At 35.2% G+C, this 57,671-nt stretch carries 57 protein-coding genes and 1 pseudogene (1 of these 58 running past the window's edge); 37 read left to right on the plus strand and 21 right to left on the minus strand.

Translation table 11 applies throughout. The features are described 5' to 3' along the window. The 8 genes from BAU28_RS29220 to BAU28_RS12105 form a co-directional block, all read left to right on the plus strand. Positions 1 to 2,530, plus strand: a 2,530-nt coding sequence (locus tag BAU28_RS29220) for an SH3 domain-containing protein (RefSeq protein WP_165615162.1), incomplete at its 5' end; no start/stop codon positions are given. Between the two features lie 62 nt (positions 2,531 to 2,592). Further along, positions 2,593 to 3,471 (plus strand): ROK family protein, encoded by an 879-nt coding sequence (locus tag BAU28_RS12075; protein WP_071718680.1) that lies wholly within the window; start codon positions 2,593 to 2,595, stop codon positions 3,469 to 3,471. Positions 3,472 to 3,599: 128 nt separating this feature from the next. Further along, positions 3,600 to 4,196 (plus strand): TerD family protein, encoded by a 597-nt coding sequence (locus BAU28_RS12080; RefSeq protein ID WP_002174699.1) that lies wholly within the window; start codon positions 3,600 to 3,602, stop codon positions 4,194 to 4,196. A 23-nt stretch (positions 4,197 to 4,219) separates the two neighbouring features. Beyond that, positions 4,220 to 4,804 (plus strand): TerD family protein, encoded by a 585-nt coding sequence (locus BAU28_RS12085; protein ID WP_002174700.1) that lies wholly within the window; start codon positions 4,220 to 4,222, stop codon positions 4,802 to 4,804. 80 nt (positions 4,805 to 4,884) lie between these two features. Beyond that, positions 4,885 to 5,463, plus strand: coding sequence for a TerD family protein (locus BAU28_RS12090; RefSeq protein ID WP_002174701.1), 579 nt, complete (start codon positions 4,885 to 4,887; stop codon positions 5,461 to 5,463). A 72-nt stretch (positions 5,464 to 5,535) separates the two neighbouring features. Then, the gene (locus BAU28_RS12095) at positions 5,536 to 6,327 is read left to right on the plus strand and encodes a TerC family protein (RefSeq protein WP_071718681.1); all 792 of its coding nucleotides are present in this window, start codon (positions 5,536 to 5,538) and stop codon (positions 6,325 to 6,327) included. Between the two features lie 110 nt (positions 6,328 to 6,437). Further along, positions 6,438 to 8,069: a YceG family protein gene (locus BAU28_RS12100; protein ID WP_071718682.1), complete on the plus strand. Its 1,632-nt coding sequence runs from the start codon at positions 6,438 to 6,440 to the stop codon at positions 8,067 to 8,069. Between the two features lie 18 nt (positions 8,070 to 8,087). Further along, positions 8,088 to 9,170, plus strand: coding sequence for a toxic anion resistance protein (locus BAU28_RS12105; protein WP_071718683.1), 1,083 nt, complete (start codon positions 8,088 to 8,090; stop codon positions 9,168 to 9,170). A 168-nt stretch (positions 9,171 to 9,338) separates the two neighbouring features. On the opposite strand, the gene BAU28_RS12110 is transcribed toward BAU28_RS12105, so the two are convergent. Further along, positions 9,339 to 12,005, minus strand: coding sequence for a cation-translocating P-type ATPase (locus tag BAU28_RS12110; RefSeq protein WP_071718684.1), 2,667 nt, complete (start codon positions 12,003 to 12,005; stop codon positions 9,339 to 9,341). Between the two features lie 191 nt (positions 12,006 to 12,196). Continuing rightward, on the minus strand, positions 12,197 to 12,421 hold the full coding sequence (locus BAU28_RS12115) for a DUF1128 domain-containing protein (protein ID WP_000366197.1): 225 nt from the start codon (positions 12,419 to 12,421) through the stop codon (positions 12,197 to 12,199). A 174-nt stretch (positions 12,422 to 12,595) separates the two neighbouring features. Between BAU28_RS12115 and BAU28_RS12120 the strand changes: the two genes are divergently transcribed. Genes BAU28_RS12120 through BAU28_RS12130 form a run of 3 tightly spaced genes read left to right on the plus strand, consistent with a single transcriptional unit; the run spans position 12,596 to position 14,505 of the window. Next, complete coding sequence (locus BAU28_RS12120; protein WP_002174706.1) at positions 12,596 to 13,060, plus strand: low molecular weight protein-tyrosine-phosphatase; 465 nt, start codon at positions 12,596 to 12,598, stop codon at positions 13,058 to 13,060. 53 nt (positions 13,061 to 13,113) lie between these two features. After that, complete coding sequence (locus BAU28_RS12125) at positions 13,114 to 13,629, plus strand: DUF4075 domain-containing protein (protein WP_002174707.1); 516 nt, start codon at positions 13,114 to 13,116, stop codon at positions 13,627 to 13,629. 6 nt (positions 13,630 to 13,635) lie between these two features. Further along, positions 13,636 to 14,505 carry a YihY/virulence factor BrkB family protein gene (locus tag BAU28_RS12130; protein ID WP_048375628.1) on the plus strand — a complete coding sequence of 290 codons (870 nt, stop codon included), beginning with the start codon at positions 13,636 to 13,638 and terminating at the stop codon, positions 14,503 to 14,505. Positions 14,506 to 14,686: 181 nt separating this feature from the next. On the opposite strand, the gene BAU28_RS12135 is transcribed toward BAU28_RS12130, so the two are convergent. After that, entirely contained in the window at positions 14,687 to 16,612 is a 1,926-nt protein-coding gene (locus BAU28_RS12135; protein WP_071718685.1) for a heavy metal translocating P-type ATPase, read from the minus strand. Between the two features lie 272 nt (positions 16,613 to 16,884). Here BAU28_RS12135 and BAU28_RS12140 point away from each other — a divergent pair, with 272 nt between their 5' ends. Together BAU28_RS12140 and BAU28_RS12145 are read left to right on the plus strand one after the other, a co-directional pair. Continuing rightward, entirely contained in the window at positions 16,885 to 17,835 is a 951-nt protein-coding gene (locus tag BAU28_RS12140; protein WP_071718686.1) for a DMT family transporter, read from the plus strand. A gap of 124 nt (positions 17,836 to 17,959) precedes the next feature. Then, complete coding sequence (locus BAU28_RS12145; protein WP_002174711.1) at positions 17,960 to 18,640, plus strand: lysoplasmalogenase; 681 nt, start codon at positions 17,960 to 17,962, stop codon at positions 18,638 to 18,640. A gap of 56 nt (positions 18,641 to 18,696) precedes the next feature. Here BAU28_RS12145 and BAU28_RS12150 read toward each other — a convergent pair whose 3' ends face one another. Next, on the minus strand, positions 18,697 to 18,981 hold the full coding sequence (locus BAU28_RS12150; RefSeq protein ID WP_048375633.1) for a hypothetical protein: 285 nt from the start codon (positions 18,979 to 18,981) through the stop codon (positions 18,697 to 18,699). A 199-nt stretch (positions 18,982 to 19,180) separates the two neighbouring features. Between BAU28_RS12150 and lepB the strand changes: the two genes are divergently transcribed. Then, positions 19,181 to 19,717 (plus strand): signal peptidase I, encoded by a 537-nt coding sequence (gene lepB, locus BAU28_RS12155; RefSeq protein WP_033719749.1) that lies wholly within the window; start codon positions 19,181 to 19,183, stop codon positions 19,715 to 19,717. A gap of 60 nt (positions 19,718 to 19,777) precedes the next feature. Here lepB and BAU28_RS12160 read toward each other — a convergent pair whose 3' ends face one another. Continuing rightward, positions 19,778 to 22,546 (minus strand): tetratricopeptide repeat protein, encoded by a 2,769-nt coding sequence (locus BAU28_RS12160; RefSeq protein WP_071718687.1) that lies wholly within the window; start codon positions 22,544 to 22,546, stop codon positions 19,778 to 19,780. A gap of 487 nt (positions 22,547 to 23,033) precedes the next feature. Here BAU28_RS12160 and BAU28_RS12165 point away from each other — a divergent pair, with 487 nt between their 5' ends. Further along, positions 23,034 to 23,627: a DedA family protein gene (locus BAU28_RS12165; protein WP_071718688.1), complete on the plus strand. Its 594-nt coding sequence runs from the start codon at positions 23,034 to 23,036 to the stop codon at positions 23,625 to 23,627. A 13-nt stretch (positions 23,628 to 23,640) separates the two neighbouring features. On the opposite strand, the gene BAU28_RS12170 is transcribed toward BAU28_RS12165, so the two are convergent. The 3 genes from BAU28_RS12170 to BAU28_RS12180 form a co-directional block, all read right to left on the minus strand. Beyond that, a complete protein-coding gene (locus tag BAU28_RS12170; protein ID WP_002115869.1) occupies positions 23,641 to 24,069 on the minus strand; it encodes an EamA family transporter in 429 nt (142 codons plus the stop codon). A 108-nt stretch (positions 24,070 to 24,177) separates the two neighbouring features. Beyond that, on the minus strand, positions 24,178 to 24,324 hold the full coding sequence (locus BAU28_RS12175) for a BH0509 family protein (protein WP_000817786.1): 147 nt from the start codon (positions 24,322 to 24,324) through the stop codon (positions 24,178 to 24,180). 152 nt (positions 24,325 to 24,476) lie between these two features. Then, positions 24,477 to 24,893, minus strand: coding sequence for a pyridoxamine 5'-phosphate oxidase family protein (locus tag BAU28_RS12180; RefSeq protein WP_048375638.1), 417 nt, complete (start codon positions 24,891 to 24,893; stop codon positions 24,477 to 24,479). A gap of 178 nt (positions 24,894 to 25,071) precedes the next feature. Here BAU28_RS12180 and cax point away from each other — a divergent pair, with 178 nt between their 5' ends. Together cax and BAU28_RS12190 are read left to right on the plus strand one after the other, a co-directional pair. Continuing rightward, entirely contained in the window at positions 25,072 to 26,127 is a 1,056-nt protein-coding gene (gene cax, locus BAU28_RS12185) for a calcium/proton exchanger (RefSeq protein ID WP_071718689.1), read from the plus strand. Positions 26,128 to 26,208: 81 nt separating this feature from the next. Beyond that, entirely contained in the window at positions 26,209 to 27,006 is a 798-nt protein-coding gene (locus BAU28_RS12190) for a YfkD famly protein (protein ID WP_025148707.1), read from the plus strand. A gap of 37 nt (positions 27,007 to 27,043) precedes the next feature. On the opposite strand, the gene yfkAB is transcribed toward BAU28_RS12190, so the two are convergent. Then, positions 27,044 to 28,171, minus strand: coding sequence for a radical SAM/CxCxxxxC motif protein YfkAB (gene yfkAB / locus BAU28_RS12195; protein WP_002174719.1), 1,128 nt, complete (start codon positions 28,169 to 28,171; stop codon positions 27,044 to 27,046). A gap of 213 nt (positions 28,172 to 28,384) precedes the next feature. Here yfkAB and BAU28_RS12200 point away from each other — a divergent pair, with 213 nt between their 5' ends. The 6 genes from BAU28_RS12200 (at position 28,385) to truA (ending at position 34,375) form a co-directional block, all read left to right on the plus strand. Continuing rightward, complete coding sequence (locus BAU28_RS12200; protein WP_002174720.1) at positions 28,385 to 28,567, plus strand: SE1561 family protein; 183 nt, start codon at positions 28,385 to 28,387, stop codon at positions 28,565 to 28,567. 219 nt (positions 28,568 to 28,786) lie between these two features. Further along, on the plus strand, positions 28,787 to 30,310 hold the full coding sequence (gene fumA / locus BAU28_RS12205; protein WP_082148039.1) for a class I fumarate hydratase: 1,524 nt from the start codon (positions 28,787 to 28,789) through the stop codon (positions 30,308 to 30,310). 125 nt (positions 30,311 to 30,435) lie between these two features. Further along, on the plus strand, positions 30,436 to 31,218 hold the full coding sequence (gene pdaA / locus BAU28_RS12210; protein WP_071718690.1) for a delta-lactam-biosynthetic de-N-acetylase: 783 nt from the start codon (positions 30,436 to 30,438) through the stop codon (positions 31,216 to 31,218). Positions 31,219 to 31,277: 59 nt separating this feature from the next. Next, positions 31,278 to 32,141 (plus strand): DNA-3-methyladenine glycosylase family protein, encoded by an 864-nt coding sequence (locus tag BAU28_RS12215; RefSeq protein ID WP_048375646.1) that lies wholly within the window; start codon positions 31,278 to 31,280, stop codon positions 32,139 to 32,141. 10 nt (positions 32,142 to 32,151) lie between these two features. Then, positions 32,152 to 33,531 (plus strand): 23S rRNA (uracil(1939)-C(5))-methyltransferase RlmD, encoded by a 1,380-nt coding sequence (rlmD, locus tag BAU28_RS12220; RefSeq protein WP_071718691.1) that lies wholly within the window; start codon positions 32,152 to 32,154, stop codon positions 33,529 to 33,531. A 106-nt stretch (positions 33,532 to 33,637) separates the two neighbouring features. After that, the gene (gene truA / locus BAU28_RS12225; protein ID WP_071718692.1) at positions 33,638 to 34,375 is read left to right on the plus strand and encodes a tRNA pseudouridine(38-40) synthase TruA; all 738 of its coding nucleotides are present in this window, start codon (positions 33,638 to 33,640) and stop codon (positions 34,373 to 34,375) included. A gap of 63 nt (positions 34,376 to 34,438) precedes the next feature. On the opposite strand, the gene BAU28_RS12230 is transcribed toward truA, so the two are convergent. Continuing rightward, the gene (locus BAU28_RS12230; protein WP_002174726.1) at positions 34,439 to 34,642 is read right to left on the minus strand and encodes a hypothetical protein; all 204 of its coding nucleotides are present in this window, start codon (positions 34,640 to 34,642) and stop codon (positions 34,439 to 34,441) included. Between the two features lie 84 nt (positions 34,643 to 34,726). After that, positions 34,727 to 36,130 (minus strand): sigma-54 interaction domain-containing protein, encoded by a 1,404-nt coding sequence (locus BAU28_RS12235; RefSeq protein WP_071718693.1) that lies wholly within the window; start codon positions 36,128 to 36,130, stop codon positions 34,727 to 34,729. Positions 36,131 to 36,422: 292 nt separating this feature from the next. Here BAU28_RS12235 and BAU28_RS12240 point away from each other — a divergent pair, with 292 nt between their 5' ends. The 3 genes from BAU28_RS12240 (at position 36,423) to BAU28_RS12250 (ending at position 39,573) form a co-directional block, all read left to right on the plus strand. Then, positions 36,423 to 36,677: a biotin/lipoyl attachment domain-containing protein gene (locus tag BAU28_RS12240; RefSeq protein WP_000859494.1), complete on the plus strand. Its 255-nt coding sequence runs from the start codon at positions 36,423 to 36,425 to the stop codon at positions 36,675 to 36,677. A 104-nt stretch (positions 36,678 to 36,781) separates the two neighbouring features. Further along, entirely contained in the window at positions 36,782 to 38,203 is a 1,422-nt protein-coding gene (locus BAU28_RS12245) for an amino acid permease (RefSeq protein WP_025148700.1), read from the plus strand. A 95-nt stretch (positions 38,204 to 38,298) separates the two neighbouring features. Continuing rightward, entirely contained in the window at positions 38,299 to 39,573 is a 1,275-nt protein-coding gene (locus tag BAU28_RS12250) for an acetylornithine deacetylase (RefSeq protein ID WP_071718694.1), read from the plus strand. A 76-nt stretch (positions 39,574 to 39,649) separates the two neighbouring features. Here BAU28_RS12250 and BAU28_RS12255 read toward each other — a convergent pair whose 3' ends face one another. Next, positions 39,650 to 40,303: a helix-turn-helix domain-containing protein gene (locus BAU28_RS12255; protein ID WP_048375657.1), complete on the minus strand. Its 654-nt coding sequence runs from the start codon at positions 40,301 to 40,303 to the stop codon at positions 39,650 to 39,652. 137 nt (positions 40,304 to 40,440) lie between these two features. Here BAU28_RS12255 and ytaF point away from each other — a divergent pair, with 137 nt between their 5' ends. Further along, the gene (gene ytaF / locus BAU28_RS12260) at positions 40,441 to 41,052 is read left to right on the plus strand and encodes a sporulation membrane protein YtaF (protein ID WP_071718695.1); all 612 of its coding nucleotides are present in this window, start codon (positions 40,441 to 40,443) and stop codon (positions 41,050 to 41,052) included. A 115-nt stretch (positions 41,053 to 41,167) separates the two neighbouring features. After that, complete coding sequence (locus BAU28_RS30410) at positions 41,168 to 41,323, plus strand: hypothetical protein (protein WP_081806694.1); 156 nt, start codon at positions 41,168 to 41,170, stop codon at positions 41,321 to 41,323. A 32-nt stretch (positions 41,324 to 41,355) separates the two neighbouring features. On the opposite strand, the gene BAU28_RS12265 is transcribed toward BAU28_RS30410, so the two are convergent. Together BAU28_RS12265 and glsA are read right to left on the minus strand one after the other, a co-directional pair. Continuing rightward, on the minus strand, positions 41,356 to 41,697 hold the full coding sequence (locus BAU28_RS12265) for a DUF3969 family protein (RefSeq protein ID WP_002174732.1): 342 nt from the start codon (positions 41,695 to 41,697) through the stop codon (positions 41,356 to 41,358). Between the two features lie 176 nt (positions 41,698 to 41,873). Further along, on the minus strand, positions 41,874 to 42,803 hold the full coding sequence (glsA, locus tag BAU28_RS12270) for a glutaminase A (RefSeq protein ID WP_071718696.1): 930 nt from the start codon (positions 42,801 to 42,803) through the stop codon (positions 41,874 to 41,876). Between the two features lie 323 nt (positions 42,804 to 43,126). Here glsA and nagE point away from each other — a divergent pair, with 323 nt between their 5' ends. The 6 genes and pseudogenes from nagE (at position 43,127) to BAU28_RS12300 (ending at position 51,244) form a co-directional block, all read left to right on the plus strand. After that, positions 43,127 to 44,629: an N-acetylglucosamine-specific PTS transporter subunit IIBC gene (gene nagE, locus BAU28_RS12275; RefSeq protein ID WP_048375662.1), complete on the plus strand. Its 1,503-nt coding sequence runs from the start codon at positions 43,127 to 43,129 to the stop codon at positions 44,627 to 44,629. A 264-nt stretch (positions 44,630 to 44,893) separates the two neighbouring features. Continuing rightward, positions 44,894 to 46,144: a serine hydrolase domain-containing protein gene (locus BAU28_RS12280; protein ID WP_071718697.1), complete on the plus strand. Its 1,251-nt coding sequence runs from the start codon at positions 44,894 to 44,896 to the stop codon at positions 46,142 to 46,144. Positions 46,145 to 46,250: 106 nt separating this feature from the next. Further along, positions 46,251 to 46,464: pseudogene (locus tag BAU28_RS12285) on the plus strand (hypothetical protein). Positions 46,465 to 46,616: 152 nt separating this feature from the next. After that, positions 46,617 to 48,866 (plus strand): formate C-acetyltransferase, encoded by a 2,250-nt coding sequence (gene pflB / locus BAU28_RS12290; RefSeq protein WP_071718698.1) that lies wholly within the window; start codon positions 46,617 to 46,619, stop codon positions 48,864 to 48,866. 68 nt (positions 48,867 to 48,934) lie between these two features. Continuing rightward, entirely contained in the window at positions 48,935 to 49,666 is a 732-nt protein-coding gene (gene pflA / locus BAU28_RS12295; protein WP_002174737.1) for a pyruvate formate-lyase-activating protein, read from the plus strand. Positions 49,667 to 50,077: 411 nt separating this feature from the next. Beyond that, a complete protein-coding gene (locus tag BAU28_RS12300) occupies positions 50,078 to 51,244 on the plus strand; it encodes a diglucosyl diacylglycerol synthase (protein ID WP_048375668.1) in 1,167 nt (388 codons plus the stop codon). 379 nt (positions 51,245 to 51,623) lie between these two features. Here the strand turns inward: BAU28_RS12300 and BAU28_RS12305 are convergent, their stop codons facing one another. The 4 genes from BAU28_RS12305 to BAU28_RS12320 form a co-directional block, all read right to left on the minus strand. Continuing rightward, positions 51,624 to 51,743 (minus strand): YfhE family protein, encoded by a 120-nt coding sequence (locus BAU28_RS12305; protein WP_002174739.1) that lies wholly within the window; start codon positions 51,741 to 51,743, stop codon positions 51,624 to 51,626. Positions 51,744 to 51,853: 110 nt separating this feature from the next. Next, complete coding sequence (locus BAU28_RS12310) at positions 51,854 to 52,411, minus strand: GNAT family N-acetyltransferase (protein ID WP_048375670.1); 558 nt, start codon at positions 52,409 to 52,411, stop codon at positions 51,854 to 51,856. Positions 52,412 to 52,652: 241 nt separating this feature from the next. Then, positions 52,653 to 53,783: an amidohydrolase gene (locus BAU28_RS12315; RefSeq protein WP_002174740.1), complete on the minus strand. Its 1,131-nt coding sequence runs from the start codon at positions 53,781 to 53,783 to the stop codon at positions 52,653 to 52,655. A 285-nt stretch (positions 53,784 to 54,068) separates the two neighbouring features. Further along, positions 54,069 to 54,974, minus strand: coding sequence for a TIGR01777 family oxidoreductase (locus BAU28_RS12320; RefSeq protein ID WP_025148690.1), 906 nt, complete (start codon positions 54,972 to 54,974; stop codon positions 54,069 to 54,071). Positions 54,975 to 55,055: 81 nt separating this feature from the next. Here BAU28_RS12320 and recX point away from each other — a divergent pair, with 81 nt between their 5' ends. Then, positions 55,056 to 55,868, plus strand: coding sequence for a recombination regulator RecX (gene recX, locus BAU28_RS12325; RefSeq protein WP_025148689.1), 813 nt, complete (start codon positions 55,056 to 55,058; stop codon positions 55,866 to 55,868). Positions 55,869 to 55,877: 9 nt separating this feature from the next. Beyond that, positions 55,878 to 56,195, plus strand: a complete 318-nt coding sequence (locus BAU28_RS12330) for a YfhH family protein (RefSeq protein ID WP_002174743.1) — start codon at positions 55,878 to 55,880, stop codon at positions 56,193 to 56,195. Between the two features lie 64 nt (positions 56,196 to 56,259). Here BAU28_RS12330 and BAU28_RS12335 read toward each other — a convergent pair whose 3' ends face one another. Both BAU28_RS12335 and BAU28_RS12340 read right to left on the minus strand, forming a co-directional pair. After that, positions 56,260 to 56,412, minus strand: coding sequence for a YpzG family protein (locus BAU28_RS12335; protein ID WP_033795415.1), 153 nt, complete (start codon positions 56,410 to 56,412; stop codon positions 56,260 to 56,262). 42 nt (positions 56,413 to 56,454) lie between these two features. After that, complete coding sequence (locus BAU28_RS12340; protein ID WP_002113845.1) at positions 56,455 to 56,613, minus strand: small, acid-soluble spore protein K; 159 nt, start codon at positions 56,611 to 56,613, stop codon at positions 56,455 to 56,457. Positions 56,614 to 56,735: 122 nt separating this feature from the next. Between BAU28_RS12340 and BAU28_RS12345 the strand changes: the two genes are divergently transcribed. Continuing rightward, positions 56,736 to 57,002 (plus strand): YfhJ family protein, encoded by a 267-nt coding sequence (locus tag BAU28_RS12345; protein ID WP_071718699.1) that lies wholly within the window; start codon positions 56,736 to 56,738, stop codon positions 57,000 to 57,002. Positions 57,003 to 57,026: 24 nt separating this feature from the next. Here BAU28_RS12345 and BAU28_RS12350 read toward each other — a convergent pair whose 3' ends face one another. After that, positions 57,027 to 57,671, minus strand: partial view of a metal-dependent hydrolase gene (locus tag BAU28_RS12350; RefSeq protein ID WP_002174746.1) — the 3' portion only. 336 nt of this gene lie beyond the right edge of the window; the window shows 645 of its 981 coding nt (coding positions 337–981); the start codon falls outside the window, past its right edge — the gene reads right to left on this strand; its stop codon occupies positions 57,027 to 57,029.

The raw sequence follows: 57,671 nt of genomic DNA on the forward strand, positions 1-57,671 counted from the left end.
AATTAACGCGACAAGCCTCCGAGTAAGAAGTGCAGCGAATACAAGTAGCGCAGTTCTAGGAAACTTAAAAAATGGCGAAAAAGTAACAGTGTTAGGAAAAGCAAACGGCTGGGCAAAAATCAGCTACCAAGGAAAAGAAGGCTATGTATCGCTAGAATTTGTGAAATTAGAGGCAGGAAAGCAAGAAGAAAAGCCAGCGGGAAATATTACAAATGGAACACAAGAAGTAGGAACAATAAACGCAACAAGTTTACGAGTAAGAAGTGCGGCAAATACAAGTAGCGCAGTTCTAGGAAACTTAAAAAATGGCGAAAAAGTAACAGTGTTAGGAAAAGCAAATGGCTGGGCGAAAATTAGTTATCAAGGAAAAGAAGGCTATGTATCCTTAGAATTTGTGAAATTAGAAGCAGGAAAACAAGAAGAAAAGCCAGCGGAAAACATTACAAATGGAACGCAAGAAATTGGAACAATAAACGCGACAAGTTTACGAGTAAGAAGTGCAGCAAATACAAGTAGCGCAGTTCTAGGAAACTTGAAAAATGGCGAGAAAGTAACAGTGTTAGGAAAAGCGAACGGCTGGGCGAAAATCAATTATCAAGGAAAAGAAGGTTATGTGTCGTTAGAATTTGTAAGATTAGAAGCAGGAAAACAAGAAGAGAAACCAGCGGAAGAGATTACAAATGGAACACAAGAAGTAGGAACAATTAACGCGACAAGCCTCCGAGTAAGAAGTGCAGCGAATACAAGTAGTTCAATTTTAGGAAACTTAAAAAATGGTGAAAAAGTAACAGTATTAGGGAAAGCGAACGGCTGGGCGAAAATCAATTATCAAGGAAAAGAAGGCTATGTATCCTTAGAATTTGTGAAATTAGAAGCAGGAAAGCAAGAAGAAAAGCCAGCGGAAAACATTACAAATGGAACTCAAGAAGTAGGAATGATCAATGCGACAAGTTTACGAGTAAGAAGTGCGGCAAATACAAGTAGCGCAGTTCTAGGAAACTTGAAAAATGGCGAGAAAGTAACAGTGTTAGGAAAAGCAAACGGCTGGGCGAAAATCAATTACCAAGGAAAAGAAGGATATGTATCATTAGAATTTGTAACACTCGGTAAAGATTCAACTGATCCAACGAATCTAGAGCAAGTAACAGAAGAACGAGCTGTTGTAAATGCTTCCCTATTAAATGTTCGTAAAGGCCCATCAACAGGTGCGGCAGCTGTTGGTCATTTAAAGAATGGAGAGACTGTTACAATTATAGGGAAAGAAAATGGTTGGGCAAAAGTCCATTTTAATGGTGGTGAAGGTTACGTTTCATTACAATTTTTAAAGGTTAAACAAGGTTCAACCTCTTATGAAATTGTTACTTCATCACAAAAGGTTCAAAAGCCAAATGAAGTAGAAGCAACGCAAATTATGCAAAATTTGAAAGAAGATGCGTATATTAAAAGCGACGGTAAAGTTGTAAATATGAAGCAAGGTTTCGTTCGTGCAAATGGTGTTATTAATATTTATGATATTGCGACAGGGAAGAAGCTCACATATGTAAAAGGTGGGGCCGACTTGAAATTTGTGAAAGCTGCTGGTGATCGTATTCATGTCCAAATTGATGGTATGACAGGTTACGTGAATATAAATGATGTTACATTACATCCGGCAATGACTGGTGAGAAAACATCGTATTATGCAACTAAAAATGGCAAGTTATATCATTATGTATACAACCCTGCAAATGGTAAATATGCAACGTATCAAATTGGTAATGCTCCGAAACATTTAAAAGAAGGAGAGCGTTACGAAGCTTTCGATAAGAAGCAAATCGGCGGACAAGATAGTTATCAATACTTTGAATATATGCCACTCCGTGCAACATCTACTTATACAGGAGATGAAATTGATAACTTCTTAAGCAAATCTAATGCAAATAGTCCACTTATTGGATTAGGAAAATATTTTGTAAGTGCAGCAGAGAAGTATAAGATGAATGCAGGATACTTAGTGTCACATGCAATTTTAGAATCTGGCTGGGGAACGAGCCGTATTGCACAAGATAAGAAAAATTTATTTGGTTTTAGAGCAGTAGACTCAGATCCATATAATGGTGCAACTGGATTTAAAACATGGGAAGAAGGCATTGATTTTTGTGCTGCATATATAGATAAACATTACTTAACACCGGATGGAAATACATACAATGGTGGAAACTTAGGTGATAAGGCAGAAGGAATGAACGTCATGTATGCAAGTGATGAAAACTGGGGTCAGCAAATTGCCTCACTTATGCATAGAATTGATTCCATGAATGGAAGTAAAGACTTAAATAAATATCGACTTGGAACGTTGAGAACAGGTTCCCCAGTATTCAAAAACTTAGCTGAAGGCCAAACTGGAACGACATCCCGGAACATTATGGTAGCTATTAAGAAAACAATTAACACACCACAAGGATTATATTATGAAATCGTTTCAGATAATAAAGAATACAACAGTGTCTACGTAAAAGCTGGGTCTGTAAATCTTGTAAATTCTTATTAAAGGAAAGCATCATCATTTCAATGCAGAAGAATGAAATTCATAATGTTAGAGGAAGTGGCAGTGTGAAAAAATATATCGCATTTGATATTGGTGGTACACAGATTAAATATGGGATTGTTTCAGAACTTGGGATATTATCAAATCATAAAACTATATTAACAGAGGCTCATTTAGGCGGAGAACAAATCGTTCAAAAGCTTATTAGTTTGGCGGAGCAATTAATGAATGAACATGTTGTTTCTGGAATTGGTATTAGTACAGCTGGAATTGTAGATATTCATAAAGGAATCATAACTGGCGGCGTGGATCATATTCCACGCTATGCCGGTATTCCTATTATTGATAGATTACAAACAGTATTAAAAGTTCCTATATCCATTGAAAATGACGTCAATTGTGCTTCATTTGGAGAGCAGTGGCAAGGTGTTGGAAGGGATGAAAGTAATTTCATTATGCTTACCCTTGGAACGGGAATAGGGGGCGCAATTGTTATTAATAAGAAACTGTACAGAGGTCATTCATTTAGTGCTGGTGAATGGGGAAATATGTTGATTGAAGGGAAGCCATTTGAAGAAGTTGCCTCGATTTCAGGATTAGTTTATCTTGTGCGGAAGTATAAAGGTAGCGGTAATTGGAATGGTGAAACAATTTTTGAATTATATGATCAGAAGGATAAAGAAGTTATACACGCCGTTCAAATATTTTTTAAACATTTAGCAATTGGAATTAGTAATCTGGCTTATATCTTTAATCCACAAGCAATTATTATTGGTGGGGGGATTACTGATAGAGGCAATCGATTTTTAGAAGAAGTAAAGGCAGAGGTACGAAAATATTTGAATCCTGAAATTTATAGTAATTGCGAGATTAAACTCGCGCAAAATCGTAATCATGCAGGAATGATTGGTTCTATTTACCACTTCTTACATCATCATAAATAAATTATATGAATGTTTTCATATAACTGAGAATTTATCCTTTTTCTCACTAGATAAATAATGCTACAATATAAGAGAAGAATACAATATTTTCCGATTCGGAAAATGCTTTGTAGAAAGGAAGAAACTTCATGCCTATTATTTTAGAAAAAGGACAAAAGATCGATTTAACGAAAGGACAACCGAGAGTAGCAAAACTGCAGGTTGGCTTAGGCTGGGATCCAATTGGGCAATCAGGTGGGTTTCTGTCTTCTTTATTTGGAAGTAAACCAAATGTAGATTGTGATGCATCTGTTGTTATGTTAGAAGGGGATCGTTTTTTAAACAAAAATGATCTAGTTTACTTCGGCAACAAACTTTCTACTTGTGGTAGTATTATTCATTCAGGGGATAATTTAACAGGTGAAGGCGCTGGTGACGACGAAACAATTTTCGTAGAATTACATAAAGTTCCGAGCCGTATTAATCGTTTAGTATTCGTTGTAAATATCTATGACTGTGTAAATCGTCGTCAAGATTTTGGGATGATTCGCAATGCATATATTCGTATTCAAAACCCACAAACAGGTGAAGAATTAGCACGTTATAACTTGTCAGATAATTATGCTGGTAAAACGACTTTAATTGCAGGGGAAATGTATCGAAACGGAAACGAATGGAAGTTTTCAGCAGTTGGAGAAGGAACACAAGATAAAAACTTAAGTGAGATTGTATCACGTTACCAATAAGATAAATCGAGGAGGAATAGTATATGGCATCTATTTCATTGAAAAAAGGACAGAAGGTAGATTTAACAAAAACAAATCCAGGCCTTTCGAAAGTTCTTGTAGGACTTGGTTGGGATACAAATCGTTATGACGGACAAAACGATTTCGACTTAGATGTTAGTATCTTCTTAGTAGGTGCTAACGGTAAAGTTTCGGGAGCAGAGGATTTCGTCTTCTATAATAATCCAAAAGGTGCGAATGGTGCTGTAGAGCATTTAGGAGATAATCGAACTGGTGAAGGTGAAGGCGATGATGAATCTATTAAAGTAGATTTAAAAAATGTCCCATCACATATTGAACGTATTTGCTTCACTATTACAATTTATGATGGAGAAGGCCGTAGCCAAAACTTTGGACAAGTTTCTAACTCTTTCGTACGTATTCTAGATGAAGAAAAGAATGCAGAATTAATTCGTTACGACTTAGGAGAAGATTTCTCTATTGAAACTGCTGTAGTAGTAGGAGAGTTATACCGTCATGCAGGTGAATGGAAATTCAATGCAATCGGAAGTGGATTCCAAGGTGGATTAGCGTCTCTATGTAATAACTTTGGTTTAGATGTAGAGTAATAGATTTATATATCCATCGGTGAAACACATGTTTACCGATGGATATATTTTAAAAGATTAAAATATAGAGGTGAATATACATGGTTATTCAGTTACAAAAAGGACAGAAGATTGATTTAGGTAAGACAAGCCCAGGTTTAACAAAAGCAGTAATTGGTCTTGGATGGGATATTAAGTCTTATGATGGCGGAGCCGATTTCGATTTAGATGCATCTGCCTTTTTATTAGATGCGAACGGAAAATGTACGAAGGAAACTGACTTTATTTTCTATAATAATTTACAGTCTCCTTGTGGATCTGTTTTACATACAGGAGATAACCGTACAGGTGAAGGTGAAGGCGATGATGAACAACTTGTTGTGGATCTGAAAAAAGTTCCAGCAGATGTGCATAAAATTGCTATTACAGTTACTATTTATGATGCGGAAGGCCGTAATCAAAACTTTGGACAGGTTGCAAATGCATTCGTTCGTCTAGCAAATGAAGAAACGAATGAAGAAGTTCTTCGTTTTGATTTAGGAGAAGATTTCTCCATCGAAACAGCAGTTGTCTTTTGTGAATTATATCGTCATAATGGACAGTGGAAGTTTAATGCAGTAGGAAGCGGATTCCAAGGTGGATTAGGTGCGCTTGTAAGAGCCTATGGCTTGGATGCATAGAAAGGAAACGAACTTCGTTTCCTTTTTTTGACCTTTCTATAAATCTAGCAAAGAATAGGGGATAAAGGTAAGATGAGTATTTTGCAAGGAATCCTTGATACGTATGCTCAGTTTTTCGACTTGGACATGTGGATTAAAGTGTTGCAAGATCCAGTATCTTGGGGATTAATTGGTACACTTGTTGTACTTGAAGGGTTGTTATCTGCTGATAACGCACTTGTGTTAGCAGTAATGGTAAAACACCTTCCGGAAGAAAAACGTAAAAAAGCATTATTCTATGGACTTATTGGAGCTTATGTATTCCGTTTTATTGCAATTGGAATCGGAATGTTCTTAATTAAATTATGGTGGGTAAAACTTCTTGGTGCACTTTACCTTGCTTGGTTATCAGTGAAATACTTTATTGATAAGAGAAAAGGTGGCAGTGAAGAAGAAGAAGCTCATGGTATGAATCAAAATAGTATTCTCTTTAGAATGTTCGGTGTCTTCTGGGGAACGGTTGCGATGGTTGAATTAATGGATATCGCGTTCTCAGTAGATAGTGTACTTGCTGCATTTGGTGTATCGAATGAAGTTTGGATTCTGCTATTAGGCGGAATGCTTGGTATTTTAATGATGCGCGGTATTGCTGGCGTATTCTTAAAATTGTTAGAGCGTATTCCAGAGCTTGAAACAACAGCATATATTTTAATCTTAATTATCGCAGCGAAAATGTTACTGTCTCTAATTGGATTTGAGATTAGTCATACACTGTTCTTTATTATTTTAGTTGTAGCATTTGGAGTAACGTTTATAATTCACTACATGAAGAATGGTGGACAAGCAAGAGAAGAAGTTGCAGCTACTAAAAATGAACATAAATAATTGAAATGGGTTTGCTCGTTATGCGAGCGCCCATTTTTTATAACCAAAAATAGTTTATAATAGAAGAAAGACTTTAGAAAAAACGTAAATGTTTTTGGAGGTGAACTGTTGTGTTTTCACGTTTTACACTTCAACCATGTGCATTAAAAGATGAATCAGATTTAAAACAATTTGAAACGCTTTTAGAAAAACGCCCACAATATGAACTGACAGAGAATGAGATGAAATTTAGTTATTTAGCAAGTCGTATTCTTGGTGTTCCCAATGATGTAGATGAATATTTCAATGAGTTATTTGATTATAGTGAGGTGAAAGGGATTGAGGTTTTGCATGAACAAAATTTAAATAAGGTGATTGATCCCGAAAAACTGCGCCATATTCAAGAAGTTTTTGCATTACATCAAGAAGCGCCAAATGGACTTACAGTAAATAGGCTTGTAGCCCATTTGTCTGGAAAACAACTATTACCGCAAGTAGACAATCCTGATTTGCAGCATTATATACATACGACATTTATTTCTGTATTGAAATTGTATGAAAAACAGCATAATCAATCATTAAAAACAGAAGGGTTCCGTCGTTTCTTAATCGATATTATTAAATTAAGCGAAAATTACGTAGCGAAGTGGTTCTCTACGATTAATTATAAGAAACAAATGCCGCGTATTGTTTGGTATGGTGATGCAACGGAGAGTCGTATATATTTCTTATACTTTCTTATTATGCTCGGTTGCGATGTACTTTATTATCACCCAGAAGGAAAAGATGGATTTGAAAGTGTAGATGAGGAAGGAAGGACCTTTGTCGTATCTCATCCGAGCCGTATTTCACTGGAGCCATTTCCTGATCGACGTCGTGAACGCGTCGCGACAGTAGCTTATCAAGCTTCAAAGGAAATTGAACAAGTACTTCATCATGATAATTCATTATTATACAAACCGTGGCAATTTCGCTCGTATACACCAGTAGCGCGTACTCTCAAAACGACGTACGATGAACTCTTTTTAATTACGAAAGAAAAGGCATTTGTACGCCCAACATTCTTTGTTGAAAATAAGCATATTTATATTCCTTCTTTATTTGCAAAAATATCAGGCGTTTCAAAGAATGATAAAGAATATTTTCAACGATTAAAGGCTGTTACATCATTTGATAATAGTTTATTAATTAATACATTTCCGTTTACGAAAGAACAAAAAGCAAATTTCCAATATCATTATCGAGATGCATTAGATCGCGCAGGGAAGTTGCATCCTGATTTAATTATGAACAGCCATTGGTGGCCACATAAACGTTTACCTGAAGGTTTACAACATGGTATTGCAGAGGCAATCATCCATACGTGCGAAAGTGAAATATGTAAACCAATCGCGAAAGAGACGAAACAAGATGTAGCACTGTATGTTTTCGCGCAACTCTCTCAAATACCACCGAACATTTTAGAGCAGCTTGAGAAATTTGATTATTCGCAAGAAGTGCCGAAAATTGTTATATTTAATAATGAGAAGAGCGGAGAATTAAGTCGTTCGGATGCTGTTTTATTACTATTTTTAAATCAAATTGGAGTAGATGTATTCCACTTTAATCCAACGGGGAGAAACGATATTGAACCGTATATTGAAGCAGGAGCATTTGATTCACATTGGCTTGAAGAAGTTAATTTCGATCTTGAGTTTCATGGTTCATCAGCCTATAAAAATTTATCACAAACAATAAAAGGACTATTTCGTCCGTTTTTATAAGGAAAGGGAGAATGTCATATGAATAACCCAGTCGTATTAGATCCGAAAACAGAATTGAATGAGCAAACGGCACAAGATGTTCGCTTGCAACTTAGACAAGATGCGGAGGTACAACGTATTTATAACGCAGTAGATATTAAAGACCAATTAGAATTAATCGAGCTTGGAAAAGAGCCTTCTATGGAAATTTCACGTTTCGCGGATCAAATTTTACATACAATGTCTTTATCGAAAATAGAAGACTCTGGTGAATTATTAAAACAGCTTGGTAAAATTATGGATAGATTTGATAGTAAAGACTTTGCGGAAGAGAAAAGTGGTTTCTTCTCACGCATGTTCAAAAAAGCGGATAAAATGATTGAACAAATCTTTAGTAAGTATCAAACGATGGGCCGCGAAATTGATAAAGTTTATGTGGAGATTACGAAGTATCAAGATGAAATGAAAAAATCAATTGGTACGTTAGATGGTTTATATGAGCAAAACTTAAAATATTATTTAGATTTAGAGAAATATGTAGTAGCGGGAGAAATGTTATTAGATCGTTTAAATACAGAGTTAGTTCCGATGTATGAGGAGCGCGTACGCAATAATGATCAATTAGCAGGTATTGAATTAGAATCGCTTAAAAACTCTGTTGAAATTTTAGAGCAGCGTATTGATGATTTAGAAAAGGCACGTATGGTTGCGCTATTAACAGCGCCACAAATTCGTATGATTCAACGTGGTAACAATAAATTAATTGGTAAGATCAATACAGCATTTATTACAACGATTCCTATCTTTAAAAATGGTATCATTCAAGCGGTAAATGCGAAGCGTCAAAAGCTTGTTGCAGACTCTATGGCTGAACTTGATCGCCGTACAAACGAATTACTTAAGAAGAATGCACAAAATATCGCGACTCAAAGTGTGGAAGTAGCGAGATTATCAGGTTCTTCTAGTATTAAGATGGAAACACTTGAGGAGACTTGGAATATTATTTCAAGAGGTATGCAAGAAACACAACAAATTGAAGAACAAAATAAACGTGAACGTGAAGAAAGCCGTAAGCGTATGGCTGCATTAACGGAGAACATCAAAAAAGAATTACAAGGATAAATGAAAAGGCAATGAGGAATATTCCTCATTGCCTTTTTTGTTTCGTTATTTGAAGGCAGTAAGAATCCCATCTCAAGATGTGGCTGTAAAGCAAAGAAGTTAGGCGGGAATCGGGCTTTTAATCAGTGGAGGAAGGAACGAAATCCCCCCGCTGATTAAAGTTTCACTTTATTTTCTCTTAAATAATTTAATGATTTCATTCACAACAAGCGGAATGATACTTAATAAGAGAACAAATCCCCAATCTTTTATCGTTAATGCGTGTACACCAAATATATTTGCAAGAGGAGGGATGGAGATAATACAAACTTGCATAAGAACACCGATAAGAAGTGAGAAAACTAAATATTTATTTGTAAATATCCCGATTGAAAAAATTGATTTCGTTCTTGAACGTAAGTTGAATGAATGAACGAGTTGAGAAAAACTAAGGACGACAAATGCCATCGTTTGAGCATATAATAGAGCGTCTTCATCAATTTGATCTGGGAAGAGAGGAAATAAATTAGTATCTCCTGTATAGAGCTTTGCCCCAACGATAAAGGCTGTTAATGTGAGAAGTCCAATTACAACGCCATTGAAAATAAGAAAAGGAACGCTACCGCTAAATAAGCTTTCTTTTGCATGACGTGGTTTTTCCTTCATTACATCAGGATCTTCGGGATCAACACCGAGTGATAATGCAGGTAGTGTATCTGTAATTAAATTTACCCACAGAATGTGAATAGGGCGTAGTGGTGTTGCCCAGCCGAGTAAAATAGCTAAAAATAAAGTGATAATTTCTCCAAAGTTACAAGAAAGTAGGAAGAGAATAGACTTTTTAATATTACGGTAAATATTTCTACCTTCTTCAACAGCTTTAACAATAGATGAGAAGTTATCATCTGTTAAAACTACATCAGCTGCGCCTTTTGCGACATCTGTTCCTGTGATTCCCATTGCTACCCCGACATCTGCTTGCTTTAAAGATGGAGCATCATTTACACCATCACCAGTCATGGAAACGATATTTCCTTTAGCGCGTAATGCTTTTACAATCTTCACTTTATGTTCTGGAGAGACTCTAGCAAAGACATTTAAATGATTAATTTTACTTGCTAGTTCTGTATCTGAAATGTTATCTAATTCAGTTCCAATCATAATTTCAGATTTTTCTTCAGCAATACCAAGTTCTTTGGCGATTGCAAAAGCGGTATCTTTATGATCGCCAGTAATCATGACAGTGCGAATACCAGCTTTTTTACATTCTGTAATAGAATCTTTTACTTCTGTGCGTGGAGGATCAATCATACCGACAAGACCGATAAATATAAGGTTTTCTTCGAGATGATCTATATCCACATGGTCCGTCTCATATTGTTTAAATGCGAATGAAAGCACTCTTAAAGCTTCTTGTGACATCGCTTGTGCAGCTTCTAATATTTGTGTTTTATGAGAATCTGTTAGGACCTCAACTTTGTTATTTATAAAGATATGGGTACAGTGAGGTAAGAGTTTATCAATGGCACCTTTAGTCATGCTATAGTAGCTTTTGTCATATGTATGTACTGTTGACATCATTTTACGATTAGAATCGAAAGGCAGTTCGTTAACACGTTCATGTTTATTTTCTAAATTATCTTTTTGAATGTTAAAAGAGCTTCCGGCAACAAGAAGGGCAATTTCTGTAGGATCCCCTGTTTGTGATTCATTACTATAAGAGGCATCGTTGCATAAAACCATATTTTCTAATAATAGACGGTGTACATCGTTATTTACGTTCAAATTTTCTAGCTGATTGTATGTTTGATCGCTATAAAAATGAGTAACGGTCATTTTATTTTGAGTTAATGTTCCTGTCTTATCTGAGCAAATAATTGTAACGGAACCAAGAGCTTCAACAGCTGGTAGTTTACGAATGATAACGTTTTGTTTAATCATACGTTGAACGCCGATGGCAAGAACGATAGAAACGATAGCTGGTAAGCCTTCTGGAATGGCTGCAACAGCTAAACTAATAGCAGTCATAAACATTTCTAAAGTATCTCGTCCTTGTAAAAAACCGATGAGAAACATAATGACACAAATAGCTACAGCGACAAAGCCTAAATATTTTCCTACTTGCGCTAAGCTTTTTTGAAGTGGTGTCATATCATCTTCAGCTTCATGCAAAAGAGTTGCGATTTTCCCAATTTGTGATTTCATTCCAGTTTCAACAGCAACACCGACGCCACGCCCGTATGTTACTAGCGTTGACATAAAGGCCATGTTTTTTTGATCGCCTAGTGGTACTTGCTCATCCCTTTGCATGGAAGGGTGATAGATTGCATCTTTATCGACAGGGACAGATTCACCAGTTAGAGCAGATTCTTCAACTTTTAAGTTCGCAGTTTCAATAAGCCGTAAATCACATGGTATATATCGTCCGGCATCAAGCATAACGATATCACCTGGAACGACGTGCTCAGATGGGATCTCTTTTAGTTCACCATCTCGTTTTACGATAGCTTTTGGCGTGGCCATCTTTTTTAATGCTTCTAAAGCTTGTTCTGCTTTAGATTCTTGGATTACACCGATAACAGCGTTTAAAATCACAACGAGCGCGATAATACTTGCATCGGCCCATTCACCTACAAAGGCGGAAATAAGGGCAGCTATGATAAGGACATATACGAGGACGTCATTAATTTGGGCGAAAACTCGCTGCCATAAAGTACGTTTTTGTTTTGTAGCTAATTCATTAGGACCATATTGCTCTAAACGTTCATTTACGATATCATCGGTTAAACCGTATTGTTCATTTGTTCCTAAATCGGTTAATGTTTGATCTTTCGTCTTACTGTACCAATTGCTCATAAGTAAGCACCCCCAGTAAAAACAGTTAGCAATGGTAGTGTGGCAATTTTTTTAGAGTAGTATGTATGGAGAAATAATCTAAGGTGAGGTTCTACTTTCATTGTACAGTATTTTAGAATGGGATGAGGAAAAGAGAAGAGTTGTCATGAATTTGTTGAAATTAAAAAGAGCCTCTCTTATGAGGCTCTTTGCTATTTTTTAATTAATGTACCTAATTCCTCTGTAATAGCTTGCATTTCACTAATGCTGAATGTTTCGCGCTTCATAACATGCTCATAAATGTCGCGTAAGTCTTCGTACATTTCTTCGTTAAAGCTAGCAGCTCTCATTGCTCCAGCATTAACCATGCGTAATTTTTCTTTAATAGCTTCTACCATATATTCAACGTTTTCTTCTGATTTTACGGATAAATCCACCGAAGTGTCCCCCTTTAAAATAACATAAGGATATCTTAACATTTTTTATCATTTTCGTTAATGAAACTTTTCAATCCTATTAAATTAGTAGGGATTTCCTTTATAATTAATAATTGGTTGTTTATACTATAAGTATATATTAAGAAATGCACCAAGAAGGGAAGAAACAAAAATATGGTTCAAGTATTGTTTGTTTGTCTTGGGAACATTTGTCGTTCTCCAATGGCAGAAGCAATTTTTCGAGAACTTGTCGTAAAAGAGGGACTCGAAGAGAAAATTGTCATTGATTCTGCCGGAACTGGAGATTGGCATATTGGTCATCCACCACATAAAGGAACACAAAAAATTTTAAAAGAAAATGAAGTCTCTTTTGAAGGAATTAAAGCACGTCAAGTAGAAAAAGAAGACTTAACAAAGTTTGATTATATTATTGCCATGGACAACAAGAATATAGCGGATTTAAAAAGTTTAGGTAAAACTGGAGGCTATATTGGTAGGCTGTCCGATTTTGTTCCAGGCGGTGGCTGGACAGACGTTCCTGACCCTTACTTTACAGGGAACTTCCAAGAAGTGTATGACCTTGTAACAGAAGGGTGTGAAAAGCTATTAGCTTTCATTCGAAATGAACAAGGAATATGAGGAAGCTTAGAAAGAAATACTTTCTAACATAAGAAATGAAAGGGTGAAGGAATATGGCAAAGAAAAATAATATTGCTCGAAACATTGCGATTGGTGTAGCTGCAGGTGTAGCTGTATCCATGTTAAAGAAAGAAAATCGCGAAAAAGTAAAAAATACAGCAGAAAAAGCAAAAACAAAGATGATTGAAATTGGTGAAAATGCGAAGATAAAAGAAAAAGTGCAAACTGTTACAGATAAAGGACGCGAACTTGCTGATTTCAATGTAGTAAAAGCGAAAGTAGCAGAAATTAAAAAATTGACGCCGTCTGTTGTAGAAACGTTAAAAGAAACGAAAGAAATTTTTAGTAAGAAAAAAGTTGAGCGAGAAGAAAAGCCAGAAACGATTGAAATTCAAGCTGTGTCTCCAAAGGTAGATGAGCTTAAAGCTGAAGAAGAGCCAGTGGTAGCTGAAGATGGCGGTATGAAAGAGGCACGTGAATTATTTATGAAGGACTCAAATGCAGAGGGAAAAAAAACTGAAGCATATATTGAGCTAAAGCAAGATAAAGAAGAGAAGAAAAGCGTTTAAAAATATATGAGAAAATTTTTAGAAAAAGCAAAAAGAAATCGCACTTTTTCGTTTGGGAAAGACTTATATGATCGAACGATGCGCGATGATGTAGCGGGCTTAGCAGCACAGCTCGCTTATTTCTTCTTGCTTGCGATTTTTCCTGGGCTTGTTTTCTTAATTACGCTTCTTGGATTTATTGACCTTCAAACAGAAAGTGTGCTCAACCTATTAGAACCGTACGTACCGGAAGATGCGATGAACTTAATTGAAGTAAACGTAGATAAAGTTGTAAATGAGCAAAACGGTGGTTTACTATCATTTGGTTTACTATCGATGCTATGGTTTGCTTCAAATGGAGTGAATGCGGTTATGAATGCTTTTAACCGTGCTTATGATGTAGCAGAAACCCGTTCCTTTATTAAAACAAGAGCTTTATCGATTGTGTTTACACTAGCGATAATTTTTATGATTGTGTTTGCACTGATTGTCCCGGTGTTTGGGCAAGTAATTGGGGCAGCTGTGTTTAAAGCAATTGGTTTATCGGATAGTTTTTCTTACGTTTGGAGTATTACGCGTTTAGTAGCGAGCTTCTTTGTTTTGTTCGCTTTATTTAGTTTCTTATATACGTTTGCACCTGATCGGAAATTAAAAAGAAGAGAAGTTATTTCAGGAGCAGTATTTGCTACTGTAGGATGGATTGTGGTATCGTACTCATTTGCCTATTATGTAGATAAATTTGCAAATTACGCTAATACATATGGTGGTCTTGGTGGTATCATTATTTTAATGTTATGGTTTTATTTGACCGCGTGGGTAATTTTACTTGGCGGAGAAATTAACGGTTTACTTCATCACTATAGAACGAGTGACAATAATTCCCGTAATGAAAAATAAACTTCTGTTCCATAATAAAAGGGAACAGGGGGGATATTTCATGAGCAATAATAAAAAGAACCACAATAATAAAAATAACACTAAGAAAAAGAGCAGTTCGCATCCAAAGCATAAAACAAGCAGCAGTGCGAACGGTCATAATAGCTACCATTAAAAAAATGGGTCCCTTATCAGGGACCCGTTATTTGTTTCCTTTTAATAATCGTAAGCCATTCAAAATTACAAGAATGGTACTTCCTTCATGCCCAATTACACCGAATGGAAGAGCTAAAAACTGTAGAAAGTTTGAACAAATTAGCATTGCAATGACAGCTAAAGAGAAGACAACGTTTTGCTTAACAATGCGATTCATTCGCTTTGATAGACGAATTGCTTGAGAAAGACGAGATAATTCGTTTTTCATAAGAACAACGTCTGCAGTTTCTAAAGCTACGTCTGTTCCTTCCCCCATCGCAACACCTATACTAGCGGTAGCGAGTGCGGGTGCATCGTTTATACCATCTCCAACCATTGCGACTGTGCCGTATTTTTCTTTTAATTGTTTTATCGTTTCAACTTTCGTTTCTGGTAGACATGATGCGTAATATTCTTTTATATTACTTTCAGCAGCAATTGCTTTTGCAGTTTCTTCATTATCACCAGTAATCATGATTGCTTCTACACCAATACTTTGTAAATCGCGAATAGCAGCTATTGTTTCTTCGCGAAGGGTATCTTTTAAAGCAATAAGCCCAAGAATACCATCTTCATCACTAATATAAACGACAGTTTTTCCTTCTTTTTCAAGTGAGGCAGAAATGCCATTATGAAATGTTTTTGTTTCTTCACCGATAAAATCAGCTTTCCCGATTTTATAAGCTTTGTTTTCTAATACTCCTTTTAGTCCAAAACCAGTTACATCTTCAACATTTTCTGGTTTTTTTAGCGTAATATCATAAGCGTGTCTTGCATATTTAACAATTGCTTCTGCTAAAGGATGTGTAGAGTGACTTTCAATCGTTGCTGTAATAGAAAGTACTTCACTTTCTGCTATGCCTTCTCGAACGTATACATCTGTTACAGTAGGTTTTCCCTGTGTTAATGTTCCAGTTTTATCAAAGGCAATCGCTTTAACTGAAGCTAGACGTTCTAAATGAATACCACCTTTAAAGAGAATCCCGTTTCTTGCTCCGTTAGAAATTGCTGATAAAGTCGCTGGTGTAATGGCAGCAACTAGTGCGCAAGGAGAAGCGACTACAAGCAAGATCATAGCGCGATAAAATGTTTCATTCCAACTCCAGTCAAGTAAGAAATGAGGAATGAACATCATAAGTGTGACAACGATTAATACACCTTTTACATATGTTCCTTCAAACTTTTCGATAAATAGTTGTGATGGTGATTTTTCACTTTGTGCACTTTGAACGAGACGAATAATCTTTTGGAATAATGTTTGATCGCTCGGCTTTGTAATTTTAACTTCAATAGCACCACGTAAATTTACGGTGCCAGCAAAAACTTCATCACCAAACTTTTTCTCATTTGGAATAGGTTCCCCTGTAATAGCTGCTTCATCAATATTTGTTTCACCATTATGAATTGTGCCATCAGCAGGAACACGCTCACCTGGCTTAATTAAGATAATATCGTTAATTTGTAATTGTCCGACTGGAATGCGTTCTTCTATGCCATTAGAAATACGCAATGCTTCTTCGGGTTGTAAGTCAAGAAGGGCTGAAATTTCTTTTTGGCTTTTGCTTAGTGTATAAGATTCCATTGCTCCACTTAATGCAAAGATGAAGATTAAAATCGCACCTTCTGCCCAGTAGCCAATAATTGCAGCACCGATAGCTGCAAAGAGCATGAGCATTTCAACATTTAGCTCTTTCTCTTCAATTGTGTCTTCGATACCTTCTTTCGCTTTTGCAAATCCCCCAATTATATAAGCAAGGATATAGAAAGTAATACCTGCATTTATTGCCTCATTTTTTGTGAATAACCAACCAGCTAAAATGAAAATACCAGATGCGATTGCAAATATAAGTTCATAATGTTTCTTTAATGTGTCCCATAAAGAGGGATGAGAAATATCTTTTGTTGCTTGTAATGTTTTTACTTCTGAGTTCATTAATACTCGCTCCTTCCGAATTCTTATTGAGAAAAAGAATCAAAATCGAAACCCCTATAAAACGACGAAAGCTGCCATCCATAATGGATAGCAGCATTTCTGTTGAATCTGATTTTAATAGTTATTATATTGTAATTATTCTATAGTATAGCATATGTTTTTATTAGATGATATGTTTTTGTTTCTATTATAGACTGAAAACTTGTGTTTTTGCACCTCCTTTGGTATATATGGATATTGTTCATAAAAAGATCGGAAAGGAAGACAGCAAGTTGAAGACAGAGAAATTTTTTACCCATCCGATTGGCGTATTTATTGCTGCAATAGTGGCAACATTTTTATGGGGAAGCGCATTTCCCTTTATTAAATTAAGTTATGCTGAACTTGGAATTCAGCCACATGAAGTCGGAGAGCAAATATTATTTGCTGGTTATCGATTTTTCTTATCAGGTGTAATGCTCTTATTCTTTTTTAAAGCGTTAGGAAAAGATATGCATTTCAAAAAAGGAACAGGGAAGCAGTTAGTACAAATCGGCTTGTTCCAAACTTTTCTTCAGTATATATGTTTTTATATTGGAATGAGTTATAGCTCAGGAATTGAAGGGGCGATTATTTCAGGAACATCATCCTTCTTTCAAATTTTAATCGCACATTTTTTATATAAAGATGATGCTCTAAATATGAGAAAAGTAATTGGAGTATCTATCGGTTTTTGTGGTGTGATTTTAGTGAATGTACCGAGTGATGGAAGTTTGTCATTCCATTTTGGAATCGGTAGTTTATTACTTCTTGGCGCAGCAATGATGTATTCATATGGAAATATATTAGCGAAAGAAGGTAGTAAAACGTTAGATATTGGGTATATGACAGCATACCAAATGATTTTTGGATCAATTGGGTTACTATGTATAGGTGCATTTCAAGTTGGAGTGATGCCATTTACATTTAACCTACATGCAATACTTATGCTTATATATTTATCTTTCTTATCGGCAGCGGGTTTCTGTATATGGAATACAATTATGAAGTATAACAAAGTAGGCAAAGTATCGATGTATATGTTCTTCATACCAGTGTTCGGCGTATTATTATCAAGTATGATTTTAGGAGAAGCCATTCATTCATTTGTACTATTTGGTTTAGCATGTGTCGCAGCGGGAATTATTGTGGTAAATCGTACTCCGGCTAAACAGAAAATTGAGAAAGAAAAACAGGTAGCATAGAGAACAGAAAATCTATTAAAATGGAAGAACAGTACTGTTCTTCTTTTTTTACGTAGAAAAAGGAGAACTGACTATATATAACGAAAAAAGATACAAATAAAGCATTTATTGAGGAGAAAATGTTATGAATGTACTTTACATTGTGTTAATCGGGCAAATAATTATTTTTTTAACAGGAGCAATTTATGCAATAGGACAGACAAAAAGAACAAGAGAAAATATGCCGTTACCTTTAGCAGTGCGTCTAATTCTTAGTTTTTCTTTAACAGGTAGTGCAATTTGGATATGGTTACAAGATCCATCGGTAGAGTACAGTACGTGGGTTGCACTCGGTATGACTTTATCCACTGTAGGGGATTTATTTATGGCAGGATTGATTCCGATTGGCCATCGATTAATTGGAGGAATGGTTACTTTCGCTCTTGCCCATTGTTTCTATGTGAAAGCATTTTTGCAAACAGGTATTTCATGGAGTGGTTTTTGGATCGGCCTACTTGTATACGGACTCTTTCTAATTATAGGATGGTTTTTCTTTATTAGAAATGAAAAGCAAGACAAACTCTTTACAATAGGGGCTCTAATTTACGGTTTGTGGGTTGGAGGAATGGCATGTTTTGCATTCGCCTTATATTACGAGAATACAGGAATATGGTGGGTGCCAGCACTTGGTGGTTTATTGTTTGTGATTTCTGACTTTATTATCGGTGTTACAGATATCGGAGGGCGCAAATTGAAGTATGAACCACTTTGGATTTGGTTTACATATGTCGCTGCGCAGATGTGTATTGTATATGTGGGATTATAAAAAAGATACTCTCAAAAATAGTTGATGGACTATTTTGAGAGTATCTTTTTTCATTTCTATGCTACGATATTTTTTTGTTGCAGAGCAGAGAGGCTATAGTCATCAGCTGCTTTATAACCTTGAGCTAATAAATCATTGATGTAGAGTTTGTTGTAAATAAAGCAGAATACTAGGTTAGAGAATCCGAATGTAAACATGCTAGCGAGTAAGATAATTAAAAACCATTTCCAATCTCCGCGGAATATAGCAGGGAAAAAGCCAAAGAAAAATACAGTCCAACTAAAACCGATTTTTGCTTGTTTAATTTGACCTGTATTATCATTTTTTAACATAACTTTCATAAAAAAGAAATCCTCCTAGTGAATATGAATATTTGCATAAATAAAGACAAATATAGTATATCAAAATAATGTATATACGGATATTATTTTTTGTGCATTTGTAATATTTTTTATTTTTTTGTTTCTATATTCGGAATTTTATAGAAAAACTATCTGGGAAGTATTTATAATAAATGTAAAAAGAAAATGAGATGGTGGGATAATGCAAAAGAAAAGCCGATTGCGTGAGTTCTTTGAAGTATTTGCGATTGCATGTTTAATAGTTTTTTTTGCGAAAATTTTCGTGTTTTTTCCTACAACTGTAAAAGGGGCATCCATGAGGCCGACATTACAAGATGGAGATAAAGTAATCATTAATAAACTTGCAAAACGATTTGAAAGTTATGAGAGATCGGACATTATTGTCGTGAAGACGGATAACTTCTATGTGAAGAGAATTATTGGATTACCAGGAGATGTAATTGAGATGAAAAATGATCAATTATATGTTAATCATCAAGTGAAAAATGAAGAGTATTTAAATAATAATAAAAAACAGGCAGAAAAATTACTTATCAATTTAACTGAAGACTTTGGACCGATTACAATTCCTAAAAATAAAATTTTTGTGATGGGAGATAATCGTTTAGTAAGTAGGGATAGTAGGAATGGCTTAGGCCTCATTGACAGAACAGAAGTATTAGGAAAACTAACGGCAGTGTATTATCCATTTGAACATGTGAAAATTGTAAATTAGAGATAAGAAAAACCAAGCAAATTAAGTTGCTTGGTTTTTCTTATTTAAACAGTTGGTGTTTCACTTTATTACTTCTTGTGAAGCAATGTTTTCATTGTTGCGGTCAATATTTAACATGAACTTTCGTTGCAACAATTGCAATTTAAACAGTGTTAAAGGATCATGATAAGTTTCTGGATTTGTTCTTAGCTTTGTTAATGTTTGCTCGTCTTCTTGTATTTCAAGTTGGGCCGCTTCTACATTTTGCTTCAATACGCTAAGAGGGTCTTTAAAGAACATCATGATATCACGTTCTAGCGCACCTTCAAATACTTCAAATTGAAGGAAGAATTGCTTCGAAATTGCATGAGCAACTTCTGTATAATCCTCTGTTTCAATATATTGTTTATATTTATTTGATAGCATAGATTGATTCTTTTGCATATTACCGAATAATTTCCCTGCACTTTTCAAGAAAAATTGTGTTGGTGTAAAGCGTAATAAAATATTGATGTTAGCCACTGTAATTCTATTTGTCATTCTTACAACATCTCTATTCCAGTCATCTAGTAATTTGAAATCACAAGGAAGTTTAATACGCTCTTCTTCATAGAGTTTATTAAAGGTATCGCCCATTTCATCTAAATAAGCTTGCGCTTGAATGAATTCATTATGTGCAGTTTCAATCCATTCTTGAATGGATTGAGTAAATTTAGGAAGAAGCACTTGCTGTACATGTTTTTGAATTCTTTCATTCATTGCTACATTTAGTTCTTCATGGACTAATTTGAAATCACTATCCTCTTGAACGAGATCTGAGCAACTCTGTAACAATTCAGGAATTTGAGAATGTATATCCTGTGTAATTTCTTCTTTCGTTAAGAGATAAGATTCTGTAATAGAACGAACTTTATCTTTTTGAATGGCTGTAAGATTATTAATAAAACCATCAAGTTTAACTAAAATATGTTTGTTCCAACGGACTGATTTTACTAATGTATTTTCTAACTCCACACGTTCATTTAAAAGGTAGGCAATCGTCTTTTGGATAAACCATAACAATTTTTCAATACGTTCTTTTTCCATGTTGCGCTGAGCAAGGTTAGTGATAATAGAGTCTGTTACGTTGCCTAGTTGCTCACTACTCTCTTGTGAAGGAGAGTAAGGGAAAAAGTGTGCATTTGGGAAATGTACAAGTATTTTCTTTTTAATATTGTTCGTGATGTTTTCACTAGTATTTGTATCAATTGTTTGTAAGACGAATTGAATTTGTAAATTTGGTACTTGCTCACGAATATATAATAATGTATCAAGCTCTTCATCATGTAATGGCAAAGCTGAATTTAGTACATAGATAAGACTATCTGCTGCCTGTAAGTATTCGAAATGAGAGCTGTTTTTGTTAAGTTGTCCATGCACAGTAGGTGTGACAAGGAATGAAAACTTATTTTTTCTTAAAAATCTACTCGGTAATTTAATTTCAATACATTTTTTCTCTAGTTCTGACTGAGAAGGTACAGCTAGTATGTTATGAAGTTCAGAAAAGTTTGGTATATTTCGTATATCTAACTCTGTAAACTCAGTTATTTCAGTTTGACTATTATCTTTAAATGTAATAGAAGTTGTTAGAGTTTCAGTTAATATATTTTCTCCTAGTATAGAGTTGATAAAGGCTGATTTATCATAATCACTAGTTCCTGCTACTAGAAGTTGTGTAACAGTTAAATCGTATAGCTCACGAACGAGTAGTGTGAATTGATGACCTAAATCTACATCATTCTTCTCAGCCCATACAGCAATCGTTTCAAATAATGCTGATACATCTGCCATATCAACATTTGCATAAGCTGATGAATTTGAAAGTAAGGCACCTGCGCTTTTTACGAGTAATGATTCTAGAGTTGTAGGTGAAACCTCGTTCCATGCTAATACTGCTGCAGAGACAAGTAAAGAATCTTCCGCTTTCGTTAAACTAAACCAATTCGTTAATAAATCTGGAACAAGTCCTTGTAATTCATGCATGAAATGTTGCCCAGTAATTAATTCAAAATACGTCTCTTGATAGCGGGCAGAAATTTCATTCCAATCGTCATTAGCGTCTACTTCAATATGTAAGAATAAGTGATTTATTGTTTGAATCCAAGGTAGATGTAATGATTCATTTTCATAGCTGTTCCAAAGTGAAATAACAAGCTCTTTAAATTGAACTTGATCAATTGTATATAAGGCTTTTAAAGATTCATAGAAATACTCAGGTTTAATTTTATTAGTAAAGCCTCTGTTCACATAATTTATTAACGTATCGAACCAATGTAATGATTTTGTTCGAATCCCTTCTTGAACCGCTAGTTCAATAGCATTATTCCAATCTTCTTGTTTCTCATAAAAAGATCGAGCGATTGCAGTAATATTCGGATAGTCTGGTTGGAATGAAACAGCTTCACTAATTGTTTTAAAAGCAAGACCTAAGCGGTTTTGATCGATGTAAAGAGAAAGAAGTTGTAGGGAAACTTCCATAGTAAGAGTCGTATCTTCTGATTGAATAGATTTATAAATTTCCTCTGCTTTTGGCAAGAAACCTAATTCGAAGTAAGCATCTGCAATATTCTTCATGGCCCAGAGAGCAAGTTCATTGTTTACTTTCTCCCATTTAAATATAGCTGCTTCAAAGTCTTTGTTTTGAAAGTAAACTTCACCTTGTGCGAAGCGAATATTAGATATATTGGAGAATTCATTTTTTGATTCATTTATATATGCTTCACCGAGTACTTCCGTTACCGGAATGGAAGTATCTTCTGTTAAAAATGTTTTATAGTAAACCTTTTGGATAAATTGTTTTTCAATGGTCATGTTCGTTCCCCCTGTATAATTTAGAAAAATGATGTTGTATGTAAAAGGGTACCTGTTACTCTAATAGGTAGAAGTTGCATTATATAGACCAAACTATGTTTTTGCTAGATGTATCATTTTTCCTGAGAGTTAAACCGTTGCGAAAAGTAACTTTCCTTTATTGTAACAAAAAAACAAGCCTATGAATTTTTATTTTTTAATCCCGCTATTTGTGGGCAGTAAGACTCCCACCTCAAAATTTGGCGAATGCGAGGAAGTTAGGTGGGAGTCAGGCTACCCGTAAAAGCCCAATTGGTGTGGGCTAATAATCAGTGGGGATGGGCAAAACCCCCACTGATTAAAGTTTCACTTTATCTCTGTTAAAGGAATGAATAGAAGTAGAGTTCAATATAAAAACAATGTATATTGAATATGTATACCATGTTTGTCTTAAAGATAGAACGGGCACAATATGGAATAACGATCGTGCATAGGATGTGTCTTCCGAATGGAACAACATATTGGCGAGTTAATCTCACATTATGGGTATTTTGGAATTATTATAGCTTTAGCTGGTGGGATAGTCGGATTACCGATACCAGATGAGTTTTTATTGACTTTTATTGGTTATAATATTTCAAAAGGAGTTATGTCAGGAGCAGCTGCTTTTTTAAGTGGAATGGCAGGTGCGATGATTGGCATTACGTTAAGTTATATATTAGGTTTAAAACTTGGACTCCCTGTTTTAAAAAAATATGGTCCGAAAATTAGAATTAAAGAACATCATATTGAAAAAACACATATTTTATTTGAAAAATACGGCCCGTTTCTTTTAATTATTGGCTACTTTATACCAGGAGTACGTCACTTAACAGCATATTTTGCTGGGGTTTCGAATTTAACATGGTGGCGTTTTTGTCTGTATGCTTACGGTGGGGCGCTAATTTGGATAAGTGTTTTTATTGGCCTAGGTTGGAAACTAGGAGAGAAGTGGCGCTTTGTTGAGTATAGTTTACATCATTATGGAATATGGATTTTATTTATTTCGGCAATTGTAACATTGATTGTGTGGATTTACATAAGGAATAGAAAAAACCGCTAATAATAGCGGTTTTTTAGCTGAAAGCAATAAATAATACACCAGCTGTAATAAAGACTACACCAATACCAGTCATAAAGTTTAACTTTTCACCCAATATAATCATCGCGAGAATAATGGAAAATACTACACTTAATTTATCGATAGGTGCTACTTGTGAGACCTTTCCTGTTTTTAGTGCAAGAAAATAAAATAGCCATGACGAAGCACCAGCGATTCCACTTAATGTGATAAATAGCAGTGCTTTTTTATTTAGGAGGACATCACCGATATTTTGAAATTTACCTTGAATAATAATAACTCCTACCATAAATAATGCCATAATTATAGAGCGAATAGTTGTTGCAACGTTGGCATCGATTCCATCTAAGCCAATCTTTCCAAAAATAGATACGAGGGCGGCAGCAATTGCTGATAATAGTGCGAATAATAGCCATGAACTCATAGTGAAATTCCTCCAATCTTACATTATTATACATGAAAATCATTCTCATGTATAAATGACGAAATAAACCCCCACCTTATATTTTTAATAAGGTGGGGGTTTATTATGCTACTCTGCGATTTCTTCATATAAAAAGTACGTTACATTATAAATATGTTCTACTTCATCGTCTGTCATAAATAATAATTCGTCACGTTCAATCCCTTTTTTCTTTTCAATAAACTCAATCATGTTTTTTCGTTCTTCTCTTTTCATCAATTTTATTTCTCCCCTCATCTGTTTTAATACAGTTTATTTAAGTTACTGCTATTATATAACAGAATCTTTAGAAAGTTCCACCTATTTTATTGTTTTTTTCAAAAGAACTTTTCGACAAAACAAGCCCACTTAAAAGGCTTGTTTTCGTTTTAAAGTCGTAAAAACTCAGGCTCGGTCGTACCGGCACTATCGATGTAATAAATTGTGTCGGGATTGATTTTAATTAGTACATAATTAGGATCTTCCGCACCAAGTAACCAGCGTTTTAAGCTATTAGTCCAAAATTTATTTTTTAGCGTTTGATCTTCTTCGATGGAAGCTATACCTTCAACTTCAATGTAAGCTTCATCTAATTTCTTTCCTTCTCGCCCAAGTAGTACATGTACATTTGGATTCTTTTCGATATCTGTTATCTTTTTTGAATTTCGATCTGTTGCAACATATAGTACAAAATCTTCGTGGAAAAACATCATAAAGGCGCCATGTGGCTTATCGTTACGTACAGTAGATAATACACCTGTTCGTTGACCTTGAATAATAGTTGCGATTTTTTCTTTTAAGTGCATGCTTTTAACCTCTTTTCAAATTTTTAATTCTTTCTGTCTAAACAAGACAATTTAAATATCTTTCATACTGTTTTCCTCAATCCGATTTTTTAAACGTAATTGTGATGAAATCAGACAAGTTAGGAGAAGAATAATAATAATATCGAGGAGAAATACATACGATGGAAGGGTGGAAAGCATGTTTAATAAAATATTTCTTATAGTAGCGCTTATAGGTGTACCACTTTCTGTACTCGGAAAAACACTTCATTGGCCTCAAACAATTATGTTTGCTGTATATTGCATTACTATTATCGCATTAGCGGGTTTTATGGGGAGAGCAACAGAAAGTTTAGCAATCGTTTCTGGACCCCGGATAGGTGGCTTATTGAATGCAACTTTTGGTAATGCTGTTGAACTTATCATTTCAATTTTCGCACTTCAGGCAGGGTTAATTGAAGTAGTGTTGGCATCTTTAACTGGTTCTGTACTTGGAAACTTACTATTAGTAGGAGGGCTATCCTTCTTTATAGGAGGCCTTAAATATAAAAGACAAAGCTTTAATGTTTACGATGCAAGGCATAATTCAGCCTTATTAATATTTGCTGTTGTCGTAGCCTTTGTTATTCCAGAGATTTTTTCAATGAATATGGATGCTGGAAAGACGTATCAATTAAGCATTGGTGTTTCTATTATCATGATCATTATGTACCTTGCTGCCTTGCTATTTAAGTTAGTTACGCACCGCGGTGTATATCAACATAAAAGTGATGAAATGGTGCACGAGGAAGAGCCTGAGTGGTCAAAAGGTAAAGCACTACTCGTTTTAGCGATAGCAACAATTGCGGTAGCTTATGTTTCAGAGGCACTCGTACATACTTTTGAAACGGTCGCAAAGTCATTTGGCTGGTCAGAGCTATTTATAGGGGTTATCATCGTTGCGATTGTTGGTAATGCAGCAGAACATGCATCTGCAATTATTATGGCGTATAAAAATAAAGTGAATATCGCAGTTGAAATTGCAGTAGGTTCTACATTACAAATTGCGATGTTTGTTGCTCCTGTATTAGTACTTCTTTCAATGTTTTTTGCTCAAAAGATGCCGTTAGTATTTACGATACCAGAACTTGTTTCCATGATTACAGCTGTTTTCTTAACTATTGCTATTTCAAATGATGGGGATACAAACTGGTTTGAAGGAGGCACTTTACTAGCGGCATACGTCATTATGGGAATTGGTTTTTATTTATTATGAAAAATAGGGATAACAATGAGTTTGAGGGAAAACAATAAATACAGTAATTTATATACCTTTACGTAGGAAGGAGCCAGACAGGTGAAACGAGTGTACAGCATATGTCTTTCAACTATGGTCTCGTTTATTTTATTATTTCCTAACAGTAGTTTTGCAAAGACGACAGTAGAAGTAAAAATGCCTTCATCTGTTTTAAATATTTCAAAAGACAATACATTTCCAAATGATGCACAAGATTTACCACGTTTACAACCGAGTAAGTTTGCTCAAGAATTATTGAAAACAGCAAATATCAGAATTGAAAACCCAGATTTAATTCGTATGTTTAATGAAACGACGATTTCGAATGCACCACTTGCAGTAGGGTACCGTGCGAAAATTTATTTGGGGCAATGGGCATTAAATTATGAATCAATAGATACATCAATTAATTGGGAATATAAGCAAGTAAATCGAAATATATACGATAATCGCGGAGGGGATCGATTATATCCACTTCGCTACAAGCAAGAAACTCAAAAGACAATCGAAGGCGATTTAACAGCGGATATGAAAGATGCCTCAGATGTGAAAAAAATGATGCTTTTAAAAGCGCTTGAAAAAGTGCAATTGCCACTTTCATTTAAAACAACTATTGGTTATGGTACTGGGCATGAGCGCGTGTATAATATTAGTCCAAGTCAACTTGGATATTTGTATGCGTATACACCGGCAGTAAATGAAAAAGGAAAAGTGACATTTGGGGAAGTATACCTCGTGTTAAAAGGAAATCAAAAAAGGCTTGTCGTGAAAAATATTACATCTCAAGGGATTGGAGCAGCTATTCCAATTCATGATCATTTATTTTTTAAATTTGTTTCTTCATCGCATTCACAATGAAATAAAAAACGTCAGCGCACAGGCTGACGTTTTTTATTTATAACATAATGTTTGATGTTTTTGATAAGAAATCTTCTTTCGGATAGTAGCTATTTTTTACAAGAACATTTGGTCCAAGACATTTCACAGCAGGACAATGACAACTTAATGATTTTGCTGTTTTTGAGTCACACCATTTGTCATAAGCTTCTTGTAGTGTATTTGTTTGTACATTACCTAGAAGAGGAACGTCACCGAAATCGGTCACGATAATATTTCCGTCGAAAATATTTACGTTTAAACGGGAACGGCCATCTGGATCGTTACGGACAGTTACATTTTTACTCTCATGTAATTTCTTTAGTGTAACTAAATCGCGTTCATCATCACTGCATGCATAGAAAGGTAATGTACCGAATAACATCCAGACATTTTCATCACGAATTTCCAGTAAATGTTCAATCGCATTTCGAATTTCGTCTTTTGTTAAAATTTCAAGTGTGCTAGCGAAGTCACTCGGATACATTGGATGCACTTCATGACGTTTACAGCCCATTTCTTCAACGATTTGACGATGAATATGTTCAATGTGTGGTAGGGTTCGTTTGTTCAGCATAGTTTCGGCTGATACGAGTACACCTGCATCTGATAGAGCTTTACTATTTGTAATCATTCTTTCGAATAATTTTGCGCGTTGTTCATAAGTAGGTTTACGCTCCATCATTGCAAATCCGCCTTCAACGAAGTCATCAATTGTTCCCCAGTTATGTGAAATATGCAATACATCTAAGTAGGGAATAATTTGTTCGTAACGTGCTAAATCTATAGTTAAGTTTGAGTTGATTTGAGTGCGAACGCCGCGTTCATGGGCATATTTTAAGAGTGGTGTTACATAGTTGTCGACGGATTTTTTTGAAAGCATAGGTTCTCCGCCTGTAATACTTAAAGAACGCAAATAAGGAATCTCATCTAATCGTTTTAATAAAAGCTCCATCGGAAGCGGATTTGGATCTTTCGGCTGTAATGTGTAACCAACAGCGCAATGCTCGCAACGCATATTGCATAACGTCGTCGTTGTAAACTCAACGTTTGTTAATAGTAGTTTGCCGTACTCTTCAAGGTCCATATACGCTTCCCATGGATCGTAAGAAGGAGTAATCGGCTTCATTATTTGTGATATCGTCATATGAAATACTCCTTTGACTATTGAAATAACAATTTGTCCATTCTCTATAATAGAAGAATATGTGCTTTTTATAAAGTGAAACTTTTTTGTGAAAAAAGAGAGAAGGCTTACATTATAATAAATTACTGTGACAAAATTGATGAAATTTCATGCCCATAGCAATCATTTTTGCGGTATAATAAAAGCAACTCGAATTAAAAGGAGAGTGCCTTCATGGGAAAAGCAATTCAAGATAAAGATTCACAATTAGTATATTTGAAAGAACGTTTAAATATGTTCATTGAAGTAATTGATACGATTGAACCCGAAGAGGTAGAATTAGAAGATGTAGATCGTCTTCTTGCAATGTTAGATGAACTAGAATTGAAATGTGAGCAATTTAAAAAAGACGAATAATATATTGAAACGGTTGCCAATGTGAAGTTGGCAGCCGTTTTTTTGTAAGGAACTTGTTTGATTAAATAGAAGGAATATAGAAAAAAAGGTATAATCAAGTTGTGAAAAATTTCATTAAACCTTTAATGGCGTGAAATAAATAAAAAGCTGAAGAGTATAACAATGGAATTTTCATTTCATAACGTTTTGGTAGCGTTCACAATTGAGGGGGAAGTAACAATGGAAAAGCTTCAAGAAAGCATGTATCAACTAATTGTTGAAACGTCAACGAACTTACCGAAAGATGTTCGTCGCGCAATTCAACAGGCGAAAGAACGAGAAAATGCAGGAACTCGCTCTGCAATGGCACTTGGCACAATTACAAATAACATCAAAATGGCAGATGATAATATCTCGCCAATTTGCCAAGATACAGGGATGCCAACGTTTAAAATTTATACACCGGTTGGTGTGAATCAATTAAAGCTGAAGGAAGCTATCTATAGTGCGCTTGAGCGGGCAACAAAAGATGGTAAACTTCGTCCGAACTCTGTTGATTCTCTTTTTGGAGACAATAGTGGAAACAATTTAGGACCAGGTACACCTGTTATTAAGTTTGAACAATGGGAAAAAGATTACATTGATGCGCGTTTAATTTTAAAAGGTGGCGGCTGTGAGAATAAAAATATTCAATATAGCTTGCCTTGCGAAATAGAAGGACTTGGACGAGCTGGACGTGATTTAGAAGGAATTCGTAAATGCCTTCTTCATGCAGTATATCAAGCGCAAGGCCAAGGGTGTAGCGCTGGGGTAATCGGCGTCGGTATCGGGGGAGACCGCACATCAGGTTACGAATTAGCAAAAAATCAACTATTCCGTACATTAGATGATGTAAATCCAGTTCCAGAATTACAAAAGCTTGAAGAGTACGTATTAGAGAATGCGAATAAGCTTGGTATTGGTACGATGGGATTTGGCGGAGAAACAACTTTACTAGGTTGTAAAATCGGAGTGTATAATCGTTTGCCAGCTAGTTTCTACGTATCTGTTGCGTATAATTGTTGGGCATATCGTCGTCTTGGCGTAACAATTCATCCTGAGACAGGTGAAATTATGGATTGGTTATACCAAGAAGGTGAAGATACACTTCAGCAAGACGCTGCGCAAGAACAAACAGAGCAACGTGAAATCGTATTACAAGCTCCAATTACAGAAGAGCAAATTCGTGAACTTCGTGTTGGGGATGTTGTTACAATTAACGGTATGATGTATACAGGACGTGACGCAATTCATAAACACTTAATGGATAATGATTGCCCAGTAGATTTAAATGGACAAATTATTTACCACTGTGGTCCAGTTGTAGTGAAAGATGAAAACGACAATTGGAAAATTAAAGCGGCAGGTCCAACGACAAGTATTCGTGAAGAGCCATATCAAGGTGATATTATGAAAAAGTTCGGTATCCGTGCTGTAATTGGTAAAGGCGGTATGGGTGCGAAAACATTAGCGGCATTAGAAGAACACGGTGGTGTGTACTTAAATGCAATTGGTGGTGCGGCACAATATTATGCTGAATGTATTAAAGAAGTGAAAGATGTTGATTTCTTACAATTCGGTATCCCAGAGGCAATGTGGCATTTACGTATCGATGGTTTTAAAGCAGTTGTAACGATGGATTCTCACGGTAACAGTCTACATGCTGATGTTGATAAAACATCACTTGAAAAATTAGCGAGCTTTAAAGAACCTGTATTCAAGTAAGTAGAAATGCATCTCGAATTATTCGAGGTGCATTTTTTGGTATATATAGAAAAACATGTTCAGCATGAAAGAAAGAGCAATAACAGAAACTACAGGTACGATTATATATGGAAAGGAGACTATTTATGAAATATAAATGGTTATATATAGGTCTCATTTTTTCAATTATGATGGCAATTGTTCCAGTTTCAGCATTTGCTTATACGAATACACCACATAACTGGGGAATCCCACGCCCTAAAAATGAAACGGTGCCAGATGCAGGGAAATTATATACAGAATTACTACAAAAAAATGGCGGTTTTTACTTAGGGGATACAAAGAAAAAAGACATATATTTAACGTTTGATAATGGGTATGAAAATGGATATACAGGAAAGATTTTAGATGTACTAAAGGAGAAAAAAGTACCAGCAACTTTCTTTGTGACGGGACATTATATAAAAACACAAAAAGATTTACTATTAAGAATGAAAAATGAAGGACATATTATTGGCAATCATTCTTGGAGTCATCCTGATTTTACAGCTGTAAATGATGCAAAACTTCGTGAAGAATTGACTAGTGTAACGGAAGAAATAAAAAAAGTAACAGGGCAAAAAGAAGTGAAATATGTACGTCCTCCGCGAGGCGTGTTTAGTGAAAGAACGCTAGCTCTTACGAAAGAAATGGGATACTATAACGTGTTTTGGTCGCTTGCATTTCTTGATTGGAAAGTAGATCAGCAAAGAGGATGGCAATATGCTCATAATAATGTAATGACTATGATTCATCCAGGGTCTGTTTTGTTACTTCATGCGATATCGAAAGATAATGCAGAGGCACTAGCGAAAATCATTGATGATTTGCGCGAGAAAGGGTATCATTTTAAAAGCCTAGATGATTTAGTAAAAAGCAATCAACCGTAAGCATGTATGCTTGCGGTTTTCTCATGCTATAATGATGTGTAAAAAGGATGGGGAAACGTATGTGGAGCGAACATGTTACGTTAGAATATCCGTACCACTTTGAAGAAGTGCTAAAGCGTTTATCTTTCGACCCGTTAAACGTCATTCAGTTAGACGAGAAAGTAATTTATATCCCGCTTTCTATAGACGAAGAACAGATTGTTGTTCGGTTGCAGGGGATTGGTACTGTTCAAAATCCACAGTTTTGGCTCTCTAGTCAGACAGGAGATCAAGAGAAAGTAATGAGACGAATGAGGTCCATTTTTCACTGGAATGACCCGTTTCAAAATATACAAAATCATTTTTTAAACACATCATTACGTCCACTATTTGAAACATATGCTTATACTCCAATTATTTTAGAATTTGATTATTTCGCTTGTCTTCTTCGTTGTATTATTCATCAACAAATAAATTTGAAATTTGCTACTGTGCTAACAGAGCAATTTGTAAAACGATATGGGACAGAAAAAAACGGCGTTTTATTTTTCCCAACACCAGAAAGAGTAGCGAATATTCCAATAGAGGAATTGAGAGAGCAGAAGTTTAGTCAGCGAAAAGCTGAATATATGGTAGGATTAGCAAAGCATATTGTCGACGGTAAATTAGATTTAGCAAGGATAGAAAACGAAACAGAAGAAGAAGTATCGGCACAATTGTTACCAATAAGGGGTATTGGAGCATGGACAGTACAAAACTTTTTAATGTTTGGGCTTGGACGGAAAAATATGTTTCCGAAAGCAGACATAGGGATTCAGCGTGCACTTCAAGGTGTATTCCAATTAGAGAATAAGCCTGATGATGCATTTTTAGAAAAAGTGAAACAAGAGTGTGAACCATATTGCAGTTATGCAGCGTTATATTTATGGAAAAGTATAGAGTAGAGGTGTAATAATGATACAAAAGCAACAAGAGAGTAAGTTGGAAGTTGGTCAAACGTTTCCTGTGACAATTAAACGTCTTGGGATTAACGGAGAAGGCGTTGGTTATTTTAAGAGACAAGTTGTTTTCATTCCAGGGGCATTACCAGGAGAAGAAGTTGTTGCTGAAGCAACGAAAATTCAGCGTGGCTTCGCTGAAGCGAAAGTGAAAAAAGTTCGTAAATCATCACCACATCGTGTGAAAGCACCATGTTCAGTATATGAGGAGTGTGGTGGCTGTCAGCTACAACATTTAGATTATAAAGAACAATTAAATCAAAAGCGTGATATCGTTGTACAAGCATTCGAGAAGTACATGAAGAATAGTATGGAAGAGAAAATTCGTCCGACACTTGGTATGGAAAATCCATGGCATTATCGTAATAAGAGTCAATTACAAGTGGGACGTAAAGATGAAAAGGTTATTACAGGATTATATAAACAAAACTCACATCAGTTAATTGATATTTCTCATTGTATGATTCAACATAAAGCGACGAATGAAGCGACAAAAGTTGTAAGACGTATATTAGAAAAATTAAATGTCTCTATTTACAATGAGAAGAAGCAAAAAGGTTTAGTACGTACAATTGTGACACGTACTGCAGTTCAAACAGGGGAAGTACAAGTCACACTTGTTACAACAAAAGAAGAATTACCGAATAAAGAGCAATTTATCGCAGAAGTACAAAAACAGATGCCAACTGTTAAATCAATTATGCAAAACGTAAACTGGCGTAAAACATCTGTTATTTTCGGTGATAAAACATTTAAATTAGCAGGAAAAGAAGTAATTCAAGAAACACTTGGCGATTTATCATTTGAACTATCAGCTCGTGCTTTCTTCCAACTAAATCCAGAACAAACAGTTGTTTTATACGATGAAGCAAAAAAAGCAGCCGCTTTAACTGGAAGCGAGAAGATTGTGGATGCATATTGTGGTGTTGGTACAATCGGCCTTTGGCTTGCGAATGATGCAGCGGAAGTACGTGGTATGGATGTAATTCCAGAAGCAATTGAAGATGCAAAGAAAAATGCAAAACGCCACGGATTCACAAATACAAAGTATGAAGCTGGTAAAGCGGAACAATGGTTACCGAAATGGGTGAAAGAAGGCTGGCGCCCAGATGTGATTGTTGTTGATCCACCGCGTACAGGTTGCGATGATAAATTACTTGAAACGATTTTAAAAGTAAGACCGAAACAAGTTGTTTACGTATCTTGTAATCCGTCATCGTTAGCACGTGATGTGAATGTATTAATGAAGAGCTATGAAGTGGAATATGTACAACCTGTTGATATGTTCCCGCATACAGCTCATGTGGAGAATGTGGTTAGATTAACGTTGAAATAGAAGAATTAAAAATGTTGATGAAGTAACAATATGTTATAGTTCCCTCATATGGCAAAGCTATATGAGGGATTATATTTTTGGGCCTATTAAAGGCAAGGAGAATACGATGAACAATTATAAATTAACGATTCAGTATGACGGTGCGCGGTATAAAGGGTGGCAACGTCTTGGTAATAACGATAATACGATTCAAGGGAAAATCGAAAGTGTAATATCTGAAATGATCGGGAAAGAAATTGAGATTGTCGGCTGTAGTAGAACGGATGCTGGTGTACATGCTTTGAATCAAGTAGCTAACTTTAAGAGTGATGAGAAGTTAGTGGAACATAAAGTGAAAAAGTATTTAAATCAATATTTACCAAACGATATTAGTATTACGAATGTAGAAGAAGTGTCAGATCGTTTCCATGCTCGTTACAATTCTAAAGCAAAAACATATCTTTATAAAATTTGGAATGAAGAGCATACGAACCCATTTATGCGTAAATACAGCATGCACGTTAATAAGAAATTAAATGTGAAAAGCATGAAAGAAGCTGCGAAACATTTAGTTGGTTCACATGACTTTACTGCTTTTTCAAATGCGAAATCAAAGAAAAAGTCTATGGTTCGAGAAGTATATTCACTTGATGTGATGGAAGAGGCTGGATTTGTACAAATTAGAATAAGTGGTAACGGCTTCCTTCATAATATGGTACGAAAAATTGTTGGGGCATTAATTGAAGTTGGATTAGGACAATTAGATGCTGAAGCAATTCCACACATTTTAGAGGCGAAACAACGTAATCAAATTAATTGTCTTGCTGAGGCAAGTGGGTTGTATTTGGAGAAGGTTGAGTTTTAATATTAAACAAAAAAATCGAGCTGAGTGAGCAGGCTCGATTTTTTATTTTAAAACATTTTTAGATTAAGAAGATTTCTCTCTCTTCATACGCAACTTCAAATTCCAAAAAGCAGCAAGCATAATAGCTGCAAACGAGCCGCTAATTGTTCCTAATAGCTTTGCATAAGGAAAGCTGCTCATATCAGTATTAATGAATAACATCATACATAGAACGGCAGGGAGAAGGTATAAGTATTGTAATAACTTTAACTTTTTATCATTACTCATATATATCGCCTCTTTCTAGCATGTTATATGTTTATTATAACATATTTTACCAAATATTAGTTTGCACTTGGAGAAAGGTTCATTTCATATGTGTAAATGCAGTTTTTTAATTCGATATTGTAAATTTTGTCTACTCAATCCTAAAAATTTCGCGGCTTGTGAGATATTACCATTATTCTCTTTAAGAATTTGATTGATGTAGTTCTTTTCCATTTCTTCTATTGTGTGCTTTAAAGTTTTAGGTGCATCAGTATTGTGACTAGTTAGGGAAGCTTGCATATTGAATTCTTTTTTTATTAGTTCGCGAAAGCGAGTTGGTATATGAAAAGCTGTAATGATATGTTCATCTTCTATTAAGTTCATTGAACCTTCAATTATATGTTCCAATTCTCGTACGTTTCCAGGCCAATCGTATGCATAAAAAAATTCTTTTACAGTTACATCTACATCCGTTACGCCGAGCCCAAATTGAATGTTATACTTTTCGATAAAGTACTGAACAAGAGCTAAAATATCTTCTTTTCGTTTCCGTAAAGGTGGAAGGCATAAAGTAACGACACTTAATCGGTAATATAAGTCTTCCCTTAATCGATTGTGTGTAATAGCTTCAAGAGGGTCTTCATTAATAGTTGCTATAATGCGAACATCAATTTCTTTTTCTTGTGTGCCCCCAATTCTTCGTATTGTTTTTTCTTGTATAGCTCGTAGTAATTTAGCTTGAAGCGCTGGGCTTAATGAGTTGATTTCATCTAATAACAAAGTTCCTCCATTTGCTTCTTCAAATAAACCAGGTTTATCTATTGCCCCTGTAAAAGCACCTCGGTTCGTACCAAATAATAAGCTTTCCATTAGGGTATCAGGTATAGCTGCACAGTTTTGTGAAATAAACGGTTTGGTTGAACGTTGACTTTCATTATGGATGCTTTGTGCAAATAGCTCTTTGCCAGTTCCTGTTTCTCCTACGAGAAGTATGGATGAGGGAGTACGAATTACTCTCTTTGCTTCTGCAATGACCGATTGAATAGCTCTAGAATCACCGATTATGTGATTAAAGGTAAACTTAGTATTTTTTTTTCGAGAAAGGTTCGTTTTCATTGTTTGTTTTAAGTGACTAATCTCTTTTGAGATTTCAATAGCGCCTTTAATTTTTCCATTTTCTATTATAGGGAAAGTATTGTTAATCGTCGTAATTTCTTGTCCTTTATTGTTAAAGTATGTTTGTTTTATATTTTTGTTTGTTTTTCCGAATTTTAATGCCTCTATAAGAGTACTATTTTTATTTTCTTCAAATGCAAATACTTCTAAAGGATTTTTATATAGCACATCTGAGCGGTCCATTGATTCAATTTCCATCATTTTGCGGTTATAAATAATCGTTTTACTTTCCTCATTAATAATATGAATCCCGATATCGAGTTCATTGAGTAAAGTTTCATATAGCATGTTCATTTCAATAATTTGTTTAAAATTAATTTCTTCTGTATGCATGTATCATCTTCTCCTCGTTTCACCCTATGAAGACTGACTTTTTATAATTTTATTAAAATTCTCATAAAATCGCAAAAATTTTTTGCTATTTTTCTCTTAAAACTTTTCAAACGATAGAAAAATTTTGCGGTTAGGCAGATTTTTTTGAGCCAAACTCTCATTTTATATACGAATTGGAGGTTGGTACGTATTTTGCATAAATAATAGTCGAAATCTCTAGAGGAGGGAATATGAATCTTTATAGGATATGCAACGTTCCAGTGCCAATTAATAAGAAGGAGGAGTTTATAAAGTGAAGACGGTTATAGAAGGCGTGTATAGTCCTTGTTACGGGAAAGTAGAGAAGTTATTTGTTACTGAAAGTTCTTACGTATACGAGTGGGAGAAATTAGCGTTAATTGAAACAATAGATAAACAGAAAGTAGAAATTAAGGTAGGAATCAGTGGTTATATCGAATCATTAGAAGTAGTAGAAGGACAAGCTATCGCTGATCAAAAATTATTAATAACAGTCAGGGATGACCTTTTAATAACAGGTAGTGATTAATATAAGTGATATGTGTTTTTGCTCTTTTAAATATTTTTTTCCTATGAATGATTTTAAAAGCGCTTACATTAAATGGGTTTGCAAAGTGAAAAGGGGGGATTTATATGATGGATCAAAACCAAGGATTAAAAAAAGAATTAAAAAGTCGGCACATATTTATGATTGCACTCGGAGGAGTTATTGGTACCGGACTATTTTTAGGATCCGGTTATACAATTCATGAAGCTGGGCCTGGAGGAGCAATTGTAGCGTATCTTGTTGGTGGATTTGTTATGTATTTAACGATGCTTTGTCTTGGGGAGTTAGCAGTTGCGATGCCCGATGCAGGATCTTATCAAACGTATGCTACAAAACACATTTCTCCCGCAGCGGGTTTTGTAGTGGGATGGATGTCTTGGTTAAACTGGTCTGCTACGATAGCCATTGAATTAATTGCAGTTAGTATTTTAATGAAACGTTGGTTTCCAGATGTACCCTCGTGGATTTGGTGCGTAGTGTTTGCAGTGCTGCTCTTTGCTATTAATGCGCTATCTTCAAGAAGTTTTGCGGAAGTGGAATTTTGGTTTGCAAGCATTAAAGTAATTACAATTATAGCATTTATTATTTTGGGCGGGGCAGCGATGTTTGGTTTTTTAGATATGAAAGGAAATGAACCAGCACCGATGCTTTCTAGTTTTACTGATTATGGTGGATTGTTTCCAAATGGATTAACAGCTATTTTAGTTACGATGATTGCGGTTAACTTCTCCTTCCAAGGAACAGAGCTAGTTGGTATTGCAGCGGGAGAGAGTGAAAATCCAGAGAAAACTATCCCGAAGGCAATTAATAATACAGTTTGGCGCATACTTGTTTTCTTTGTACTATCTATTTTTATCCTTGCGGGATTATTTCCGTGGCAGCAAGCGGGAGTGATAGAAAGTCCATTCGTAGTTGTATTTGATAAAATTGGTATTCCTTATGCGGCAGATATTATAAATTTTGTTATTATTACAGCGGTACTATCAGTTGCGAATTCAGGGCTATATGCAACTTCTCGTATGCTATGGTCTATGTCTAATCAAGGAATGATTAGCCCGATTTTTAGTAAGTTATCTAAAAATGGTGTTCCTATTTATGCATTGATTGTAAGTACAATTGTAAGTTGTCTCTCATTACTATCAGGTATTTATGCGGAAGATACAGTTTATTTATGGCTGCTTTCTATTGCTGGGTTCGGAGCGATATTAGTTTGGGCATCTATTGCTCTATCTAACTTATTAGCTAGAAGGTCATACATTAAGCAAGGTGGAGATGTTAAGGACTTGAAATTTAAAACACCATTGTATCCATTTGTACCACTTCTTGCATTAACATTAAATTTAACAGTAATAGTTGCTATGGCTTTTATCCCAGAACAAAGAATGGCATTATATTGTGGCATTCCATTTATGATAGTTTGTTTACTGTTTTACCGTGCTACAAGAAGTAAGAAAGTTAAAATAGAACGTATTGAAAAGACGAATACAACAGAATTAGAAAGTTTGTAGTGGTGAATTATGTAGAGACTGTAAAATTGTAAACAGTCTCTTTTTTTGTGAAAATAAAGCTGGAAACATACTATGTATGCAAAGGGGAATTAGCGATGAATCAAGAAGTTTCACAGCTGCTAAAACAGATAGATTTAAGAAAAGAAGAGTTAATAGAACTTACAAAAGCATTAATACGTTTTGAGACACCAGCACCACCAGCGAGAAATACAAATGAGGCGCAAGAATTTGTTGCGGAGTTGCTAAGAAAACGAAATTTTAGTATTGATAAATGGGATGTATATCCGAATGATCCGAATGTTGTTGGAGTCAAAAAAGGAGTAGAAAGTGAGTCGTACAAAAGTTTAATTATTAATGGGCATATGGATGTAGCTGAAATATCAACAGATGAGATGTGGGAAACAAATCCTTTTGATCCATTTATTAAAGACGGTTGGTTAGTTGGACGAGGTGCGGCAGATATGAAAGGTGGACTAGCTGGAGCTTTATTTGCTATTCAGCTTTTACAAGAAGCTGGCATTGAACTACCAGGAGATTTGATCTTTCAATCAGTAATTGGAGAAGAGGTTGGAGAAGCAGGGACACTTCAATGTTGCAAAAGAGGTTACGATGCTGATTTTGCAGTCGTAGTGGATACGAGCGATTTACATATGCAAGGACAGGGCGGCGTAATTACTGGATGGATTACTGTGAAAAGTCCGCAAACGTTTCATGATGCAACACGTAGACAAATGATCCATGCTGGAGGACGTCTATTTGGAGCGAGTGCGATTGAAAAAATGATGAAAATTGTGCAAGGTTTACAGGAGCTAGAACGTCATTGGGCGGTAATGAAAACATATGAAGGGTATCCATCAGGAGCGACGACAATTAACCCAGCGGTTATTGAAGGTGGGCGTCATGCAGCATTTATTGCGGATGAGTGTCGATTATGGATTACAGTTCATTTTTATCCAAATGAAACGCATGAACAAATAATTGAAGAAATAGAAGAGTATATAGGAAAAGTGGCAGCGGCGGATCCATGGTTAAGTGAGAACCCACCACAATTTAAGTGGGGCGGAGAATCAATGATTGTTGATCGAGGTGAAATTTTTCCTTCTTTAGAAGTAGATAGTAATCATCCAGCCATTCAGAAGCTAAGTTCTGCGCATGAAGCTATATTGAATAAAGTCGCAACTTTAGATATGTCTGCTACAGTAACTGATGGGGGATGGTTTAGTGAGTTTAACATTCCAGCTGTTATTTACGGACCAGGTACATTAGAAGAAGCTCATTCTATAAATGAGAAAGTTGAAGTTGAGCAGTTAGTTGAGTTTACAAAAGTAATTATTGCTTTCATATATGAATGGTGTCATACGAAAAAATAAGAGAATAATACATTTTTTGATTGAACTATTCCAGAGGTAAATGTACACAACATCTGAAATAGTTCTTTATGCTTTCCTATGTTTTTCGTTGGACTTTAGTCAATTTTTCTTTAGCTAATTCAACAGCAATCGCATCATCTAAGTAGCCAATTGGAAAAAGATAATCGGGGATAATGTCTGTTGATAAAATGAAATATAGTAAGGCGCCGCCAAGAATTGCCCGTTCTTCTTCTGAGATGTTTTCCTTGCAAAACTGTTGATACATATCTGTTAATTGTTCAATGAAAGGACCAGCGCTATCAATTTGCTCTAGTTTACTTGCGAAACTTTCATGAATACGTTTTTCACCTTCGGTTGTTTTTGCGTAGCGTTCGTAATTTTCAAGCTCTTGCTTTACGCGAGTCGTTGTGTAATCGAAGTCAAATAAGTTAGAGGACTGTAATGTTTGTTGAATTGTATCAAGAGATGTGTACATATCTGTTTTTTCTTTGTTTATGTGCGGAGAATCAGGATACATTTCATCAAATAACAATTGGGGTGGAACTTGCAGGCATTCTGCAAATTTCTGTAGGTGTTTCTGTTTCGGTTGTTGTTTTCCATTAATAATTCTTGAAATTGTCGCAGGATCAATATTTGTAAGTGTTCCTAATTGTCTCATAGATAAGGCGCGTTCTTTTAATAATTTTTTTATTAATGTACCAAGTCGATCATTTGGATTTTCATTAGACATAGTATAGGCACTCCTTTTTCGAATTTTATTATTGAAAAAATGTTGAGTGTTTATTACAAGTATATGAAACGGACAGGCACAGTTGCTCAACATTTTCATAATATGCATGGAAAAGTGAGAAAAGAGGTGACTGTGCAATGAGTACAGCAGGTTTATTGTCAATTTTATTAATCGGAATTGCTTCTAATTTAGATAATGCGGGTGTAGGGATTGCTTACGGTATTCGTAAAATCCGGATTTCATGGTTTAATAACTTTGTCATTGCATTTTTTGGATTTTTATTTACTTTATTAGCTGGATTTTTTGGGAATTGGATTTCATTATTTATTTCAGATTTTACGGCAAATCTTATCGGGGCAGCTGTGCTAGGAATAATTGGTGTGTTTATTTTATGTCAGCCATTTTTCAGTAAAAAAGAAACAGTAGAAAATAAAGATGATGGTGTACTTATGGGGATTTTACGTAATCCAGAAAAAGCGGATTTTGATGGTTCTAAAACAATTAGTTTTTCAGAGGCACTTGTATTAGGAGTTGCATTGTCAATTAATAATATTGCAGGTGGATTTGATGCAGGGGTAACAAATTTAAATCTTTGGCTTACAGCAATTATTTCTGGGATATTTAGTTTCATTTGCATTAGTGGGTTTGCGTATGTTGGGAAAAGATTTTTAGCGGAATATTTAGGGAAATGGGCAACAGTTATTGCAGGGGTGTTATTAATTCTTATTGGAATAGATCAACTATTATAAGAAAAGTAAAAAGCAATATTCGAGTATTTCCTTGGAAATACATCAAAGGGCTGCATATATCGACAGTAGTTTTTGCATACTAATTATTGAACGCTTTAATGAAAGGGGAATCTATATGGGACGTGGAAAAGCATTTGATCATAAGAAAAAAGGTGATCATAAGCCTCCTAAAGGTGCTTTCATTCATAAAGATGTAAATGAACATACTTTAGAAGAAGAAGAGCTACCTGTTAATATTGAAACGTATAAAAATAGTTTAAAAAAACATTAAAAAAACATTAAAAGCACCTACATAGGTGCTTTTTAGCGTATATCTTCAATTAGTTGTTCAGATTCTTCGTGCATGCTGTATTCACTTAAAACTTGAATACAAAGCCATTTTAGCTCTTCAATACTATGCTCAAGTTCTTCAGGAAGCACATGGTGAATATCTTCAAGTCCCATTCCGAAATGAATAAGTTCTAATACTTGATCATCGATGTTCCGATCCATTAATAGTTCAAGCACTTCTAAATTGAATATGTATCGGTGTGCTTCATCGAGTGAAACAACTTTTAGCTTCAAACTTTCTACAATACTCAATATAAAAAGAAGAATTGTTTTTTCAAGAACAGGTTGTTTCGCCATTTGAAATATCAGTTTCATCTTTTACACCTCCACATATAGCGCTAGGTTGTACTATATTATTCAGGAGGGGGGAGCAAATATGCATAATAAAGAGAAACTTTCCTTAATGTTTTTGGGCAGCATATTAATGCCTAGTGGAACTGAAATTTTCATGAAATAAAAAATCCTGCTAGTATAGCAGGATAACTTCCGAATTAAAATATGCTCCAACTTTCTTGAGCAGAAAGGAGTTCAAGAATTTTAAAACCAGCGATACTATTTCCGTTTGCATCTAAAGCTGGTCCGAAGATCCCGATTCCCATTTCACCTTTTACGCAACCGAAAATACCACCGGCTACACCACTTTTCGCAGGGATTCCAACACGTATTGCAAATTCACCAGATTCGTTATACATTCCGCAAGTAACCATAAATGTTTTACAAATCTTTGTAATATGTTTTGGGATAATTTGTTTCTTCTTATATGGATCATATCCGTCCATTGCAAAAATTAAACCAATACGTGCTAAATCGATACAGTTAACCTCAATTGCACATTGACGTGTATATAAATCCATAAGTTCTTCAATATCGCTATCAATAATACCGTTTTGTTTCATATAGTAACAAAGTGAACGGTTTAAGTAAGCTGTCTCTAATTCAGAAGTGGCAACTTTAGAAGAATAATTAATAGTAGGATTATCTGTTATTTCACGTACAAATCGAAGAATGCGTTCCATCTTTTCTTCGTTATTATTACCAGCAAGCATACTTGTAATAGCTAATGCACCTGCATTAATCATTGGATTAAGAGGTTTGGAAGGGCTTGTTGTTTCTAGTTTAATAATAGAATTAAATGGATCACCAGTTGGTTCCATTCCGACTTTAGAAAATACATATTCTTCACCACAATCAAAAAGGGCAAGGGCAAGTGTAATTACTTTGGAAATACTTTGAAGAGTAAATAATGTTTGTGAGTTACCAGCATGAATATATTCTGTCTCTTTATGGAAAATGGCAATACCTAAATCATCTGGATTTGCATTTCCTAGTTCGGGGATATAAGTAGCAAGTTTTCCTTTTTTCGTATATGGTTTTACTTGTTCTAACAACTGTTGTAAGTTGTTTGTTTCAATGCACTGCATAGTACCAACGCTCCTATTTCGAATTAACTAAGTTTACTATTCCCGATATGCTCGGAAATAAATAATAACATGAAAAAGTGGAATGATAAAACGAAAGTTATCTGTGCTATAATAAGTTTTTTTGCCTGTATATTTTGTAGTTAGTAAGGAGAATTTTCCTTTTATATAACAGTTTTGAAATAGAAAACTTATCCATAAAAAGTTCGAAAATAAAAACTACACATCTATACAACTATATGTTATTATGGTTATGTAATAGAAAGCGTTTTCTAAAGCGTAATTATAATGATAACGATTTCATAAATTTGATAGGGGGAATTAAAATGTTGCAGTTTTTACAACGTATTGGTAAAGCGTTAATGCTTCCAATCGCCGTACTACCAGCAGCAGGATTATTGCTTCGTTTAGGGCAACCAGATGTATTTGATATTCCTGTTATGGCACAGGCCGGTGCAGCTGTTTTTGATAATTTAGCACTTATTTTTGCAATCGGTATTGCAATCGGTCTTTCAGTTGATGGTAGTGGTGCCGCAGGTCTTGCAGGTGCAATTGGTTATTTGGTTATGAAAAACAGTATTGATGCCCTTAGTAAGGGATATTCTACTGCAGAATTACAAGATAAATTAGGTAAAGTTCAAGATTTAATAGGTAATAGCGCAAATGTAGATCCATCTAAGCTTGCAGATACAATGACACAAGTATCTAAGGCAGCCGAATTATCGACTAAAGTGGATATGAAAGTTTTAGGTGGTATTATTGTCGGTGTTATAGCGGGATTCCTTTATAATAAATTCCATAAAATTAAACTTCCAGAATGGTTAGGTTTCTTTGCTGGAAAACGTTTCGTTCCGATTGTTACATCGGTTGTGATGCTAATATTAGGAATTCTATTCGCACAAATTTGGCCAGCAATTCAAAATGGAATCGATGCATTAGCTCATGGAATTGTTAATTTAGGTGCAATTGGTTCAGGTCTGTTCGGTCTATTAAACCGTCTATTAATCCCAATTGGTTTACATCACGTAATGAACACATACTTCTGGTTCGTGTTTGGTGACTTTACAAATGCAGCAGGTAATGTTGTAAATGGTGATATCGCTCGTTTCCTTGCAGGGGATAAAACAGCAGGTATGTTTATGACTGGTTTCTTCCCAGTTATGATGTTCGGTTTACCAGCAGCATGTTTCGCAATGATTGCAGCTGCTAAACCAGAAAAACGTAAAATGGTTACAGGTATGTTAGGTGGTCTAGCATTAACTTCATTCTTAACTGGTATTACAGAACCAATCGAATTCTCATTCATGTTCTTATCACCAGTATTATATGGTATTCATGCAGTATTAACAGGTCTTTCTTTATTCATTACAACAACACTTGGCATTCACGATGGTTTCACATTTAGTGCCGGTGCAATTGATTACTTCTTAAACTTTGGTATTGCAACAAAACCAGTGTTACTAGCGGGAATCGGTTTAATTTACGCAGCAATTTACTTTGTAGTATTCTACTTCTTAATTAAGAAGTTCGACTTAAAAACTCCTGGTCGTGAAGATGACGATGAGTTAGTTGAAGATGGTGATGCACCAGTTGCTGGTTCAATTGGTGAAACTTATGTAACTGCTTTAGGTGGAAAAGACAATTTAACAGTTATTGATAACTGTGCAACGCGTCTACGCCTACAAGTGAAAGATGCAGGTTTAGTAAATGAACCAGCATTAAAACGCGCAGGTGCAAAAGGTGTTATGAAATTAAGTAACACAAGTGTACAAGTTATCGTAGGTACAAACGTTGAGTCTGTTGCTGATGATATGAAAAAGCACGTATAAATAATTAGATAAGAGGATATCCCGAAAGATTGATAATAACGGTCTTTTAGAGGATATCCTCTTTTTTTATGTTAAAAAAATAACGTGAATCTTACTTTTGTAAATTTTCTTTTTCTTTTTTGTACATATAGGTTGGTAATATGTTCGGTGCGTGATAAAGTAGGGATGACATAGAATGGAGTGTCTTTAATCTACAGAAATGATGTGGAAAAAGTCTTGTGTAGATGAATTAAATTATCGGTAAATAAGGGGAAAAAGGTAATCATGGATCAGGAAAAAAATACTGTTAATGGGAAAGCAAATCGGTCGATTGTATACATAAAAAGAACAATTATTCTAGCCCTACTATTTTCACTTGTATATTTCATGTATACAAAAATTGTTGCGCATCATAAAAAAGAGGAAACTTTAAAAGCAGCAGCAGAAATGAAGAAACAAGAAGAGATAAAAAAGCAAGAAGAAATGAAGAAGCAAGAGGCTCAAAAACAAAAAGAATTGAAAGAACAGGCAGAACTAGCAAAGCAAGCACAAGTAATTGAGAAGCAGGCAGAAGGGCCGCCCCAAGAAATTAATGAAAACGCTCAATTGGATCAATATTTGCAGGGCACAGGTTTTAGTGGGACAGCTGTTATTGTGAAGAATGGGAAAGTCCTTTTGAATAAAGGATACGGTATGGCGAACAAAGAGAAGCAAGTACCGAATAATTCGGAAACGGCTTTTTATATTGGCTCTATCTCAAAGGCGTTTGTAGCAACGGCTATTATGCAGCTGAAAGATCAAAATAAATTACAAGTAGAGGATACAGTTGCAAAGTATATTCCGGATTTTCCTCAAGGTAATGGTATTCAGTTAAAACATTTATTAACACATACATCAGGAATTCCTGAATATGAGCAGGGAAAAGATGATATTTCTCATGAGGAATTGATAAAGCGAATAGGAAACCAAAAGCGTATTGGGGCTCCAGGAGAGAAATGGAAGTATTCAGATTCGAATTACTCCATACTTGCCTACATTGTTGAAAAAGTAAGCGGGCAACCATTAGAAGAATATATTAAACAGCACATCTTTGCTACTGCTGGTATGAAGCATTCTGGTTTTGGTAAAGCGTTAGAACAAACAAGATTCCCATCAACTGGTTATAAAATAGTAAATAATAATATGACAACACCTAATATTCCGAGCATGTCACAACTATATGGTTGCGGTGATATATATACAAGCGCGCATGATTTATATTTATTTAATGAAGCGTTATTCTCTGGAAAATTAATTTCAAAAGAGAGTTACAATCAAATGTTTACAGCTGTGAAAAAGGATTATGGATTTGGATGGTATGTAGATCCGGGAAGTTATTCGAATCACGGTGTAATGCCAGGTTGGAATTGTTTAAATGGATTTAGTAAAAATGGAAGTGTGTATGTTGTTTTATTATCTAACATTCAAAATAACATTAAATCCTTTGGTAAAGTGAATAATGACATTTACACGATGTTACGAAAAATAGAAGTGTAAAAGACTGTCCTTTTTGGATAGTCTTTTTTTTCAAAGAAGCGCTTGGAAATAGAAATAGAGGAGTTATATAGCGGTTCTGGAGGAGTGCTGGACTTAAAAGCCTACACTGATTAAAGCTTCACTTTATCTTATTGTGAAAAGAAGTGTACCTAATAGGTACACTTCTTTTCAGTCTGCTATAAAAAACTATAACAGATTAGGAGATAAGAGTATTACAGCTCTACAATGGGTATCGTTCTTATATTACAAAATAGGACTCGTATATAAGGGTGCAAAAAATACAATTAAAGAAAGGGTTAATTACAAAGGATTTAAAATGAAGTTTACACTATGTATATAGTAGTTTGCTCAACATTTCACAAACATGTCACAACTATTTCGTCCACTTCCGAAAAAAAGTAGTATTCTAAGTGTGTAAGCTGTTATATAAAAAATCTTAGTCCTGTACTAATCAAAAATGGAGGAGATTAGGATGACTCAAGTATTAGAAAATGTAAAAAACGCGTGGGAAAACTTTAAAGGTGAAAAATGGAAAGCAGAGATTGATGTTCGCGATTTCATTTTAAATAATGTAAACGTTTACGAAGGGGAGGACTCTTTCTTAGCGGGAGCAACTGAAGCAACGAAAAAACTTTGGGATCAAGTAATGGATTTAACAACAAAGGAACGTGAAAACGGTGGCGTTCTTGATATGGATACAAAAATTGTTTCTTCTATTACATCACATGAACCAGGATATTTAAATAAAGATATTGAAAAGGTAGTCGGTTTCCAAACTGATAAACCATTTAAACGTTCTTTACAACCATATGGTGGTATTCGTATGGCAGAACAAGCTTGTGAAGCTTATGGATATGAAATGGACAAAGAACTTAGTAGTATTTTCAGAGACTGGCGCAAAACTCATAACCAAGGTGTATTTGATGCATATACACCAGAAATGAAAGCAGCTCGTAAATCAGGCGTTATTACTGGTCTTCCAGATGCATATGGACGTGGACGTATTATCGGTGATTATCGCCGCGTAGCGTTATATGGTATAGACCATTTAATTGAAGCGAAAAAAGCTGATTTTAATTTAACTGGTGGTGTAATGAGCGAAGAGACAATGCGTTTACGCGAAGAATTATCTGAGCAAATGCGTGCACTTCAAGAATTAAAACAAATGGCTGCTTCTCATGGCTTCGATATTTCTAAGCCAGCAACAAATGCACAAGAAGCATTCCAATGGTTATACTTTGCTTATCTTGCAGCAATTAAAGAACAAAACGGGGCAGCAATGAGCCTTGGACGTACTTCTACATTCTTAGATATTTATATTGAAAGAGATTTAGCAAATGGTACTTTAACAGAAGAAGCAGCACAAGAAATTGTTGACCATTTCATTATGAAATTACGTCTTGTGAAATTTGCAAGAACACCTGATTATAATGAACTATTCTCTGGAGATCCAACTTGGGTAACTGAATCTATCGGTGGTATTGCACTAGACGGTCGTCCATTAGTAACAAAGAACTCATTCCGTTTCTTGCATACATTAGATAATTTAGGGCCAGCACCAGAACCAAACTTAACAGTTCTTTGGTCTAAACAATTACCACAAAACTTTAAAAACTACTGTGCGAAAATGTCTATTAAAACATCAGCAATTCAATACGAAAATGATGACATTATGCGTCCAGAATATGGTGATGACTACGGTATTGCTTGTTGTGTATCTGCAATGAGAATTGGTAAACAAATGCAGTTCTTTGGAGCACGTGCAAACTTAGCAAAAGCATTATTATATGCGATTAACGGCGGTAAAGATGAAAAATCAAAAGCTCAAGTTGGTCCTGAGTACGCACCAATTACTTCTGAAGTATTAGATTATGAAGAAGTTATGCATAAGTTTGATATGACAATGGAATGGTTAGCGGGTCTATATTTAAACACATTAAATGTTATCCACTACATGCACGATAAATATAGCTATGAACGTATTGAAATGGCACTTCATGATACAAACGTTCTTCGTACGATGGCAACAGGTATCGCGGGTCTATCTGTAGTAGCAGACTCTTTAAGTGCAATTAAATATGCAAAAGTAAAACCAATTCGTGATGAAAATGGTATTGCAGTTGATTTCGAAATCGAGGGAGATTTCCCTAAATACGGTAACAATGATGATCGTGTAGATGAAATCGCAGTAAATCTTGTGAAAACATTTATGAATAAGCTTCGCAAACATAAAACATATCGCAATTCTGTTCATACAATGTCAATCTTAACAATCACATCTAACGTTGTATACGGTAAGAAAACTGGTAACACTCCAGATGGACGTCGTACTGGAGAACCATTTGCACCAGGTGCAAACCCAATGCATGGCCGTGATACAAAAGGTGCATTAGCGTCATTATTATCTGTAGCTAAATTACCATATGAAGATGCACAAGATGGTATTTCTAATACATTCTCTATTATTCCAAAAGCGCTTGGTAAAGAAGATGATGTACAAGTACGTAACTTAGTATCTATGCTTGATGGATACGCAATAAAAGAAGGACATCACTTAAATATTAACGTATTTAATCGTGAAACATTAATGGACGCAATGGAGCATCCAGAAAAATATCCACAATTAACAATTCGTGTATCTGGTTACGCTGTTAACTTTATTAAATTAACTCGTGAACAGCAAATTGATGTAATTAACCGTACAATGCATGAAAGCATGTAAGTAAAAAAGTGCCCCTCTGCTTTTAATATATGGTGGAGGGGGGCTGTTTCAATAAAGGAGGAAGTAACATGGTAAAAGGAAGAATACATTCTGTAGAGTCTTGTGGTACTGTTGATGGCCCAGGGATTCGTTATGTCATATTTACACAAGGGTGTTTATTACGTTGTCAATATTGTCATAATGCTGATACGTGGGAGATTGGTAAGGGAAAAGAAATAACAGTTGAAGAAGTGATGCAGGATGTGACATGTTACCTTCCATTTATTGAAGCTTCTGGAGGCGGTATAACGGTTAGCGGTGGAGAGCCACTACTACAGTTAGACTTCTTAATTGAGTTGTTTAAAAAGTGCAAAGAAGCTGGTATTCATACAACAATCGATTCTTCTGGCGGTTGTTATTCTGAAGAACCAGAATTCCAAAGCAAGCTAAATATTTTAATGGATTATACAGATTTAGTTTTATTGGATTTGAAGCATATTGATTCAAAGAAACATCGTAAATTAACAGGGAAACCCAATGAACATATTTTACAATTTGCTCGTTATTTATCAGACAGAAAGAAACCAATTTGGGTAAGACATGTATTGGTTCCTGGCGTTACTGATGGTGAAGAAGATCTGCAAAAATTATCAAGCTTTATTCAAAGCTTATCTAATGTTAAGAAAGTGGAAGTGTTGCCATATCATAAGCTAGGTGTCTATAAATGGGAGGCACTTGGACATAAGTATCCACTTGCAGATGTGAATCCACCGACAGAAGAAAATGTTGAACATGCGAAACATATTTTAAAAGCAGTCTAATCCATATATTGGATTAGGCTTTTTGTTTCTTCATAAGAAAATATAGAGTATATATTTAGAAAGGAGTATACTGAAAATAGAATATCCATATTTTTGTAAAGAATAAGCGGAGAAATTTACATAATTGTAAAGGGAAATCAAAATAGTAAAAAGAATTAAGAAGTAAAAGAATGAGTATCATGGAATATAGAACGTTTGTAAGTTATTGCGAAAGCTCTTATAGGAAAGTATAATGTAAAGATATGAGCACAGATAGGATTAAGGGGTCAATCTTATATGCTTTGCATATCCACGACAGGTACATAGCTAACAGGAGAGTATTGGAATCCGAGTATGTAATTTTTAAGGAAAATGTTTTTCCTATTGTCGTATATGCAATATGGAGAAACAAAAAGCTAGGAGTGGATTTGTTTGATAAAAAACCCCAAGGTTTTAATATTAACTGCACATTACGGTAACGGTCATGTGCAAGTAGCAAAAACATTAGAACAAACATTTCGCCAAAAAGGAATCAAAGATGTAATCGTGTGCGACTTGTTTGGAGAATCACATCCAGTTATAACCGATATTACAAAATATTTGTATTTAAAAAGTTATACGATAGGAAAAGAATTATATCGTTTGTTTTATTACGGTGTAGAAAAAATTTATGATAAGAAAATAGCATCTTGGTATGCGAATTTTGGGAGAAAACGTTTGAAATCGCTCTTACAGGCGGAGAAACCGGATATTGTTATCAATACCTTTCCAATCATCGCTGTACCAGAATTGAAAAAACAAATAGGTATTTCTATTCCTGTTTATAACGTATTAACGGATTTTTGCGTGCATAAAATATGGATTCATCGAGAAGTAGATCGTTATTTTGTAGCAACTGATCATGTGAAAAAAGTGATGGTTGATATTGGTGTGCCTTCAGAGCAAATTGTTGAAACAGGGATTCCGATTCGTAGTAGTTTTGAGCTAAAGATAAATCCAGAAATTATATATAATAAATATCAGTTATGTAAGGATAAAAAGATTTTACTAATTGTAGCAGGTGCTCATGGTGTGCTTGGGAGTGTAAAAGAACTATGCCAGTCATTTATGTCAGTACCAAATTTACAAGTAGTTGTCGTTTGTGGGAAAAACGAAGCTTTAAAGCAGGATTTATTGGGACTACAGGAGAAAAGTTCTGATGCTTTAAAAGTATTTGGTTATGTTGAAAATATTGATGAGTTATTCCGTGTTACTTCTTGTATGATTACGAAGCCAGGTGGTATTACATTAAGCGAAGCAGCAGCATTACAAGTACCTGTCATTTTATATAAGCCTGTCCCAGGACAAGAAAATGAAAATGCGTTGTATTTTGAAAGAAAAGGGGCTGCAGTTGTAATCCGTGATGACAGTGAGGTTTTTGCAAAAACAGAGGCGTTATTACAAGATGATATGAAGCTTCTCCAAATGAAAGAAGCCATGAAGAGTATTTATCGTCCTGAACCGGCAGGTCATATCGTGGATACAATTTTGGCAGAAAATCATGCAGAGCCGAATCATATACCTATTAAATCACCAGCTCTTGCCGAATCTTTTACTTAATATGAAACCCCTCTTTTAAACTTTTAAAGAGGGTTTTTTATTATTTTAACAAAAATAAACGTGCATCATTAACTTATCCACAAAGGATTGCGTTTTTATTAGACAGTAAAGTCGGAATATTAACAACTATATCCACATAGTCCACAATTTTTAGAAAAATATCCACAATTCTTACATTTGGTATTCGTTTAAATAAATGAATTTGTAAAATGTTTTTTGAATTTATGCACAATTGTACAGGTGTTGTGGATAAAGTTGTCCACAGAAAAAGGTTCCTTATTTATAAGGAACCTTTTTCAATTCTATCCTATCACTTAGAAAAAATTATGTAATGAAAATGAATAATTAGGGGGAAATCTTCTAATTATTCATTTTCACTTTAAATACCTTTTGAGCGATAACCCGCTGCACGATCTGCTTTTCGGAATTCTCGTTGATAGAGAACTTCTTGTGTACTAGATAATGTGTTTTTTGCTTTATCACGTTTCTTTTTATCCATTACAAATCACCTCGTGTCCTAAAGTCACTATCTATCGTTTCCAAAGACATGGGGTGATATACATATATGTTAAACTAGTATTGATTAATTATCATTTCTGAAATTTTAGATTATGCTTCTTTTAATTGGTGTGCTTCTTGGAAGGCTGTATCTCGCATTGTTGCAAGTGTATATTGATCTTTTGGAATTTCATATAAGTTATATACTTCTTCATGCGCGTTAATTTCATCATAAACGGCTTTTCTTGTTTCGTTTGCTAGATTTACATATTGTAGTTTTTCGGCAGCTTTAATAGAACGGATATTTATTTTACGAATACGCATAAAGATCGTTTCAATATCTAATTCATAGAAAAGTTCGCTAAAAAATGAATCTTTTGCCAATTTATTATATCCTTTACCATGATATGGTTTGCCAAGCCATGTCCCGAGGAATCCGGCTTTTTCTTGCACATCAAATAAAGTAATCGTGCCGATGGGGTTACCCCATTCATCTAAAATTGTGCGTGAGATCAATTCTCCACGCTCTTCGGCTTCAATTGTTTGTTTCGTTAAAAATAAATATTCTTCATAAGAATAAGCCTTTTGACGCACAAAAGGGAAGACAGCTGGATCCACCATTAACTCGTATAGAACGTGGCTGTCGTGTAAGTCGCGTTTTTTCAACATACTAACTCCTCCTCACACGAGGGTAGCATGACGAAAAAACACCCCACCCTCGAAATTTTTATATCAATCTTTAAAAAATTTCGGGGTGGGAATCGAACCCACTAGAACCAGTTTATAACGCTGGTGGCGCACCATTTGCCTTCCCCATTCATCAATTTGAAAATGATAATCACGACACAAATTGATTATGGTTTCATTCAGTTTATAATCGTATAATACTTTATCTAGTCAAAAAAATAAACTAGTTTTTTTTATTTTTTTTGTAAATTATTTTTCCGTCAATCATCGTGAGTACAGGCTTGGCTAAATAATGGAAAGGATGGTGAGTCCACAACACGAGATCAGCATCTTTTCCAACTTCAATGCTTCCAATTCTATCCTCTAAACGTAAATTTCGAGCTGGAAAAATAGTGATTCCTTCCAACGCTGTTTTTTCATCTAATCCTTCTCTTACTGCAATGGCAGCGCAAACATTTAAATATTGAATAGGTGTATAAGGGTGATCTGTTGTAATAGAGACTTCTATTCCACTTTTCGATAATATATGGTAAGTATCCCATGTTTTGTTTTTAAGTTCGATTTTTGAACGTCGTGTAAGAGTAGGGCCAACTGAAATCTTTAAATTGTGTTTCGAAAGTTCCTCAACAATAAAGTGTCCTTCAGTACAATGTTCAATACGTAAATCAAGATTGAATTCTGTCGCAAAGCGTAAAGCAGAATTAATATCATCTGCACGGTGAGCGTGGATACGTACCGGTATTTCCCGGCGGAGTGCTTTTAAAATAGGAAGCATTCGAAAATCAGCTTCATGTCCGTAGTGTTGTGCTTCGTAGAAGGATTCTCGAAGCAAGCCCATAATTCCCATACGTGTAATTGATTCTTTTGTTCCGTTGCTATGGACCTTTTTAGGGTTTTCTCCAAAGGCAATTTTTAAACCAGCAGGTTCTTGAATAATCATATGATCAATACAAGTTCCAGCGGTTTTTATGACACAAGTAGTACCCCCTATAATGTTTTGGCTTCCAGGCATAACGTGAACAGTTGTAATTCCATTTTGTACAGCATCTTGAAATGCAATATCAAAAGGATGGATTCCGTCTAAAGAACGGATATGCGGTGTTGAAACTTCAGATGTTTCATTCGCATCATTGCCAGCCCAACCGGTACCTTCATCGTAGAGGCCAAGGTGAGTATGGACATCAATAAATCCAGGTAGGAGATGAAGAGCTCGTGCATCTATAACGGTCATATCTTGAGTAGGATCAATATAAGGTTTAACCGCGGTGATTCGTTCTCCTGTAACGAGTACATCTCCTTGAAACTTTTGGGATGTAATAGGATATACAATGGCTTGTTTGAGCAGTATTTTCATAGATACCTCATTTCCGTCACCTTGTAATGTGTGTACTATAAGTTTAGACAAAGCAACTGAAAGGTTTTTCGTGTAGTAATGCTCCGGAGTCTAGAAAATGAAAGTTTTGGAGGGGATAAAGTAAAGGGGATTCATCCCCCACTGATTATTAGCCCTCACAATCGGGCTTTTACGGGCAGTCGGTCCCCGCCAAACTTATTTGCTTTACAGTTGAATTTTGAGGTGAGAGTCTTATCGTCTGCAAATAGCGGGATAAGTTCCCTTTAAAACTGTATTTTAGAAGTACTACATTGTATGCAAGAGTATATTTTGTAATGCATGGTTTATTGTTGGAAATGTGTATTGATATCCATATTCAATAGCTTTATTAGGTAATACATGTTGTCCTTCTAATACGAGTATACTCATCTCACCGAGTAAAGCGCGAAGTACAAATGGAGGAACAGGTAACCAATGAGGTCGTTCGGTTATAGTGGCAATGGTTTTACCGAATTCTTTCATCCTTATCGGTGTTGGCGCTGTAATATTAAGAGGCCCGGCAATGTCTTTTTTGTGTATGATGAAATCAATCATGCGAACGACATCATCTAAATGAATCCATGATAACCATTGGTTTCCAGATCCAATTGTACCTCCGATATATAATTGATAGGGGAGTAACATTTTTGGAAAAGCGCCTCCATCTGCCCCTAATACGACTCCAAATCTTGCATAGATAGTTCTTATTCCAAGGGAGCGGGCTTTAGATGCTTCTTGCTCCCATAAATATACTGTATTTGCTAAAAAGTCATTCCCAGGAGTCTCTTGTTGTTCTGTAAAAGATTCGGTTTCAGATGTTCCATAGTATCCAATAGCACTTGCGTTAATAAATGTGTGTGGTTTTGTTTTGAGTGCTTGCAATTGTTTAATGAGCCCTGTTGTTGTTTGAATCCTACTATTTAAAATTGTTTCCTTTTGTTTCTTTGTCCATCTACTATTAATAGACTCCCCCGCTAGATTAATAATTACATCGATAGAAGAGAGGGGAAAAGTGTGTAAGTCAGGTGTCCATTGTACGTATTGAAGGTTAGGATTTGAAGTTTCATCTACCTTTTTTCGAGTAAGAATATAGACGGTATATCCCTTTTGAATAAAAAAACTAGAAAGGTATTTGCCTATAAAGCCAGAGCCACCAGAAATTGCGATTTTCACAAGAATTTCCTCCTCATTATATATATTCTTGAAAAGCAAAAATGTTTCTTGACTATGTTAAAATAATAGAGAGGTGAGAGTATGGCTGTCATTACAAAAATAGAAGTACAAAAACGATCGAAAGAACGATTTAATATTTATATTGATAAAGGTCAAGGTGAAGAGTACGGATTTAGTGTAAATCAAGTAATCTTAATGAAACATGGATTACAAAAAGGTTTAGAAATTGATGAAGTAGAGTTAGGAAATATTTTGTACAATGAAGAGGTACAAAAAGCATATTTACAAGCCATTTCCTATTTATCATATCAGATGAGAACAAAACAAGAAGTAGAAGATTTTTTACAAAAAAAAGAAGTGGGGCAGGCCATCATCTCTGAAGTCATTTCGAAATTATTACATGATCGATATATTAATGATAAAGAGTACGCCACTTTGTATGTACGAACGCAAAGTAATGTAAATCAAAAAGGCCCAACTGTTATTAGAAGAGCGCTGATAAGTAAAGGTGTTCAGGACCTAATCATTACACATAGTTTACAAGAGTATCCAAAGGAGAAGCAAATTGAAAATGCTTTAGTTCTTATAGAAAAGAAGAAAAAATCTTATCAAAAGCATTCATTTTTACAAATGAAACAAAAGTTAGAAGAAATGCTTGTTCGTAAAGGCTATTCTAGAGATGTGATTCAAATTTGTCTTGAAGAATTGAAAGACGAAAAAGATGACGAAAAGCAGCAAGAAGCGTTACACTATCATGGGAATAAATATTATGAGAAATATAAGAAGTATGATGGATGGACATTCGAAAATAAGATGAAACAAGCGTTATATCGAAAAGGATTCTCTATTGATGAGATAGAGATATTTTTGCAAATGAAACGAGAAGAAGGATGAGGGAATAAGATGAATATACCAAAACGCTACAGTGAAATGACACCACATGAGCTTCGAGAAGAAATTGGGGTTTTGAAGGAGCAAGCAGTAAAGGCTGAGCAACTTGGAATTGTAAATGAATTCGATGTATTAATGAGAAAGATGGCTATGGCTCGTGCTTATATGACTGATATAAACAAATTCCATATTGGTGAGACATATGAATTAGTAGAAGAACCTGGTATATTATTTAAAATTACGTATTTCAATGGGGTATTTGCTTGGGGATATAAGCAAAATGATAATGAAGAGATTGGAATACCAATTTCCTTGCTGCAGGAAAAATAAAAACCAGAGAGTGAATATCTCTCTGGTTTTCATCTTTGGTAGGCGTTAAAGGAGATAGGAGATTCTAAAATTGGCGTTTTTTAGATTCATTTGCCAATATAATGAGAGACTGGGTTTGTTGCGTCTGTCCGTTAACTTGCGCTTTCGCATGTTTCGGACGAGTCCACGTATGGTTAAATAATTCAGAACGACTATCTAAATGGTCACGGTAGCTCATCTTTATCACCTCGTGTAGGAAGTTAATTTAGTTTAGTTTGTACTACTCTTCCTGCTGATTTGCAGCACGCATACGTTCTTGTGGGTGCGTGTTAATTGTGCCGTTAGGTCTTTTCGAAGCGAAGCGTGATTTCGCCTTCGGCTGACCTTCGATTTTGCTGTTATTTTTTGATTCAGACCAAAATTCGGCTTGTCTACCCATTAAGAACGCCCCCTCATTATCAGTTGATACCTCTTTAAGAAGTATCAATTATAGAATGTGCAAAATAGAAAAAACTATCCTTTAGAAATTAAGGGAATAAATAGGTAAAAGGAGAATAGAACATGAATGATATTTATGAAGCATTAACAAAAGAATTATTAGATAAGAATGACAACCTTTCTTACGCACAAGCTCGTGCATGGGTTGAATTACTGTGGGAAGATTTTCAAACAACTTATGCTAAATCAGGCCGTTACCAAGGTGATGAAATGACTGAGCAAGTGGTACGAACATGGATTAATAATCATGGAGGGCGCCTTCATGAAATGCGTACAAATAATCCGAAGTATAGCCATTTGATCAATCAAGAAGATCATTTGAAACATTAAAAAAAGCGACTTAGGTCGCTTTTTTTAATGTGGGAGCAATTCCAGTTTCTTTCGAAGTTTTTCTTCGCTGAAAATCCACCCTGTATATGAACTAATAATATTTAAATTTTGATCGAGCTGAACGATTGCAACGAATGGATAATAATCTTTACTTCGATACCGTAAATCAATGAACCGAACTTCAGAATAGTTATCATAATCGAAAATATCCCAGCGGTATACAGGCGAGAAAGATAAGAAAGCAGAGATATTTTCATCCCGCACAGCAGCTTGCATAATGGCAGTATTCGGGAATGGTACACGATCAAATTTATCGTATACAAGAATGTTACCGCGGTGCCATCTTGCGACGTAGTAATGTTCAGTTGTAACGACGGCTAAATGATAATGATAAAATTTGTAAGAGGGAGAAATAATTACTTTCTCTACATTTTTGAAACGTTTGTATACTACACTTTTGATATTTCGATGCATCATAATGCGGCCGATGTAGTAAACAAACATTAATATATACGCTGCTAAAGCAGTGTATCCTTTATGTGCTCCGACAAGCATACAGGCGATAGCGAGTATATGGATAAAGAAAATGACAGTATCGAACGTATTAATTATGCCGAGTGCTACCCATTTTCTTGTGAAGGGCCGTAATGCCTGTGTACCATAGGCATT

This window comes from Bacillus paramycoides (genome assembly GCF_001884235.1).
Taxonomy (GTDB): domain Bacteria; phylum Bacillota; class Bacilli; order Bacillales; family Bacillaceae_G; genus Bacillus_A; species Bacillus_A paramycoides.

What these genes read in the sequence shown, in the direction of transcription:
- pdaA (WP_071718690.1), top strand. Translation starts at nt 30,436, where the DNA reads ATGAAATATAAATGGTTATATATAGGTCTCATTTTTTCAATTATGATG.
- BAU28_RS12170 (WP_002115869.1), bottom strand. Translation starts at nt 24,069, where the DNA reads ATGAGTTCATGGCTATTATTCGCACTATTATCAGCAATTGCTGCCGCC.
- BAU28_RS12235 (WP_071718693.1), bottom strand. Translation starts at nt 36,130, where the DNA reads ATGCATACAGAAGAAATTAATTTTAAACAAATTATTGAAATGAACATG.
- BAU28_RS12125 (WP_002174707.1), top strand. Translation starts at nt 13,114, where the DNA reads ATGGCAAAGAAAAATAATATTGCTCGAAACATTGCGATTGGTGTAGCT.
- BAU28_RS12175 (WP_000817786.1), bottom strand. Translation starts at nt 24,324, where the DNA reads ATGAAAAGAGAAGAACGAAAAAACATGATTGAGTTTATTGAAAAGAAA.
- yfkAB (WP_002174719.1), bottom strand. Translation starts at nt 28,171, where the DNA reads ATGACGATATCACAAATAATGAAGCCGATTACTCCTTCTTACGATCCA.
- BAU28_RS30410 (WP_081806694.1), top strand. Translation starts at nt 41,168, where the DNA reads ATGGGACGTGGAAAAGCATTTGATCATAAGAAAAAAGGTGATCATAAG.
- BAU28_RS12120 (WP_002174706.1), top strand. Translation starts at nt 12,596, where the DNA reads ATGGTTCAAGTATTGTTTGTTTGTCTTGGGAACATTTGTCGTTCTCCA.
- BAU28_RS12180 (WP_048375638.1), bottom strand. Translation starts at nt 24,893, where the DNA reads ATGCACTTAAAAGAAAAAATCGCAACTATTATTCAAGGTCAACGAACA.
- BAU28_RS12310 (WP_048375670.1), bottom strand. Translation starts at nt 52,411, where the DNA reads ATGTTGAAAAAACGCGACTTACACGACAGCCACGTTCTATACGAGTTA.
- rlmD (WP_071718691.1), top strand. Translation starts at nt 32,152, where the DNA reads ATGATACAAAAGCAACAAGAGAGTAAGTTGGAAGTTGGTCAAACGTTT.
- fumA (WP_082148039.1), top strand. Translation starts at nt 28,787, where the DNA reads ATGGAAAAGCTTCAAGAAAGCATGTATCAACTAATTGTTGAAACGTCA.
- BAU28_RS12165 (WP_071718688.1), top strand. Translation starts at nt 23,034, where the DNA reads ATGGAACAACATATTGGCGAGTTAATCTCACATTATGGGTATTTTGGA.
- BAU28_RS12160 (WP_071718687.1), bottom strand. Translation starts at nt 22,546, where the DNA reads ATGACCATTGAAAAACAATTTATCCAAAAGGTTTACTATAAAACATTT.
- BAU28_RS12340 (WP_002113845.1), bottom strand. Translation starts at nt 56,613, where the DNA reads ATGGGTAGACAAGCCGAATTTTGGTCTGAATCAAAAAATAACAGCAAA.
- BAU28_RS12335 (WP_033795415.1), bottom strand. Translation starts at nt 56,412, where the DNA reads ATGAGCTACCGTGACCATTTAGATAGTCGTTCTGAATTATTTAACCAT.
- pflA (WP_002174737.1), top strand. Translation starts at nt 48,935, where the DNA reads ATGGTAAAAGGAAGAATACATTCTGTAGAGTCTTGTGGTACTGTTGAT.
- BAU28_RS12080 (WP_002174699.1), top strand. Translation starts at nt 3,600, where the DNA reads ATGCCTATTATTTTAGAAAAAGGACAAAAGATCGATTTAACGAAAGGA.
- BAU28_RS12245 (WP_025148700.1), top strand. Translation starts at nt 36,782, where the DNA reads ATGATGGATCAAAACCAAGGATTAAAAAAAGAATTAAAAAGTCGGCAC.
- BAU28_RS12265 (WP_002174732.1), bottom strand. Translation starts at nt 41,697, where the DNA reads ATGAAACTGATATTTCAAATGGCGAAACAACCTGTTCTTGAAAAAACA.
- cax (WP_071718689.1), top strand. Translation starts at nt 25,072, where the DNA reads ATGTTTAATAAAATATTTCTTATAGTAGCGCTTATAGGTGTACCACTT.
- BAU28_RS12315 (WP_002174740.1), bottom strand. Translation starts at nt 53,783, where the DNA reads ATGAAAATACTGCTCAAACAAGCCATTGTATATCCTATTACATCCCAA.
- pflB (WP_071718698.1), top strand. Translation starts at nt 46,617, where the DNA reads ATGACTCAAGTATTAGAAAATGTAAAAAACGCGTGGGAAAACTTTAAA.
- glsA (WP_071718696.1), bottom strand. Translation starts at nt 42,803, where the DNA reads ATGCAGTGCATTGAAACAAACAACTTACAACAGTTGTTAGAACAAGTA.
- ytaF (WP_071718695.1), top strand. Translation starts at nt 40,441, where the DNA reads ATGAGTACAGCAGGTTTATTGTCAATTTTATTAATCGGAATTGCTTCT.
- BAU28_RS12145 (WP_002174711.1), top strand. Translation starts at nt 17,960, where the DNA reads ATGAATGTACTTTACATTGTGTTAATCGGGCAAATAATTATTTTTTTA.
- BAU28_RS12090 (WP_002174701.1), top strand. Translation starts at nt 4,885, where the DNA reads ATGGTTATTCAGTTACAAAAAGGACAGAAGATTGATTTAGGTAAGACA.
- BAU28_RS12230 (WP_002174726.1), bottom strand. Translation starts at nt 34,642, where the DNA reads ATGAGTAATGATAAAAAGTTAAAGTTATTACAATACTTATACCTTCTC.
- BAU28_RS12250 (WP_071718694.1), top strand. Translation starts at nt 38,299, where the DNA reads ATGAATCAAGAAGTTTCACAGCTGCTAAAACAGATAGATTTAAGAAAA.
- nagE (WP_048375662.1), top strand. Translation starts at nt 43,127, where the DNA reads ATGTTGCAGTTTTTACAACGTATTGGTAAAGCGTTAATGCTTCCAATC.
- BAU28_RS12130 (WP_048375628.1), top strand. Translation starts at nt 13,636, where the DNA reads ATGAGAAAATTTTTAGAAAAAGCAAAAAGAAATCGCACTTTTTCGTTT.
- truA (WP_071718692.1), top strand. Translation starts at nt 33,638, where the DNA reads ATGAACAATTATAAATTAACGATTCAGTATGACGGTGCGCGGTATAAA.
- BAU28_RS12215 (WP_048375646.1), top strand. Translation starts at nt 31,278, where the DNA reads ATGTGGAGCGAACATGTTACGTTAGAATATCCGTACCACTTTGAAGAA.
- BAU28_RS12150 (WP_048375633.1), bottom strand. Translation starts at nt 18,981, where the DNA reads ATGAAAGTTATGTTAAAAAATGATAATACAGGTCAAATTAAACAAGCA.
- BAU28_RS12330 (WP_002174743.1), top strand. Translation starts at nt 55,878, where the DNA reads ATGAATATACCAAAACGCTACAGTGAAATGACACCACATGAGCTTCGA.
- BAU28_RS12255 (WP_048375657.1), bottom strand. Translation starts at nt 40,303, where the DNA reads ATGTCTAATGAAAATCCAAATGATCGACTTGGTACATTAATAAAAAAA.
- BAU28_RS12110 (WP_071718684.1), bottom strand. Translation starts at nt 12,005, where the DNA reads ATGAGCAATTGGTACAGTAAGACGAAAGATCAAACATTAACCGATTTA.
- BAU28_RS12085 (WP_002174700.1), top strand. Translation starts at nt 4,220, where the DNA reads ATGGCATCTATTTCATTGAAAAAAGGACAGAAGGTAGATTTAACAAAA.
- recX (WP_025148689.1), top strand. Translation starts at nt 55,056, where the DNA reads ATGGCTGTCATTACAAAAATAGAAGTACAAAAACGATCGAAAGAACGA.
- BAU28_RS12105 (WP_071718683.1), top strand. Translation starts at nt 8,088, where the DNA reads ATGAATAACCCAGTCGTATTAGATCCGAAAACAGAATTGAATGAGCAA.
- BAU28_RS12200 (WP_002174720.1), top strand. Translation starts at nt 28,385, where the DNA reads ATGGGAAAAGCAATTCAAGATAAAGATTCACAATTAGTATATTTGAAA.
- BAU28_RS12280 (WP_071718697.1), top strand. Translation starts at nt 44,894, where the DNA reads ATGGATCAGGAAAAAAATACTGTTAATGGGAAAGCAAATCGGTCGATT.
- BAU28_RS12095 (WP_071718681.1), top strand. Translation starts at nt 5,536, where the DNA reads ATGAGTATTTTGCAAGGAATCCTTGATACGTATGCTCAGTTTTTCGAC.
- BAU28_RS12345 (WP_071718699.1), top strand. Translation starts at nt 56,736, where the DNA reads ATGAATGATATTTATGAAGCATTAACAAAAGAATTATTAGATAAGAAT.
- BAU28_RS12135 (WP_071718685.1), bottom strand. Translation starts at nt 16,612, where the DNA reads ATGAACTCAGAAGTAAAAACATTACAAGCAACAAAAGATATTTCTCAT.
- BAU28_RS12305 (WP_002174739.1), bottom strand. Translation starts at nt 51,743, where the DNA reads ATGGATAAAAAGAAACGTGATAAAGCAAAAAACACATTATCTAGTACA.